Below are 55,990 nucleotides of genomic sequence, written 5' to 3' on the forward strand. Positions count from 1 at the left end.
GGTGTCTGGTTCCAGGACATCGTGAACGGGTGTCCCCAGACATCGTGAACGACTGCCCCCTGTCGGGATCGGATGTCCCACGACATCGTGAACGGTGGCGAAGTACGAGGTCCTCATCAAAGCGGTCACCGTCCAGAAGCTCTCCTACGGGCAGGTCGCTGCCCGCTACGGGGTGTCGAAGTCCCTCGTCCACAAACTCCACCACCGCTGGCTCACCGAGGGCGAGGCCGCCTACCAGCCCCGCTCACGCCGACCACTGACCGTCCCCACCCGCACTCCGGACCAGGTCCGAGAACGCGTCCTCCAGCTCCGCGGCGAGCTCACCGCCCAAGGCCTGGACGCCGGCGCGGACACCATCGACTGGCACCTGACCCGCCAAGGCCACACCATCGGCCGAACCACGATCTGGCGGATCCTGACCAGCAATGGCACGATCACGCCCCAGCCTCAGAAACGCCCCCGATCCTCCTGGCGCCGCTTCGCCGCCGACCGCCCCAACGAGCTGTGGCAGTCCGACTTCACCCACACCACGCTCACCGGCGGCACCGAGGTCGAGATCATCGGCTGGCTCGACGACCACTCCCGACTCCTGGTCCACCTCTCCGCCCACCACCGCGTCACCGGCACCACCGTCACCCAGACCTTCACCGCAGCAGCCAGCCAGTACGGATACCCCACCGCGACCCTGACCGACAACGGCATGGTCTACACCACCCGCTACGCCCGCGGCGGCCGCGGACGACCCGACGGAACAGGCAACGCGTTCGAGACCCTGCTCGCCCTGCACGGCATCCAGCAACGCAACGGCAAACCGTTCAAACCCACCACCCAGGGCAAGATCGAACGCTTCTGGCAGACCCTGAACAAGCGCCTCGCCACCCGGCCAGCCGACACCCTCGCCCACCTCCAGGACGAACTCGACGACTTCCGCGACTACTACAACAACGACCGCCCTCATCGCGGCATCGGCCGACAGACCCCCGCCCACGCCTACCAGCTCATCCCCCCGGCGACCCCCACCCCGCCCGGCGACCCCGACCTGTGGCGAGTGCGCTACGACACCGTCGACCGCGACGGAAAGATCAGCCTGCGCCACAGCGGCCGCATGCTGCACCTCGGCATCGGCCGCGCCCACGCCCGCACCGAGATCACCTGCCTGGTCCACAACGACCACGCCACCGTGCTGGACGCCTCCACTGGCGAGATCCTCAGCGAACACACCCTGAACCCCGCACACACCTACCAACGAAAAAACGGCTGAACCCCCGACACCGGGGGTTCAGCCGTTCTCGATGTCCTGGGACATCACACAGGGTGGAGCTAGGGGGATTCGAACCCCCGACCTCTTCCATGCCATGGAAGCGCGCTACCAACTGCGCCATAGCCCCGGGGCCCCGAAGGGCGAGGACGAGTCTATGTCACCGCCCGGCCGGCGAGCCAATCACGACGTCCCCTCGGTGCGTGATCCCGCGCACGCCGCCGTCACGCGCACGCGCGGTCGGTCAGCCCCGGGTTGGGTCGTTCGTCCCGGTATCCGACCAGGTCAGCGGCATAGGTTGGAGCTACCACTCCACGAAGGGACGGCATCATGACCGGCAGGCTCGAGGGCAGGACCGCACTCGTGACGGGAGCAGGATCAGGCATCGGTGAGGCGATCGCCACGAAGTTCGTCGCCGAGGGCGCGACGGTCGTCCTGGCGGACGTCAGCGGCCGGCAGGACGAGGTCGCGGCGCGCCTGGGCGAGCTCGCTCTCCCCTACCAGCTCGACGTCGACGACGACGACGCGATCGACGCGCTGGAGACCTACCTCCGAGAGGACCACGGCGGGATCGACGTGCTGGCCAACAACGTCGGCGTCAACGGACCCGCGCTGCTCACGCACGAGTACCCGATGGCGGACTTCGACCGCGTCATGCGCATCAACGTCCGCCAGTTCTTCCGCGTGCTGCAGGTCGGGCTGCGCCTCATGGTCGAGCGCGGCGGCGGCTCGATCGTCAACACGGCCTCGATCGGCGGCGTCCTCGCCACCCCGTCCGCTGCCGCCTACATCACCTCCAAGGGCGCCGTCGTCATGATGACGAAGACGGCCGCGCTCGAGTACGCGCAGCAGAACATCCGCGTCAACGCCATCGGCCCCGGCGTCACGCGCACCCCGTGGCTCGACGGTCTCGGCGACGAGCTCAACGCGACGCTCGCGGCGCAGGTCCCGCAGGGGCGCGTCGGCGAGGCGTCGGAGATGGCGAACGTCGCGGCGTTCCTCGCCAGTGAGGAGGCCTCGCACGTGTCCGGGCAGCTCTGGGTGATCGACGGCGCCCGGACCGCCGGCTGACGCTCAGCGCCCGGGCACGCCCGTCTGGTCGGCCTGCGTGGGGCGGCCGGAGCCGCCGGTGACCTGCTGGTCCCCGTGGTCCTTGGTCTCGGAGGCGCGGTCGAGGATCGTGCGGTGCGGCCGCGGCACGAGGTCGACGCCGATGTTGTGCACGCCGAGGCGCCACGCCGGCTCGCGCCCCGGGTTCTGCGCCACGACGGACCAGTGGCAGTTCCCCATGCCGCCGAGCCAGTACGAGTGCGCACCCATGTCGAGGATGTGGGCGATGCCGAGGGTGATCGCGGCGCCGTGCGCGACGACCGCGACGATCTCGCCGTCGTCGGCCGCCTCGGCGACCGCGCGCAGAGCGAGCCCGACCCGCTCCCCCGCGCCCGCCCGGGACTCGACGCCGATCCCCTCGGGATCCCGGCCCGCCCGCCAGTGGTCGTACTGCTCGGGCCAGCCGGCCTGGAGCTCCTCGTGCGTGTGGCCCTCCCACAGCCCGAAGCCGCGCTCGCGGAAGCCCTCGTCGGTGGTGACGTCCAGCCCGGCCGCCCGCCCGAGGATCTGTGCGGTCTCGAGCGCGCGCGACAGATCGGAGCTGACGATCCGGGTGAGGTCCGCGCCGCCGAGCACCTCGGCGGCACGCTCGGCCTGCTGCCGCCCGGTGTCGTTGAGCGGGATGTCGATCTGGCCCTGCATGCGCATGGCGTGGTTGTAGTCGGTCTGCCCGTGCCGCAGCAGGACGAGCGCGCGGGCGGTCACTGGCCGGTCCCGAGCCCGGTCGCCCGGTACGGTCCGTCCTCGGCTCCCGGGGTGGTCTCGTCGACGACGACGTCCTCGACGTCGACGGGCACGACCGGGCAGTCGCCCCACAGGCGCTCGAGCGCGTAGAACTGGCGATCCTCGGTGTGCTGCACGTGGACGATGACGTCGGTGTAGTCCACGAGCACCCAGCGGGACTCCGTCAGACCCTCCGTGCGGACGGGCTTCGCCCCCTCGGCGGCGAGTGCCTCCTCGATCGCCTCGACGATGGCGCGCACCTGGCGCTCGTTCGAGCCGGAGGCCACGAGGAAAACGTCGGTGAGGACGAGGCGCTCGGAGACGTCGAGCGCGATGATCTCCTCGGCCTTCTTCGATGCGGCGGCTCGTGCGGCTACGTTCGCCAGGTGGCGGGATCGCTCGTCGGCGGCCACGGATCTCCTCGGTTCGGGAACAGGTGGCCCCGATCCTACGGTGTCGGCGCTGCGCGGGGCTGCGCCCGCCCGTCCCTCAGCGGCCGAACAGGTAGAGCCCGACGGCGGCACCGACGCCGAAGAAGATCGCCGCCAGCAGGACGATGATGGCGAGCCCGCGCCACCACCGCACGCGACGGACGGGGCGCTTGCCGCGCGGGCCCTTCGTCGTCGTACGGCCGTTCGTCGCCGGCGCTGCACCGGCGGCCCGTCCGCGCTGGGTGGTCGCCACCGGTGTCCCTTCGTCGCTGCCGCTCACCGGCTCGTCACCGGCCTGCTCGTCACCGCCAGGCGCATCGCGGCCAGGCCCGCCGCCGGCCGGCCCGGCGTCGGCGCGCACGTCGTCGGGCCTCGTGCCGGTGGCCGCACCGGCGGCCGCGGCACCCACAGCACCCACAGCACCCGCGGCGCCTCCGGCGACGGCGGGACGGACGGCCGTCGCGAGGACCTCGTCCTCCGGAGCCGGCGGGGGCGGCGGCGCCGCCGCGGCGGCCCCGTCGCCGCGGGCCTCATCGCCGGGGGTCTTGTCGCCGCGGGCCCCATCGCCGCTGGCCCCGTCGGAGGGCGCGGGCTCCGGCGGGACGGCGGCGAACGGACGCACCGCCGTTCCCTCCGGTCCGGCGGTGACGGGCATGTCGGCCGCGCTCTCGCCGTCCGCGGCGCGCACCCGGCTCGCGGCCTGGCCCTGGGCCGGCGCGGTCCCGTGGCCGGCGCCGGCACCCACGGCCGGTCCCGGCGTCCAGGTGTCCTCGGGCTCGTGCGTGGCCCCGAGGTCGTGCCTGCCCTCGGGCTCGTGGGTCGCGCCGGGGTCGGTGCCCGCCGGCTGCACCTCGGCGTCGGTCGGCCCGGTTGAGCCGTGTGCAGCGGTGCCACGCTCCGAGTCCTCCCGGCCGGCCGGGGCCCTCGCGGCCGAGGCGTCGAGCGCGGCCCGCGCGCGGTCCTCCGGGCTGCCGGTGCGCTGCGCCGCGGCGTCCCGCTTGGCGTCCTCGGCCATCTGTGCGGCCTCCCGCGCGGCCTGCTCGCGCAGCCAGCGACGCGTGACCGGTCCCTCGTTCATCACGCCACCGTCGAGGGGTCGATGTACAGGCGGTGCTTGGCGATGTACTGCACCACGCCGTCGGGCACGAGGTACCAGACGGGCTTGTCCTCCTGGACCCGCCTGCGGCAGTCGGTGGAGCTGATGGCCATGGCTGGCACCTCCTGGAGCTTGACGCGATCCTCGGGCAGGCCCTCCGCCACGAGGTCGTGACCGGGCCGGGTGACGCCGACGAACGTCGCGAGCTCCCACAGCTCGTCCGCGTCCTTCCAGGCCAGGATCTGGGACAGGGCGTCGGCGCCGGTGATGAAGTACAGCTCGGCGTCGGGCATCTGCGCGTGCACGTCCCGCAGGGTGTCGATCGTGTAGGTGTCGCCGCCGCGGTCGATGTCCACGCGCGAGACGGTGAATCGCGGGTTCGACGCCGTCGCGATGTTCGTCATGAGGTAGCGGTGCTCGGCCTCGGTGACCTTGCGGTCCCGCTTGAACGGCTGCACGCCGGTCGGCACGAAGAGCACCTCGTCGAGGTCGAGGAGGTGCTGGACCTCCGAGGCGGCGACGAGGTGGCCGTGGTGGATCGGGTCGAACGTTCCGCCCATGAGGCCGACGCGGCGTCGGCGTCCCCGGTGGGAGCGGGCGTTCACGTCAGTGGCGCGTCCTGATCGAGCGGAACGCCCAGGTGACGAGCAGGAGCATGAGCAGGATCGCGAGCATGATCACGCCGCCGACGTAGGCGTTGAGGTCGGTCGCCATCGGCTCCGCAGCGGTGTGGGCGGACGTGCGCACCAGCGAGCTGGCCATCGGAGGTCTCCTTCGTTCGAGTTCGGGAGCCAGTGTCGCACGGCAGCTCGCGCGGGGTTGTCAGGCGGGTCCTCGGCCGATCTCGCCCGGCCCTCCCCCGCGCTGGCCGCCGCGGTCTCTCCCGTGGCCCGGCCCGTGGTCGCTGCCGTGGTCGCCGCTGCGGTCTCCCCCGTGGTCCCAGCCGTGCAGGCGCCGCAGCTCGGCCTCGATCCGGGCCTCGCGGCCGAGCCGGTCGAAGGCGTCGTGGACCTGGTGCGAGCCGGAGTCCGTCCAGGCCAGCTCCTCGTACGCGGCCTGGCGACCCTCGAGCTCGTGGACCTCGCGCTCGGCCGCGCGGACGGCCTCCGCCGTCGAGCCGGGCACGTCGGTGCGCATCGCCTGCGCGATGGTCGCGGAGGCGCGGGCAGCCTCCCGGTCGGCCGCTAGCGCCCGACGCCGGGACTCGACCTCATGGACCTGCGCCTCGAGCCGGCCCACCCCGGCCCGCAGGTCCTCCTCCTTGTTGCGCAGCACCGCCAGCTGGTCGGCCAGCCGGTCGCGCGGCGCCGCGGCCTCGAGCGCGCGGCCGAGCGCAGCCCGCGCCGCCGCGTCGTCACCCTGCTCGACGGCGATGGCCGCCGCCCGCTCGTGCCCCTCGACCTCGAGCTCGGCACGCTCGTGGAGGAGCTCGGTGCGGCGGCGCTGGACGGTCAGCTCGCCGACGGCCCGACGCGCGTCGTCGACGGCGGCGCGCTGGCGGCGGACGGCCTCGGCGATCTCGGTGGCGGGGTCCGGCGGCGGGTTCTTCGCCTCGCGGCGGCGCCGGCGGCGGTCGTTGCCCTCGGCCCGGCCGATGCCGAAGATCCGCCGGCCGACGCCCATCAGTCGTCCTCGGAGCGGCGGCGCGAGCGCCGCACGCGGTCCGACTCGTGCTCGGTGCGGCGCTCCTCGCCGTCGCCCAGCGCGCCGAGCGCCTGGGCCTCGAGCATGAGGTCGTCGGCTGCGCGGCGCAGGGCCGGGGTGGAGGACGACGAGCGCGAGTGCAGCAGCGAGCGGCGCAGGTCCCCGGAGAGTCGTTCGTGCGTCCGGATGTCCGGCAGGAGGTCCGTGAGCAGGCGGTGCCGCATGCCGGCGTCGGGCTCGTTCTCCACGACCCGCAGGTCGTCGTCGATCTCCCGGTAGGCGCGCTCGAGGTCCGCGGCGACCTGCGGGAGGTCCCCGACGGTACGGCCCGCCTCGCGCGCGGCCTCCAGGGCCCGGTCGGTCGCGTCGGTCGAGCGGCGCATCGCGAGGCGGTGCTTGGCGACCTCGCGCACGGTCGGGTCCGAGGACAGTGCCCGGACGTTGAGCTCGCCCTGCTCGATACGGCGCCGCATGCCCTTGCTGCGTGAGAGCCGCCGCACGCCGTACCAGACGCTGCCCACCCCGACCGCGGTCGTGGCCGCGCCGATGCCGGCGATCCACAGCAGGACCTCGACGACCTCGGGCATCTGATCTCCTGCACGTTGCGGGTGGGCGGGACGGCCGACGGCGTGTGACCGGACGGCTGCCCGACCAGGATACGGGGACGGCGTCGCCCGCGGCCGCCGGATTCGCCGACGGCCGACGACGCCGACGCGCCGGGGCCTGCTGGCCGGGCCTGCTACTCGCGGATCTGGCCCTGGCCCTTACTCACGGATCTGGCCCTGGCCCTCGACGATCCACGTCGTCGTCGTCAGCTCGCCCAGGCCCATCGGGCCGCGGGCGTGCAGCTTCTGCGTGGAGATCCCGATCTCCGCGCCGAGGCCGAACTGGCCGCCGTCGGTGAACCGCGAGGAGGCGTTGACGATGAGGGCTGCGGCGTCGAGCTCCGTGGTGAAGCGGTGCACCGAGGTGGTGTCTCGCGTGAGGATGACCTCCGTGTGGCCCGAGGACCACCGCCGGATGTGGTCGAGGGCCTCGTCGAGGGAGTCGACCACGCGCACGGCCAGGTCGGCCGAGAGGTACTCCGTGCCCCAGTCCTCGTCGGTGGCGGGCTCGTACCGCACCGTGCCGCCCTCCGCGAGCCGGTGCGCTGTCTCGTCGCCGTGGACCGTGACGTCCTTCTCCGCCAGCGCCGCGTAGAGCGTGGGAAGGAGCTCCTCGGCGACGTCGCGGTGGACGATGAGCGACTCGGCCGCGTTGCACACGCCCACCCGCTGGGTCTTGGAGTTGAGGATGATCGGCACGGCCTGGTCGAGATCGGCGCTCGCGTCGACGTAGACGTGGACGTTGCCGACGCCGGTCTCGATGACCGGCACGGACGCCTCGGCGACGACGGTCTGGATGAGGCCCGCTCCCCCGCGCGGGACGAGGACGTCGACGAGGCCGCGGGCGCGCATGAGCTCGACGGCGCCCTGCCGCCCGTGGGCGTCGACGGACCGCACGGCCTCGGCGGGCAGGCCGACCGCGAGCAGCGCCTCGCCGAGGATCTCGACGATGACCTCGTTGGAGGACGCCGCGGCCGAGCCGCCGCGCAGCACGACGGCGTTGCCAGACTTCACGGCCAGCCCGGCGGCGTCGACCGTGACGTTCGGGCGTGCCTCGTAGATCATCCCGACCACGCCCATGGGCACGCGCACCTGCCGCAGGCGCAGTCCGTTGGGCAGCGTGGAGCCGCGGACGACCTCGCCGACCGGGTCGGGCAGGGCGGCCAGCTCGCGCAGGGCATCGGCGATCGCGGCGATGCGCGTCTCGTCGAGGGCGAGGCGGTCGAGGAGGCCCGGGCTCATGCCGGAGGTGCGGCCGCGCTCGAGGTCGGTCGCGTTGGCGGCGACGATCCGGGCGGAGCCGGCGACCAGGGCGTCGGCCATGGCGTCGAGCGCGGCGTCCTTGGTGGCGCGCGTCGCGGTGGCGAGCGCACGACCGGCCTCCTTCGCCTCGGCGCAGATCGCGCGGACGGCCTCGCGGACGTCGACGTCGGTGGGAGAAGTCATGTGCGCAAACTACCTCCGAGGGCCCGGGAATGGCCCGGGGGTCTCCTCGGTTGGACGGGGTGGAAGACGTGCTCCGCCCGCGGCGGGCACGCCCACGGACGAAGGGAGCGCCACATGGCGACCACTCAGATCACGCAGGACGACTTCCAGAGCACGATCACCGGCGACGGCATCACGCTCGTGGACTTCTGGGCCGACTGGTGCGGGCCGTGCAAGCAGTTCGGCCCGGTCTACGAGAAGGTCTCCGAGGAGAACCCGGACGTCACCTTCGCAAAGGTCGACACGGACGCGAACCAGGAGCTCGCCGCCCAGCTGCAGATCACGTCGATCCCCACGCTCATGGCGTTCCGCGACGGGGTGCTCGTCTACAACAAGCCGGGCGCCGTCCCCGCGAAGAACCTCGAGCAGATCCTCACCGCCGTCCGTGAGCTGGACATGGACGAGATCAGGAAGCAGATCGCCGAGCACGAGGCCGGCCACTCCGACGAGTGAGCGCGGTTCCGCCTGGCGAGTGAGCGCGGTTCTGCCGCGCGACCGACCTGACGACGAAGCGCCGTCCCTCCGGTTCCACGACCGGAGGGACGGCGCTTCGTCGTTCGTCGGACGGACAGCTGTCCCACCGCGGCTGCACACATGACAGAACCGCGCTCACTCGCCGAGCAAAGTTCGGCACGCCCGTCACCGGACAGAACTCCGCTCACTCGCCACACAGGGCGGGCGGATGCCGATCAGGCGAGGTGGGTGAGGATTGCCGTGAGGTCGGCGGGCACCGAGATCGGGACGAGGACCAGGCCATCGGCGAGGTCGGCGAAGCCGCGCGCCTCCGCCAGCACGTCCTCGGGCGAGCCGATGATGGCGGCGGATCCCGTCCAGGGCAGGTCCCGCTGCTCGACGGCGGCGATGTCGGCCACGAGCTCGGTCCGGGCCAGCGCCCGCTCGCGGCGATCGGCGATCGCCACGTGGAGCTCCACGAGCACGCGCACCTCCGCGCCGGCCTCGGCCGCGCCACGCCGGACGGCGGCGACGAACTCGCGCACCCGCTCGTGGTGGACGGCCCGTACGACGACCGTGCCGCCGGCGCGCCCCGCGGCCAGGCCCTCGTCCACGGCGTTGACGTAGGGCGCGGGACGCACGCGGGTACCGGCCGGCGCCCGGGTGACGCCCGCGGTGCGCGCACGGCTCGCGGAGGCCCGTGTCGCGGCGGCGTGGCGCGCCGAGTCGGCGGTGAGGCCCGCGCCGGCCGGCACGGACCCGGCGCCGTGCGCGTCCGTGCCTCCGGGCAGGAGGACGTCGACGCCGGCATCGGTGAGGCGCTCGCCCGTGCGCCGGGCGTCGGATCCGGCGTCGGTGCGCCACGGCGCGTCCGAGCGCAGGTGGAACGCGGGCGAGAGCGCGACCTCGGTCAGGCCCGTCTGGCGCGCCGCGTGGGCATGCCGGGCGAGCCGGGGCAGGTCGGCGGTGTCGACGGGCAGGTCGGCCTCGGGGTCGGTGACGGCCGCGCCGAGGCCCGACAGGTCGACGACGATCGCGCCGCCGATCCGTCCCGATGCCGGGCGGGCGCCGGACTGTGCCGGAGCGGTCGGCGTCGTGGGCCGCGCCTGCGCAGCCGGGGTCCGGCGGATCGCGGTGCCCGTCGTCGCGGGGGTGGTCGTCGGGCTGGTCGTCACGGGGCCGTTCGTCGTCGTGGACGTGGCGGTTCGGGCAGAGATCAGTGTGGTGCTCATGGCAGGAGGGTCCTCACGGGTTCCCGCCGTCGGCGGCTGCGCCGACGGCTGTGCGATGACCGGGAGTCGTGCGGGCGGGACGTGTCACTCGTCCCGGGAGGCCGCACCTCGACCGGTGTGACGCGGCGCGGGAGCGCGGCGTCGCTGGTGTCTCCGGGCTGTCAGGCCGACATTCGCCGACAGCCCGGGCGCATGCACATCATCGCCGGGAGGAGGGTGGAGCTGGATCGGTGGGTGCTCACCTGCTGCATCATGTCCGGATCCTTCGTGCAAGGGCGCCTGCTGCGCCGGGCGTTGCTCCACGGACGTGGAGCCAGGTCATCACCCGGAGCACCCCCGCCACACGAGGGGGGTTGCCGACCAGCGAGCCGGGGCTTCGCACTGGTTCTCAAGACCTGGATGGACCGTAGGCACCGCAACGGGCGTCCGTCAACGAGGGAGCGGTCACGTCTCACCTGTCGGACGTCGGGCGGTTGTGGTGAAGGGACAGGCGACGCCCACCGCGACGAGTGCGGGGGAAAGACCATGAGTGCGGGGACTAGATCCCCGACCTCGTCCACCTGTCCCCGCACTCGTTGCCAGGACGCGGCCCATGGCGGCGGAGGAGCCGCCTCAGCGGCCCTGCGCGCGCCCGCCCACGTCCCGCATGACGGCGAGGTCGTCGCGGTGCACGGCGGGCCGCAGCTTCGCCCGCTCCTCGGCCGGCGCGGCCACGAGCGCAGCGAGCTCGCGGGCGTCGTACCCGGTGACGCCCCGGGCCACGAGCCCGTCCGGACCGAGGATCTCGACGACGTCCCCGGCCTCGAAGTCGCCGACCACCTCGGTGATGCCGGGGATCAGCAGCGAGCGCTGGCGCTCCCCCACGGCGGCGGCGGCCCCGGCGTCGACGACGACGCTGCCGCGCGGGCGGGCCGCGTGCGCGAGCCAGAGGCGCCGGGCCGACATCCGGCGTCCACGTGCCGAGAACCAGGTGCCGACGGGCCGGCCGGCGAGGGCGTCGGCGGCGTGGTCGGCGTCGGTGAGGACGACCGGGATGCCCGAGCCGGTGGCGATCGCGGCCGCCTCGAGCTTCGTCACCATGCCCCCGGTGCCGACGGCCGAGCCGCGGGCCGTGACCTGGACGCCGGCCAGGTCCTCGGGCCCGGACACCACGGGGATCAGGGAGGAGGTGGGCGAGGCGGGGTGGCCGTCGTAGAGACCGTCGACGTCGGTGAGCAGCACGAGCGCGTCGGCCCGCACGAGGTGGGCCACCAGTGCGGCCAGCCGGTCGTTGTCGCCGAAGCGGATCTCGTCGGTGGCCACGGCGTCGTTCTCGTTGACGATCGGCGTGACGCCGAGGGTGAGGAGCCGGTCGAGGGCACGCGCGGCGTTGACGTTGCTCTGGCGGCGCACGAGATCCTCGGCGGTGAGCAGGACCTGACCGACCCGCCGCCCGTGCCGCGCGAACGCCTCCGTGTAGCGGGCGAGGATCATGCCCTGACCGACGGAGGCGGCGGCCTGCTGCGTGGCGAGGTCCTTCGGCCTGGCGCTGAGCCCGAGCGGCGCGATGCCGGCGGCGATGGCGCCCGAGCTGACGAGCACCACCTGCCGGCCCTGCGCGACGCGCGTGGCCAGCAGGGTGGAGAGCTGGCCGATGCGCTCGAGGTCGAGCGCGCCGTCGCTCCTGGTGAGGGAGGACGATCCGATCTTCACGACGACGCACCCCGCCCGCGCGAGGAGCGCACGGTTCGCGAGGGGTCGGTGGACGGTCGGGAAGCTCACCGGGACATTGTGCCGCGGGGGCCGGGGGCTCCCGGCGCGCGTCCAGCCGCCCGGACCGATATGCGCTCACTCGCGAGGCAGAACCGCGCTCACTCGTGGTCGGAGGGGTCGGCCCAGTGGCCGGCCCTGCGCTCGGTCCACAGTTCCTCGCGCGCGGCGGTCTTGGCGTCCATCGACTCGTGGAACTCGCGGCGCTTCTCGGCGCGGGTGGGGCGGCGTCGCTCGTCCTCGACCCGGAGGTCGGTGCCGCGCGGTCCGAGGTGCTCGGCGCCGGTGGTCATCGTCGGCTCCCAGTCGAACAGGACGCCGCCGTCGGCGGGGCCGATGACGACCGTGTCCCCGGGCACGGCACCGGCCCTCATCAGCTCGGTCTCGACGCCGAGCCGCGCGAGACGGTCAGCGAGATAGCCGACGGCCTCGTCGTTGCCGAAGTCGGTCTGCTTGACCCAGCGCTCGGGGCGCCTGCCCCGCACCTGGAAGAACGGCTCGTCGGCACTGCCCTTGCGCGTGACGGTGAAGCCGGCGTCGTCGACCGCGGTGGGCCGCAGCACCACGCGCGGCGCGACCGCCGGACCCGCCTCGGCGCGCGCCCGGGCCACGATCTCCGACAGGGCGAACGTCAGCGGGCGCAGGCCCTCGTGCGTGGCCGTGGACACGGCGAAGACCTTGAGGCCGCGCGCCTCGAGGTCGGGGCGGACGAACTCGGCGAGCTCGCGCGCCTCGGGCACGTCGATCTTGTTGAGCACCACCACGCGGGGCCGCTCCATGAGCGGCACGCCCGAGCCGGCGATGTCGAGGTCGGCGGAGTAGGCGGCGAGCTCGGACTCGATCGTGTCGAGGTCGGAGATGGGGTCGCGGCCGGGCTCGAGGGTGGCGCAGTCGAGGACGTGGACGAGCACCGCGCACCGCTCGACGTGGCGGAGGAACTCCAGCCCCAGCCCCTTGCCCGAGGACGCGCCCGGGATGAGGCCGGGGACGTCGGCCACGGTGAAGCGCTCCTCCCCGGCCATGACGACCCCCAGGTTGGGGATGAGCGTGGTGAACGGGTAGTCCGCGATCTTGGGCCGCGCGGCGCTGACGGTCGCGATGAGGGAGGACTTGCCGGCGGAGGGGAACCCGACGAGCGCGACGTCGGCGACGGACTTGACCTCGAGGACGACGTCGCGCTCCTCCCCCTCCTCGCCCAGGAGGGCGAAGCCGGGCGCCTTGCGGCGCGGGGAGGCCAGCGCGGCGTTGCCGAGTCCACCGCGGCCGCCGGCGGCGATGACGACCGACGTGCCGGCGCCGACGAGGTCAGCGATGACCTCGCCGTCGGCGGACTTCACGACCGTGCCGTCGGGGACGCCGAGGATCATGTCCGCGCCGTTCGCGCCCTGGCGCATGTCGCCCGCGCCCTGGCCGCCGCTGGGCGCGCGCCGGTGCGGCGAGTGGTGGTAGTCGAGCAGCGTGTGGATCTGGGGGTCGACGACGAGGACCACGTCCCCGCCGTTGCCGCCGTTCGCGCCGTCGGGCCCGGCCAGGGGCTTGAACTTCTCGCGGCGGATCGAGGCGACGCCGTGCCCGCCGTTGCCGCCGGCGGCATGCAGGACGACCCGGTCGACGAAGCTGGCCATGGGGTCCTCCGGATGGGACGGGAGCGGGCGAGGAACGAGGGACGACGTGCGGTCGGCCGGGCGGGCCGGGTACGACGAGGGGCGGACGGCATCATGCCGTCCGCCCCTCGTCGACGTGGATGGGTGGTGCTCAGGCCTCCACGGGCACGATGTTGACGACGCTGCGGTCGCGACGACGGCCGAACTGCACGGTGCCGGCCTCGAGGGCGAACAGCGTGTCGTCCTTGCCACGGCCGACGCCGAGACCCGGGTGGAGGCGGGTGCCGCGCTGGCGGACGAGGATCTCGCCGGCCTTGACGACCTGACCGCCGAAGCGCTTGACGCCCAGTCGCTGCGCGGTGGAGTCGCGGCCGTTCTTCGAGGAACTGGCGCCCTTCTTCGTTGCCATCTCGTCTGCTCTCTCTTCGGTAGAGGTGGTGCGCTCGCGCGCGTGCGTCGTGGTGGGGTGACCGGCCGGGGCCGGTCGCTGGGTCAGCTGATGCCGGTGACCTTGAGCCGCGTGAGCGACTGGCGGTGGCCCTGGCGACGGCTGTAGCCCGTCTTGTTCTTGTACCGCAGGATCGTGACCTTCTTGCCCTTCTCGGCACGGACGATCTCGGCGGTGACCTTGGCGGAGATGCCGTCGGCGGAGGTGGTGACCTTCTCGCCGTCGACGAGCAGGATCGGGGTCAGCTCGACGGTGTCGCCGGGCGCACCGGCCATCTTGTTGACGACGACGATGTCGCCGACGGACACCTTCTCCTGCCGGCCGCCGGCCTTGACGATCGCGTAGACCACGTTGCTGCTCATCTCTGTATCGCTGCTGGGGGAACCTGCCGCCCACCGGTGGCGGGCGCGCCTCGGCCTGTCGGCCTCGGGGGTTCTTCTCGATCGGCGCAGCGCGCGCCGACGCCCCAGGTTACGCACCGCCCCGCCCGGCGGCAAGGCTGAGACGTGCGGCGACGGCCCGTACCGCCTGTGTGATCCCGCACAGGCGCCTGCCCGCCGCACTACCGTGGAGGGATGCCCCAGCCCTACGCACCCGGCGCGGCACCGCTGACCAGGATGACCGACGGGACGATCAAGCAGGTCTCCCCGTTCACGGGCACCGAGGTCTGGACCGTCCCAGGACGTGCGCACCGGCCGGTCGGGCAGCCGGCCACCGAGCCGGTCGCGCTGGACCCGGACCTGCACGGTCGGCACTGCGCGTTCTGCCACCTGCGCTACGACGAGACGCCGCCCGAGAAGGCCCGGCTCGTGCGTCGAGCGGGGCCGGGCGCCGCGGGCGCCAGGAGAAACAAGGGCGGCAACCCTGACGACTGGGAGCTCCTCCGCGGCCTCCCGGCGGCACGGATGTTCGACACCGTCGCGGAGCTGCGCCGCATCCCCAACCTGTTCGAGATCCTCTCCTTCGACTACTGGCACCAGAACTACGGATACGAGGTGCCCGAGGACGTGGCGCGTCGTCGAGAGGCGTACCTCGCGACGCCCGACGGCGAGGAGCACGTCGCCCGGGTGGTCGGCCAGCGCCTCCGGGCCGCCGGGGACACGACGACGACCTGGCAGTCGATGGACGCCGCCGAGCGCCTCAGGCACGCCACGGCGTTCTTCGGGGGCGGGCACGACGTCGTCGTCGCGAGGCGCCACTTCACCGACGACGCGACGACAGACGCCGACCTGGCCTCCTCGGGAACTCTCACCCCCGACGAGCACCACCGGTACACGGCGTTCACGGTCGACGCCCTGCACTCGCTCTACGAGGCCAACCGGTATGCCCGCTACGTCGCGGTGTTCCAGAACTGGCTGAAGCCCGCGGGCGCATCGTTCGACCACCTCCACAAGCAGCTCGTGGCCATCGACGAGCGGGGCACCCAGGCCGAGCTCGAGCTCCAGCGGCTGCGCGCCAACCCCAACCTCTTCAACGAGGCGGCCGTCAACTACGCCCAGTACCAGAACCTGGTGGTGGCGGAGAACGACCACGCGATCGCGTTCGCCGGGTTCGGCCACCGCTACCCCACCGTCGAGATCTACTCCCGTTCGGCACGCACCGCGCCCTGGGAGCACTCCGACGAGGAGCTCCGCGCGGTCTCCGACCTCGTGCACGCCGCCCACGCGGCGACCGGCACGCTCGTGCCCTCCAACGAGGAGTGGCACCACCAGCCCGCCGACGTCGACCAGCCGATGCCGTGGCGGATCATGCTCAAGTGGCGCGTCTCGACCCTCGCGGGGTTCGAGGGCGGCACGAAGATCTACCTCAACACCATCGACCCGTGGACGCTGCGCGACCGGATCGTCGATCGGCTCTACACCCTGCGCGACGACGGGAGGATCGCCGCGGACATGCGCATCGCGACCGAGGCCGAGTGCCGGCCCAATCCCCTGCGCTACCACCCGCTCGTCCGCTGACTCCGCCCGAGCTCGTCGAGCGTGCGGGTCGTGGCCCACGAGCGAGGGCGGCAGTCGCGAGTTCGCGACCACCGCCCCCTCACTCGTCGACGCCGGCGGCTACTCCGACGTCGCGGGATCGCTCACCGGTGCGCTCGTCGCGCGGCGCGAGCCCCGACGACGCCGCGGTGCCGGCGTGGTGGCCGGTGCGTCGCTCGGGTCCTCGGCCGGCTCGGCGACCGCTGCAGCATGCTCCGGCGAGCCGGTACCGTCGTCGGCCGACGAGGACGCGGCGTCCTCCTGGCTGCTCGTCGACGTCGCGCTCTCCGACGCCTCGCCGATCGGCGACTCGCCGTCCGCCTCGGTTCGTCCCTTCGAGGCCGCGTCGTCCGACGCGCCGCCGTCCGCCTCCGGTGCCGACGACGCCGAACCCTCGCGTTCATGCGCGTGGGCCGCCGCGGCGGCGATCTGCGCGAGCGTGAGCCGGACCGCCTCGCGATCGGGCTCGGGCTTCGACTCCTCGGAGCTCTCACCCTGTCCCTTGCCGGAGCCGTTGGAGCCCGATCCCTTGCCGCCGGACCCGCCGTTGCCGCCCCCGTTGCCGGAGCCGCCGCCCGAGCCGCGGCCGGAACCGCCGCGCCCACGACGTCGCCTGCCGCCCTGGTCGGAGGAGTCGGCGATCTGCGCCTCGGCGGCGTCTCCGCGCTCGATCGGATGGTCGTGGACGACGAACCCGCGTCCGTGGCAGTGCTCGCACGGCGTCGAGAAGGCCTCGACGAGGCCCTGGCCGACGCGCTTGCGCGTCATCTGGACGAGTCCGAGGCTCGTCACCTCGGCCACCTGGTGGCGCGTGCGGTCGCGCCCGAGGCACTCGAGCAGGCGGCGCACGACGAGGTCCCGGTTGGCGGGCAGCACCATGTCGATGAAGTCGATGACGATGATGCCGCCGATGTCCCGCAGCCGGAGCTGGCGGACGATCTCCTCCGCGGCCTCGAGGTTGTTCTTGGTGACCGTCTCCTCGAGCGTGCCGCCCGAGCCGGTGAACTTGCCGGTGTTGACGTCGACGACCGTCATCGCCTCGGTGCGGTCGATGACGAGCGAGCCGCCCGACGGCAGCCAGACCTTGCGGTCCATGCCCTTGGCGAGCTGCTCGTCCACGCGGTGCTCGGCGAACAGGTCCTTCTCGTCGGTCCAGTGGTGCAGCCGCTCGGCGAGGTCCGGGGACATGTCGCCCACGTACTCGCTGATGGTCCGCCATGCGGTGTCGCCGGAGACGGCGAGCTTGCTGAAGTCCTCGTTGAAGACGTCCCGGACCACGCGCAGCGCGAGCTCGGGCTCGCCCTTGAGCAGCGCGGGCGCCTTGGCGTTGCCGGAGGACTTCTTCGTGATGTCGTCCCAGATCTTCGTCAGTCGCTCGACGTCGCTGCGCAGCTGCTCCTCGGTCGCGCCCTCCGCGGCGGTGCGCACGATGACGCCGGCGCCGGCGGGAACGATCTCCTTGAGCGCCTTCTTCAGCCGGTTCCGCTCACCCTCGGGGAGCTTGCGGGAGATGCCGGTCATGGCGCCCGACGGGACGAGCACGAGGTGCCTGCCCGCGAGCGTGATCTGCGACGTCAGGCGGGCGCCCTTGTGGCCGATCGGGTCCTTGGTGACCTGCACGAGCACGTGGTCGCCGGACTTCAGTGCCTGCTCGATGCGCCGGGGCTGGCCCTCCATCCCGGCGGCCTCCCAGTTGACCTCACCGGCGTAGAGGACGGCGTTACGGCCCTTCCCGACGTCGATGAAGGCGGCCTCCATCGAGGGCAGGACGTTCTGCACGCGGCCGAGGTAGACGTTGCCGACCATCGAGGTCTGCGTGTGGCGGGCGACGTAGTGCTCGACGAGAACGCCGTCCTCGAGCACCGCGATCTGGTTGAGGCCGTCCTGCTCGCGCACGAGCATGGTGCGCTCGACGGACTCGCGGCGGGCGAGGAACTCCGACTCGGAGATCGTCGTGCGACGCCGTCCGGCGTCGCGTCCCTCGCGGCGGCGCTGGCGCTTGGCCTCGAGCCGCGTCGAGCCCTTGAGCGCGGTGACCTCGTTGCGGGCGCGCGCCGCACCCCCGTCGTCGTCGCCCTGACCGCCGGAGCGGCGCCGACGACGCCTGCGGCGCGAGCTCGAGCCGTCCTGGTGCTCGTCGTCGTGCCCGTCGTCGCCGTTGGAGCCGTTGCCGTTCGCGTCGTCGCCGGAGGTGACGTCACCGTTGGTGTCGTCGCCGTCGGCGTCGTCCCGGCTGCCGCGGCCGCCCCGGCGGGACCCGGACGAGTCACCACCGGCGGAGTCGTCCGAGCCGTCGTCGGCCGAGTCGTTCGAGCCGTCGCCGGAGCCCCGCGAGCCGGACCGGTTGCGTCGGCCGCGGCCGCCCCGCCGGCGTCGGCGTCGGTTGCCGCCACCCTCGCCGTTCTGCCCGTCGTCGGAGGAGTCGTCCGAGTCGTCCGAGTCGTCGGAGTCGTTGCCGTCGCCCGGTTCGGAACCGTTGTCGTCCGCGCGGTCCCGGGAGGAGTCGTCCTGCGCCTGAGCGCCGCCGTGGCGGCTGCCCGAGCGTCGTCCCGAGCCGCGCCGGCCCGAGCCGCCGCGCCCGCCCGAGCCCGTCGACGAGTCGGACTCGTCGTCGTCCGCCTGATCCGCGACATCGTCGTCGGCCTGGTCGTGGTCGGCCTGGGAGTCGTCACCGGTGTCCGGTCCGCCGAAGCGGACCTCGGGCGTGCCGGCGGGAGCGACGGCGCGACGCCGGGGCCGCGCGCGAGCCGGGTCCGGTGCCTGGAAGAGGAGCGCCGCCGCGGGCAGGCGAGGCTCGCCGGGCTCGGCGTCCGTCGCGTCGTCCTCGTCCTCGTCGGCCTCTGCGCTCTCGTCCGTCGCGTCGTCCGCGGTGCCGTCCGCCTGCCGGCGCTCGTCCGTGCGACCGGCAGCGTCGTTCTGGTCGGCGTCGTCGTTCTGGCCGGCGTCCGTGCGCTCGTCGTCCTGCTCGGAGATGCCCGGGCGCTCGGCCTCGGGAGCGCCCTCGCCGGGCCCGCCGGTCGTGGCCGCGGGCTCGTCGCCGGCGACGCCGAGCTCGGCGAGGACGTCGAGGTTCTGGTCGGGCTCGCGGGTCGGGGCGGTCGCGCGGCGGCTCCGACGGGGCTTGCGCGCCGAGGCGGAGCTCTCCTTGGCGGCGTCCGCGAGGTCGGCCGAACCTGTCTGTGCCGGTGCGGCCTCGGCCGCGACGGCGTCGGGCGCGGTGGACGCCGGAGCGGTGGTGGCGGACGCGGGTGCCTCGGTGGGCTCCGGAGTGGTGGGGGCGCTGGTAGCGGCACGTCGGCGCGTCGTCGCACGGCGCGTACCGGAGGTGGAACCACGCCCGGAGCCGCGGGTCGTGCTCGAGCCGCGACCGGACGCTCCGGAGTCGCTCGGTGCGTCGGAACGGGACGCGCTGAGCGCCTCGAGGTCGGCCGTGAGGTCGGTGGTCTCCGCGACGGGCCCGCCGTCCGGGTCGTCGGTGGTCGCGGCGTCGGTGGGCGCGGCGTCGGTGGGCGCGGCGTCCTTCGAGCCCGCGGCGGAGCCCGTGACGGCCGGCTCGTCGGCGGAGGCGGACGGGCCCGTGGCCGCGGGGGTGGCAGCCTCGCCGGGAGCGTCGGCGGCCAGGTCCGCAGCGTCGGCGGTGGCCGGGCCCGCGGCGTCGGTGGCGGGCGCGGCCTTGCGCGTCCGGGAGGTGCGGGCCGTGGTCGACCTGGTGCCGGTCGCTCGCGTGGAGGTGGCGCGGGTGCGGGGCGCACGGGTGCGCGTGGTCTTGGGTGCGGCGGCCACGTCGTCGGTGGACGTGGCGGCATCGGCAGACGCGGTGCCGTCGACGGACGAGGCGGCATCCGTGGTCGTGGGGGCGTCGGCGACCACCGCGCCCTCCGCGGCAGTGCCCTCCGCAGCAGTGCCGGCGTCCTCGGTCGCGGTCGCCTCCGGGGCTGCCGCGGCCGTGGTGGCCCGGCGGGACGAGCGCCTACGCGGGGTCGTGGTCGCAGGGACCTCCGGGGTCTGCTCTGCTGCTTCTGCCGTGGGCTCGGAGCTCTCGGTCATGCAGTTCCTTCCGCCCGACGCGCCGGCCGTCCCTCGGCTCGCGGGCCTTCGGTTCGTCCGCGGCGTGCGCGGACGGAAGTCCTGGGTCGCGCACCTACCGGAGAACGGCCGGCGCACCGACGGCGCGCCCCTCACCCGCGCGGACGGTGGCGCCCGGCGGCCTGTCGGCTGCGCAGTACGGTCGCGGCGGCGCTCTGAGGCGGCGCGAACCGGTCCTGCTCACCGACGTGGAACTCGTCGTCGGACCCCGCGCGGGGGAACGGCCCCGCGGCAGGGTCCCGGCGAGTATCCCACACGGAGGCCGTCCGGACCCTGCAACCTCGCCCACGTCCCGCATCCCAGCGCACCGCCCGCCCCCGCCCACAGATCGCGACGTCGCGTCACCTCGCAGGACCTTGGTCCCGGCACTGACGCGGTGTCGCTTCCTACCGTGGCGGCAGCCGCGCTCACCCGTGCGACAGCCCTGCCCGGAAGGACAGCCAAGTGGAAGCCCTCGAGCTCGCCCGGTGGCAGTTCGGCATCACGACCGTCTACCACTTCATCCTCGTCCCGCTGACGATCGGCCTGGCCCCGCTCGTCGCGCTCATGCAGACGTTCTGGTGGTGCACCGGCAAGGATCACTGGCTCAAGCTGACGAACTTCTTCGGCAAAATCCTGCTCATCAACTTCGCGCTCGGCGTGGCCACCGGCATCGTCCAGGAGTTCCAGTTCGGCATGAACTGGTCGGAGTACTCGCGGTTCGTCGGCGACATCTTCGGCGCCCCGCTCGCCATCGAGGCGCTGGCCGCCTTCTTCCTTGAGTCGACGTTCCTCGGCCTGTGGCTCTTCGGCAAGGAACGCCTGTCCAAGGGCCTGCACCTGGCGTGCATCTGGATGGTGGCGATCGGCGTCAACCTGTCGGCGTACTGGATCATCGCGGCGAACTCGTGGATGCAGCACCCCGTCGGGGCCGTCTACAACGCCGAGACGGGCCGCGCCGAGCTCGACGGCATCGGCGGCTTTCTCGAGGTCATCACGAACAACACGGCGATCGCCGCGTTCGGCCACGCCGTCGCGGCCGCCTTCCTCGTGGCGGGCACGCTCGTGGCCGGCGTGTGCGGCTGGTGGATCGTGCGCACCGTCCGCGGCGCGGGCTCCCCCGCCTCCGGCCTCGCCCACGAGGGCGACCAGGCCGAGGCCGAGGCGCGGCACGTGTGGCGACCGGGCGCGATGGTCGGCCTGATCACGGTGGTGATCTCCGGCGTCGCCGTGATCCTCACGGGCCACCACCAGGGCCAGCTCATGTACGAGCAACAGCCCATGAAGATGGCCTCCGCCGAGGCCGTCTGCGACGGCGGCGAGTCCGTCCCCCTGTCCATCCTCGCGATCGGCGACCTGTCGAACGACTGCGAGAACGCCATCCACCTCTTCGAGCTGCCCGGCGTCACCTCGTTCATGGGAACCAACAGCTTCGCCGGCGAGGAGAGCTACCTGCCGGGCGTCAACGACGTCCAGGCCGAGTACGAGGAGCTCTACGGGGAGGGGGTCGACTACCGCCCCAACCTCGTCGTCACGTACTGGAGCTTCCGCCTGATGATCGGGCTCGGCGTGTTCTCCGCCGCCCTGGCGGTGTGGGGTCTGTGGGCGCTGCGCGGAGGACGGGTGACCGGCTCGCGCTGGTTCTCCCGCCTGTGCCTGGTCTCGCTGCCCATGCCGTTCCTCGCCTCCTCGTTCGGCTGGATCTTCACCGAGATGGGCCGACAGCCGTGGGTCGTCCACCCGAACCCGGACAACCCGGTCGACCAGGTCTGGCTGCGCACGGCGGACGGCGTGTCCACGGTCGTCACCTCGACGACGGTCCTCACCTCGCTGGTGACGTTCACCCTGCTGTACGCGGCGCTCGGCGTCGTCTGGTTCTGGCTCGTGCGCCGGTACGTCCGCGAGGGGATCGACCCCGCCCCCGCGCCCGAGCCGGACCCCGCCGACGACGACCAGCCGCTGTCCTTCGCCTACTGAACCGCCCGACCCGACAAGGAGACCGATCGACATGACCGAGGCGCTTCCCCTCGTCTGGTTCGTCCTCATCGCGGTCCTGTGGACCGGCTACCTCGTGCTTGAGGGATTCGACTTCGGCGTCGGCATGCTGCTGACGATCCTGCCCCGCGGCGACGCGCAGCGCCGCGACAAGGAGCGGCGCACCATGCTGTCCGCGATCGGCCCGCACTGGGACGGCAACGAGGTGTGGCTGATCACCGCGGGCGGAGCCATGTTCGCGGCGTTCCCCGAGTGGTACGCCACGATGTTCTCGGGCATGTACCTGCCGCTGCTGGTCATCCTCGTCGCGCTCATCGTGCGGATCTGCGCCATCGAGTGGCGCGGCAAGGTCACCGACCCCGCCTGGCGCCGGCGCTGGGACCTCCTCCACACGATCTCCGCCTGGGTGCCCGCCGTCCTGTGGGGGGTCGCGTTCGCCAACCTCGTCCAGGGCATGGAGATCGTCCGGGACGACGCCGGCAACGCCCAGCTCACCGGTGGCCTGCTCTCGCTCCTCACCCCGTTCACCCTCCTCGGCGGCCTGCTCACAGCGGTGCTGTTCCTCGCCCACGGCATGGTGTTCCTCGCCTGGAAGACGGCCGGAACCGTGCACGACCAGGCCGTCGCCGCCGCCAAGCCGCTCTCGCTGATCGCCCTCGTGGTCGGCGCCGCCTGGGGGCTGTGGGCCCAGCTCGCCCACTCCGCCCACGTGTGGACGTGGGCACCGCTGGTCGTCGCCGCGGTCGGCCTGGTCGGCGCCGCGTTCTTCGCGCACCGCGAGCAGGAGGGGCGGTCGTTCGTCTGCTCCGCCGTGACGATCGTCGCCGCCGTCGTGCTGATCTTCGGTGCCATGGCGCCCGACGTCATGCGCTCCTCGGTCGACCCCGCGTACTCGCTGACCTTCCGCGAGGCCGCGGCCACCGGGCCGACGCTCGTCGTCATGAGCATCGTCGCGCTCGTCTTCGTCCCCCTGGTCCTCGCCTACCAGGCGTGGTCGTACTGGGTCTTCCGCCGCCGGATCAACGCCGACGTCCTGCCCGACACGCCCGCCGGCCTCGACCGGCGGGTCACCGTCCCGGTCCGGGTCGCCGCCAGGTCGGACAGGGGCGACGCCGGGTCCGACGACGGGTCCGACGCCGGGTCCGACGACGACGCTGCGCCGACAGCGTGAAGCCGCTCGACCCCCGCCTCCTCGCGCACGCCCGTGCGGCGCGGCGCTACGTCGTCGTCGTCGCCCTGGCCGGGGCCACGACGGCGGCGCTGGTGATCGCGCAGGTCCTCCTCCTCGCGCGCATCCTCGCCGCGGCGATCGAGGGCGGCGCCACCCTCACCGACGTCCGCACGCCGTTGATCTGGCTCGGCGTCGTCCTGGTCGCCCGCGCGCTCGTGCACGGCGCCCAGGAGTCAGTCGCGCACCGGGCGGCCACCGACGTCGTCGCGGAGCTGCGCGCGAGCGTGCTCACCCGCGCGCTCGCGCTCGGGCCCCGCTGGCGGGCGGAGCACGGCGCCGAGACCGTCACGCTCGCCGTGCGGGGCCTGGACGACCTCGAGCCCTACCTCGTGCGCTACCTGCCCCAGCTGCTGCTGGCCGCGACGGTCACGCCCGCCACGCTCGCCGTCGTGCTCGGGGCGGACCTCACCTCCGCGATCCTCCTCGCCGTGACGATCCCCCTGATCCCGGTGTTCATGATCCTCATCGGGCGGCTCACGCAGCAGTTCGCCGACGCCCGCCTGGCCGCGATGTCCCGCCTCGGCGCCCAGCTCGTGGACCTCATGGCCGGCCTGGCCACCCTCGCCGCGCTCGGCCGCGAGCACGGGCCGGCGCGTCGCGTGCGGGAGCTCGGACGAGCATGGTCGGCCGCCACCATGCGCACGTTGCGGCTCGCGTTCCTGTCCGGCGCCGTGCTGGAGTTCCTCACCTCGATCTGCGTGGCGCTCGTCGCCGTCAGCGTCGGCATGCGGCTCGTCTACGGGTTCGTCGGCCTCGAGGGCGCGCTCGTGTGCATCATGCTCGCGCCCGAGGTCTTCCGGCCGCTGCGCGAGGTCGGCACCCAGTTCCACGCGTCGTCCGACGGTGTCGCCGCCGCGGAGAAGGCGTTCGCCGTGCTCGACGCCCCGGCCGCCGGGTCCGGCACCGCCCCCGCCCCCGACCTGCGGGGCGCGACCCTGCTCCTGCGGGGCCTCGGCGTGCGTGCCGGCGACCGCGACCGTCTCGCCCCCGCCCACCTCGACGCCGAGATCGCACCCGGGGAGGTCACGGCGCTCGTCGGCCCGTCGGGGTCGGGCAAGACGACGACGGCCCTCACCACCCTCGGCGTCCTCGCCCCCGACGCCGGCCGGGCCCTCGTACGGTCGGCCGACGGCACGGAGACCGACCTCGCCGACGTCGACCGGCACTCGTGGTGGGAGCAGGTCGCCTACGTGCCGCAGCGCCCCACGATCCTGCCCGGCACGGTCGCCGAGAACGTCGCCCCGGGCGCGAAGGCCGACGCGCTCGCGGCCGCCGCCCGCGCCACCGGCCTGGACGAGGTTCTCGCCGGACTCCCGCACGGCTGGGACACGGTCGTGGGCCACGGCGGCGTCGGCCTGTCGGTCGGGCAGCGCCAGCGGCTCGCCCTCACGCGCGCGCTCGTCACCGGCGCCGCGCTCGTGGTGCTCGACGAGCCCACGGCCCACCTCGACGCCGACGCCGAGAGCCACGTCCTCGACGCCGTGCGGGCGCTGCGGGACGCGGGGCGCACCGTGCTGGTCGTCGCCCACCGGCCCGCGCTCGTCTCGGTCGCCGACCAGGTGGTCGAGGTCGCCTCGGCGGAGGTCGGGACGTGGGCATGACCAGGAGCGACCGGACCGTGCTGCGGCGCGCGACCGCGATGCTCGGCGTCCGGCGGTGGCGGGTGGCCTGGGCCGTGCTCCTGGGCGTGCTCGCCGTCGGCGCCGGCGTCGGGCTCACCGCCGTCTCGGCATGGCTCATCGCCCGGGCCTCCCAGCACCCACCCGTGCTCACGCTGTCCGTCGCGGCGGTCGGGGTACGCGCGTTCGGCATCTCCAAGGCCCTGTTCCGCTACCTCGAGCGCCTCGCCTCCCACCGGGTCGCCCTCGACGGCGTCGCCACGCTCCGCGAGCGCACCTACCGCGCGCTCGCCGGCGGCCGCACGGAGGTCGTCGCCCGGCTGCGGCGCGGCGACCTGCTGGCCCGCGCCGGCGAGGACGTCGACGCGATCGGCGACCTCGTCGTCCGCTCCACCGTCCCCCGCGCGGTCGCCCTCGGCGTCGGCCTCGTGTCCGTGGCGATCGTCGGCCTCCTGCTGCCCGCAGCCGGCGCGGCCCTCGCCGCCGGGCTGCTGCTCGCGGGCGTGGTCTCCCCGGCGATCACGGCCACCGCGGCACGGCGCGCGGCCACCGCGCAGGTCGCCGCGCGGGCCGACCTCACGGCGCACGCCGGCGCGCTCGTCGACGGCGCAGTCGAGCTGCAGACCGCGGGCCGGGTCGGGGCGGCCATGGCCGCGCTGGAGGTCACCGAGCACCGCCTCGCCCGCGAGCGCGACGTGATCGGCCGCGCCCGGGCGGTCGCCGCCGGGCTCGACCTCGTGGGGATGGCCGTGGCGGTCGTCGGGGCACTCGTCCTGGGCATCCCGGCCGTCGGCGCCGGGCAGCTGTCCGAGGTGGGGCTGTGCGTCGTCGTGCTCACGCCGCTCGCCAGCTTCGAGGGCACCGCGATCCTCGGCCAGGCGGCCGTCCAGCGGGTGACGAGCGCGGCCGCCGCCCGGCGGGTGCTCTCCCTCGTGGACGCGGCGGGGGCGCCCACCGGTGTGTCGGGCACATCCACGGCGTCCGCACCGGCGGGCGGGTCGCCGACCGTGGAGGCTCGTGGGTCGGCGCTGACCGGCGCTCCCCCGACAGCCGCGCCCTCGGCCACCACCGCGACGAGGAGCGCACCCGCTCCCCGGCTGCTCGCACAGGACCTCGAGGTGGCCTGGCCCGGCGGACCCACGGTCGCGCGCGTCGACCTTGACCTCACCCCGGGCCGGTCGGTCGCCGTCGTCGGCCCCTCCGGGATCGGCAAGTCCACCGTGCTCGCCACGCTCGCCGGCCTGCTCGAGCCGACGGCGGGCGCCGTGACGATCGACGGGCGCGACCCGGCCGGCCTGACCTCGGACCTGCGCGCCGCGACCGTCACGCTCACCGCCGAGGACGCCCACGTCTTCGCCACGAGCGTGCTGGAGAACCTGCGCGTGGGCCGAGGCGACGTCACCGCGACCGAGGCGGCCGCACTGCTGACGCAGGTCGGCCTCGGCGAGTGGCTCGCGGGGCTAACGGACGGGCTCGCCACCCGGCTCGGCAGCGACGCGACGACGATCTCCGGCGGCGAACGCCGCCGCCTCCTGCTCGCCCGCGCGCTCGCGTCGCGCGCACCGCTGGTCCTGCTGGACGAGCCGGCGGAGCATCTCGACCCCGAGCTGGCCGACGAGCTCGTCACCGACCTGCTGACGACCCCGCGGACCGGGGCGACGGACGCGGGAGGTCCGCGCGGGGTCCTGCTCGTCACGCACCGGCTGGCCCCGCTCGCCGCGGCCGACGAGGTCATCGTCCTCGGACGCGAACCCGGCGCGCACGATGCCGGCGCGCCGGCCGCACCCGCGCGGGTGCTCGCCCGCGGCACCCACGCCGAGCTGATCGCCGGCCACCCGCCGTACGCTGACGCGTGGCGGGCCGAGCGTGGGGACCGCCCGGCCCACGCGGGCGCCACGACCTGAGCGGGCGACACGACCTGAGCGGGCGCCACGACCTGAGGAGGGAGCACCCGGTGCACGAGCTCGACGACGAGGTGCTCGGCACCGCCCTGACCCTCACCGGTCACCTCGAGGTCCGCGGCGCCCTCGACGGGCTCGTCGCCTCGGCGGCCGCCCTCACGGGTGCGCGCTACGCGGCGCTCGGCGTGCTCGACTCCAACGGCGAGACCCAGACCTTCATCCAGGTAGGGATGTCGGAGCAGGAGATGCGCGCGCTCGGGCACCCGCCCAGCGGAACGGGCGTGCTCGGCGCGATCCCCGCGCACGGCGCGCTCGTCCTCGACGACCTCACCGAGCATCCCGACTTCGGCGGGTTCCCGCCCGGGCACCCCCCGATGCATTCTTTCCTCGGGGTACCCGTTCGCGCCGGCGGCCGCCTCTACGGGCGCCTCTACCTGGCGGAGAAGGAGGGTGGGCACTTCACGCCCGCCGACGTGACGACGGCGATCACCCTCGCCCGCGCCACCGGCGTGGCCGTCGCGAACGCGACCACCTACGGGGCGGCGCAGACCCGCGCTCGGTGGACCGCCGTCGCGAACGAGATCACCACCGCCCTGCTCGAGGGGTCCGACGAGGACGAGGCGCTCGAGCTCGTCGCCACGCGCCTGCTCGAGGTCGCCGAGGCGGACACGGTGATCCTCGTGCTGCCGTCGGTCGGCGACACCTGGGTGGCCGAGATCGTCCGCGGCGACCGGGCCGGCGAGCTGCTCGGCGTCGTCTTCCCGTCGGAGGGCCGCGCGCAGACCGTCATCCGGGAGCGCTCCGGCCTGATCGTCGACTCCCTGACCCGGTCGCGCACGATGCGCGTCCCCGAGCTCGCGTCGTTCGGACCTGCGCTGTACGCGCCGATGCTGCTCAGCGGCGAGGCCGAGGGCGTGCTGCTGCTCCTGCGCCACCACGGCCGGCCCGAGTTCACCGAGCTCGAGCTAGAGATCGCCCAGCAGGTCGCCTCCCAGGCCGTGCTCGCACTGCAGATCGCCGGGGCCCGGCACGTCGAGGACGTCGCGACGATGGTCGAGGAGCGAGCCCGTATCTCCCGGGACCTGCACGACCTCGCGATCCAGCAGCTCTTCGCCACGGGGATGCAGCTCACCCAGGCGCGGGCACGGGCCGAGGACCTGGAGAACAGGGGCGTCGGCAGATCCGGGACGGCGAGCGGTTCCGGGGCAGCCCACGGATCCGGGCCGGCCGACGCATCGACCGGGGCGCGGGAGCTCACCGAGCTCATCGACTCCGCCGTCGACGCGGTCGACTCCTCGGTGCGACAGATCCGGTCCATCGTCCACAACCTGCGCGAGCCGGACCAGGCGGTCCTGCTGGCCGAGCGGCTGCGCCGGGAGGCCTCGCTCGCGCGCACGACGCTCGGGTTCGCGCCGTCGCTGCTCGTCGAGGTCGACGGCAGGCTGCTCGCCGACGACGACCTCGGCGGACCGATGTCCGACACCCTCCGCGAGCGTGTCGACCCCGACGTCGCCGACGACGTCGTGGCGGTCGTCCGCGAGGGCGTGTCCAACGCCGCCCGGCACGCGGGCGCCTCCTCCGTGTCGGTGCACCTGCGCGTGCGCGGCTCCGGCCCGGCAGGCACCGTGCTGGTCGAGGTGATCGACGACGGACGCGGCATACCCGCCGACCGCACCCGGTCCTCCGGCCTGGGCAACCTCGCCCAGCGGGCTCGCCGGCACGGGGGCACGTTCTCGGTGGGCCGGACCGAGACGGGCAGAGGGACACTCCTGCAGTGGCAGGTCCCGACGGCCCGGCGGGGCTAGCCGGGCTCTGAACGTTCGGCGCCTCGCGGTTTGATGATCGGCCCCCCGGGTGAGAGCCCTGGCGAATCGCCCGATGGATCCCCGGGTACGCCCACCATCGACCCGCCCGCGATCGCGCACCTACCGCCCGTAGAGTTCGAGGACGCTCACCGGCAGGCCGGACAACCCGACGCCGCTCGACGACCAAGGAGCGTCCGATGACCGGACAGACTCATGCCATCCAACGGATCGAGGGAGGGGCCATCGCCCTGTTCGCCCTCATCGCGGTCCTCGTGCTCTACCCCGAATGGTGGTGGGTCGTTCTCGCAGCGTTCCTCGTCTTCGACTTCTCGATGCTGGGCTACGCGCGGTCGCCCGCAGCCGGGGCGGCGTCCTACAACACGGTCCACAACTACGCGCTCCCGGCCCTGGCAGCGGTGACGGCACTGGCTCTGGAGCCGGTGTCGCCGGTCGCCTCGACGGCAATCGGCGTCGTCGCCTGCGCATGGGCCTTCCACGTCGGCGTCGACCGCGCCCTCGGCTACGGGCTGAAGCTGCCGGACTCGTTCCGGAGCACCCATCTCGGCGTCATCGGCAAGGACAAGGCATCCGACGTCCGATCCCGGGACGTCCCCGACTCCTCCGAGGACTGATGACCGGCCGGACGTGAGAGTCTCGTCGTCGTCCGGCGACCCAACGGATGCTCCGGGAGCCGCCGACGACCGACCCCTCCTCCCGCACGGACGTGACCGAGGAGCTCGACGAGCAGCGCCGGGGCGCCTCCGTGCGACCGGCGGCCCGGGCGATGAGCCGCCAACCATCGCTCAGCCGCGCCAGCCCGCCGCGCGCTGGCCGGCCACCCACGCGGCAACCTGCGTGCGCCGCTGGAGGCCCATCTTGCTCAGGAGGCTCGTGATGTGGTTCTTCACGGTCTTCTCCGCCACGCCCAGCCTCTCGCCGATCTCCCGGTTCGACAGGCCGTCGCCGATGAGCTCGAGGACCTTGCGCTCCGAGGGAGTGAGGTCCGCCGTCGGGTCGTCGTGCGCGGCGCGGCGCCGGGTGACGGTGCGGGCGTCGAGCAGGGTGCGTCCCTGGGCGACGGCATGCACGACATCGGCGATCTCTGCTCCGCGGACGGTCTTGAGCAGGTAGGCCCTGGCCCCGACGTCGAGGGCTGCGGCAAGGGCGTCGTCGTCGTCGAAACTCGTCAGCACGATCGGCCGGGCACCGGGCAGCCGCTCCCCCAGCGTCCTGATGAGGTCGATGCCCGACCCGTCGCCGAGCTGGAGGTCCACGAGGAGGACGTCGGGCCGGACGAGCTCGGCGCGCCGCAGCGCGTCGGCGACCGACCCGGCCTCGGCGACCACGGTCAGCCCCTCGGCCCGCTCGACCACCTCGGCGATCCCGCGGCGGACGACCTCGTGGTCGTCGACGATCATCACGCGGACGTCACCGGTCGCCTCGCTGGTCATGGGGCCGAGCCTATCCGTCGCCCGGTGACGGGCCCGGTCAGCAGATCCTCACCGGGACAGACGTCGCACGACTGCGCTGCTTCTACGCGAGCTCCCACGCTCACCAGGCGTAGGACATCGGGGCCACACCCGGGCCGGGCCAGATGCGGTCGATCGCGGCCAGCGCGTCGGCGTCCAACGACACGGCTACGGCGTCGACAGCCGCCTCGAGCTGGGCCTTCGTGCGGGAGCCGGCGATCAGGGTCGACACGACCGGTTGGTGCAGCAGCCATGTCTGGGCGACCGCGGCCGGGCTGTGACCCAGCCTCACGCAGAGCGCCTCGAAGGCGTCGAGCTGGTCGGACACGGCGTCATACACCTCACCCTGCAGGGCGCGCCGCTCGGTCTTCTCCCCCGCCTCAGGACGGCCGGCGAGCACGCCCATCGCCAGCGGGCTCCAGGGGATCAGGCCGATGCCGAAGTGCTCGAGTGCCGGGATCAGCTCCCGCTCGACGGCCCGGTTGGCGAGGTTGTACAGGCTCTGCTCCGACACCAGCCCGAAGAAGTTCCGGTGCTGGGCGGTCAGGTGCGCGGTCGCCACGTCCCAGCCGGCGAAGTTGGAGGAGCCGACGTAGCTGATCTTGCCCGCGGCGACCAGCTGCTCCATGGCCTGCCAGATCTCGTCGAACGGGGTGGCCCGGTCGACGTGGTGCATCTGGTAGACGTCGATGTGGTCGGTCTGCAGCCGCCGCAGACTCGCATCGACGGCCCGGCGGATGTGGTAGGCGGAGAGCCGGCGGTCGTTCGGACCGAGACCCATTGGCTGGTACAGCTTGGTGGCCAGCACGATGTCGTCGCGGTGGCCGGACGCCTTCAGCCAGTTCCCGACAATCTCCTCCGACGTCCCGTACCCCTTTTCCATGTCGGGCTTCTGGGGGCCGCCGTAGACGTCGGCGGTGTCGAAGAAGTTCACACCGAGCTCGATGGCCCGGTCCATGATCTCGAACGCCTCCTGCTTGCCGGTGGCGTCGCCGAAGTTCATGCAGCCGAGTCCGATCCGGCTGACCAGCAGGCCCGAGCGTCCGAGGTGGCGGTATTCCATCGTGGTGTCGGTCATGCGCTCGACGCTACGTCGGCCGGCTCGACCGAGGGAGTCCCGTCTGTGAGGGGTACCCCGAGGGTCTCCCGGGCGGCCGGCCTCGGGCGGCTGACCGCGCAGGCAATCGTCGAACGGGGCCACGAGGTCGTCGTGCACGCACGTGGCCGCGAGCGGCTCGAGGAATCGGTCATACCCGGGGCGCTCGGCTCCGTCCTCGGCGACCTCGCCCGTGACGACGAGACCCGCCTGGTCGCCGTGCAGGCGAACGAGCACGGCCGATTCGACGCCGTCATCCACAACGCCGGCGTCATGGGCCCGTCCGGCGTCTACCGGGCCGGCACCGATGATGGCGATCGTGGGCATGGAGTCCTCTTCCGTCGACAGTGGTCCAGCAGGCAGCGCCCGGCCCACCCCCGCTAGGCACGCGAGCGCGCACGAGGGAGTCCCTGGTAGTACCACCACCGTCCGGGGCCCGCACTCAGCGCTCGGAGCTCTCCGCCTCGCGCGCGGGCTCCCGGGACGCCGTGGGGTCCTCGACGGCGGACCAGGAGGCCAGCAGCTGCATCTTCTCCGCTGATTCCGAGCCCGGCTCGGCGGCGTAGACCGTGACCGACAGCCCGGGCTCGGACTCCATCTCCATGCCCTCGAAGGCCAAGGTCATCTCACCGACCACCGAGTGGCGGAAGGACTTGAAGCCGGTGCCATGGTGGCGGACGTTGTGCGAGCCCCACCGGGTCCGAAATTCGGTGCTGCGGGTGGACAGCTCACCGATCAGGTCGTGCAGCTCCTTGTTGTGCGGGTCGCGGCCCGCCTCGGTGCGCAGGATTGCCACCGTCACATCGGCGAACATGTCCCAGTCCGGGTAAAAGTCGTGGGCCCGCTCGTCGAGGAACGTGAACCGGGCGATGTTCGGCGGCTGCCCCTGAATGCGGCCGGGCATGTCGTAGACGTCCGTGTAGAACGCCCGCGCCAGCGCATTGGTGGCCAGGACATCCATCCGGCCGTTGCGGACGAATGCCGGGCCACCGGTCACGGCATCGAGCATCCACTGCAGGCTCGGGTGCGGCCGCCAGGACCTCACACTGCGTCGCCGCGGCGGCCGAGCGACCGGGCCGGCCGCGTGGGCGAGGTCGAACAGGTGCGCCCGCTCGGCGTCGTCGAGGCGCAGCGCCTTCGAGATCGCGTCGAGGATCTCCGGCGACGCGCCGCTGATCGCACCGCGCTCGAGCTTCGTGTAGTACTCCACGCTCACACCGGCAAGCGTCGCCACCTCCGTGCGGCGCAGGCCCTCCACACGGCGGTTCCCGCCGGGGGGCAGTCCGACGTCGTCCGGGGTGACCCGTGCGCGCCGTGTGGTGAGGAACTCCCTCACTTCTGCTCGGTTGTCCATCGGTCCACGGTAGGCGAGCCCGCTACGCCGAAGGAGACCTGCGCGGTACCCCTCTCGAGCGCGACCTCAGCCGGCGCGAACGTGCTCGTCGTCAGCCCGATCGTTGCGGCGCCCGCCGCTGGCACCTGGGGCACGAGACGGAGCGCCGGTTCATGAACGGCTCGATTCGCAGCAGGGTGCCGCACCGGTCGCACGGCTCCCCCGCTCGGCCGTACGCGTGCAGCGACCGCGCGAAGTAGCCGGGCGTGCCGGCGACGTTGACGTAGAGCGCGTCGAAGCTCGTGCCGCCCTGGGCGAGCGCCTCGGCCATGACGTCGCCGGCCGCCGTGTACAGCTCACGCAGCCGGGCGGGCGGCAGGGCGTCGGTGGCCCGCGTCCCGTGCAGCCGGGCGCGCCACAGGGCCTCGTCCGCGTAGATGTTCCCGACGCCGGAGACCAGCGTCTGGTCCAGCAGCGCCCGCTTGACCTCGGTGCGGCGCCGCCGGGTACGCGCCACGAGGCTTGCCATGTCCAGGTCGGGGTCGAGCAGGTCGCGGGCCACGTGGGCGACCGGCCGGGGCAGCACGCGCGCCGGGGAGCCTCGCCCACCGGGGCCGCCGTCCGGGGTCGCCACGGTCGGGGTGAGGTCGACGTAGCCGAAGGTGCGCTGGTCGACGAACCACACCTCGCCGCCGTCGTCGGCGACGAGCCGGGCCCGCACGTGGGGGCCGGGCTCCAGGGAGGTCCCGGGCCGCTGGACGAGCATCTGGCCCGACATCCCGAGGTGGGCGAGCAGGGCGTCCTTGCCGTCGTCGAGCAACAGCCACAGGTACTTGCCACGGCGGACGACGCCGACGACCTCCCGGCCCCGCAGGGCCGCGAACGCGGCGGACCCGCCGGCGGTGTTCCGCACGGCACGCGGGTGGCGGACCTCGACGTCGGCGATCTCCCGTCCGACGAGCGCGGGGACCAGGCCCGCACGCACGACCTCGACCTCGGGCAGCTCAGGCACTACGCGGTCGGCTCCTCGGGCGCGTCGTCCGACGGGGTTCCGGCATCGTGGGGTCCGGCGTCGCGGGTCGTCTCGGCGTCGTCGAGCGGTCCGCCGTCGTCGTGCGATCCGGCATCCTCTCCGCCGGTCGACCCGGCGCCCCGTGCGGTCACCCAGCCGTAGGCGGCCTCGGCGGCCTCGGCCTCGGCGACCTTCTTCGACGCTCCCCCACCGGTGCCGGCGACCGCGCCGTCGAAGGTGACCACGGCGGTGAAGACCCGAGCGTGGTCGGGACCCACGTGACTCAGCTCGTAGGTCGGGGCCGGCAGGCCGGCGGCGGCCGCGGCCTCCTGCAGGGAGGACTTCCAGTCCAGGGCGGCACCCAGCGAGCTCGCGCGGTCGAGGATCGGGCCGACGAGCCGGGTGACGACCTCGCGCGTGCGCTCGAGACCGTGCCCGAGGTAGACCGCGCCGATGAGCGCCTCGACGGCGTCGGACAGGATCGAGTCCTTCTCCCGCCCGCCGGAGGTCCGCTCGCCCCGGCCGAGCAGGACGTAGTCCCCCAGGCCGAGGTCCCGGGCGACGACGGCGAGCGCCTTCTGGGACACGCTGGCCGCACGCATGCGGGCCAGGTCCCCCTCGGGCACGTCCGGGTGGCCGCGGTACAGGTGCTCGGTGACGACGACGCCGAGGACGGAGTCGCCGAGGAACTCGAGGCGCTCGTTCGTCGGCAGACCGCCTGCCTCGTGCGCGAACGAGCGGTGCGTGAGGGCGAGGACGAGGAGCTCCGGATCGATCTCGACGCCGAGGGCCTCGGTCAGTCGCTCGACGTCGGAGCGGCGGGCCGGGCCCTCGTCGGGGGAGCGCCTGGACCTGCTCCGGGTCACTCGCTGCCTCGCCGGTCGGGGGCGTCGGCGTCGGACCCAGCGCCGTGTGCCCCACCCTCGGCGTCGGACGTCGCCTCTCCGGCGGTCCCGTCGTCGGCGTCGGACCCACCGTCGGCCCCGCCCTCGGTGCCCTCGCTCGAGAACGCGGCGAGCGCCGCCCAGCGCGGGTCCAGATCCTCGTGCGCGTGGCCGGGCTCGGCGTCGTCGAGCCGGATGCCGCACACGGAGCACAGACCCTGGCAGTCGGGCCGGCACAGCGGCGTGAACGGCAGATCGAGCACGACGGCGTCACGCACGGCGGCCTCGAGGTCGAGGTCGTCGCCGGTGACCACCGGGTAGTCCTCCGCGTCCTCGTCGCCGTCCTCGACGAGACGGGCGCGGACGTCCGGGTGGTAGAAGAGCTCGGTGAGCTCGACCTCGATCTCGGGCGAGATCGGGTCCAGGCACCGCGCGCACTGACCCGTCAGGCGCGCACGCACGGGGCCGGTGACGAGGATCCCGTCGGACACCGCCGACAGGGTGAGGTCGAGGTCGAGGTCGGAGCCGGGCGCGACCTGCAGGACGGCGGTGCCCATCTCCTCCGGGGCGGGCGCGGTCAGCTCGAGCTGACGCACGGACCCCGGGCGCCGCGCGAGGTCGCGGACCGAGATCGTCAGCGGCGCGTTCATCGGCTCTCCGGCCGTCCGTGCTCGGGCCGGTGCTCGCGACGCTCACCCTGCTCGGCGGTGCGCTCGGCGTCCCCCGGCCCACGCGACTCCTGGCGCAGGCCGGCGCCGCCGGCGAGGTACTGGCGGCCCGCGCGCACCTGCTGGGTGAGCTGGTCGAGCTCCTTCTCGAACCGGCTCAGGTGCTCGGCGGCGTAGGAGTCGGCGTCCGCGGCCCGGCGGGCGGCCTGCTGCTCGGCCTCGGCGACGATGCGCCGGGCCTGCTCGTTCGCCTGCGCGAGGACGGGCTCGTCCTGGACGAGGCGCGCGGCCTGCTGCTCGCCCTCGGCGACGATCTCCTCGGCCTGTGTGCGGGCGCGCTCGAGGACGGCGTCGGCGTCCGCGACGATCGTGTCCGCCGCGGCGATCGACTCCGGGACCACGGACCTGGCCGACGCGATGAGGTCGAGGACCTCGGCCCGGTTGACGATCGCGGAGGAGGACATCGGCATCGACCGCGCCTGGGTGACCATCCGGCGCAGCTCGTCGAGGATCGCAAGGAGCGACTCTCCGGCGTCGTGCGTGGCGTCGATGGGCTCGGAGGTCATACCTGGACTCCTGGGTGTCGGGGCGGCGCGGCGTCGGGACCGGAGCCGCCGGAGGCGGGGACCGGCCGCGCGCCGGGACCACCGGCGGATCGGCGAAGTGCGTGGGGCAGCGCGGCGGCGACGTCGGCCGGTACGAGGTCGTCGACGGCGCCGCCGTTGCGGGCGACGTCCTTGACCATCGAGGAGGCGACGTGGCCGAGCCGCGGGTCGCCCATGACGAACACGGTCTCCACGCCGGTCAGGTGCCGGTTCATCAGGGCCATCGCCTGCTCGGCGTCGACGTCGGCGGCGCCGCGCAGGCCCTTGACGATGGCGCTCGCGCCGACGTCCGCGCAGTACTGCGCGAGCAGCCCGGGCACGAGCTCGACCCGCACGCCGTCGAGGTCGGCGACCGCGCTGCGCGCGAGGTCGACGCGCTCGGCGTCGGTGAACAGGTAGCGCTTGGTGGCGTTCGTCGCGACGGCGACGACGACGTGGTCGAACATCGCTCGGGCCCGCCGGACGACGTCGACGTGACCGAGGGTGACCGGGTCGAAGGATCCGGGGCAGACGGCAAGACTCATGGTGCGTCCACGGTAGCCGCCGCAGGCTCGTGGACGGCGAGGTGCACGGTGGTGTCGCCGTAGCGGCGGGTGCGCAGGGCGGCGAGCCCGGCCGGCCAGGTCGGCTCCGGCGCCCGCCGGTCCCGTTCGACGACGACGATCGCCCCGTCCGCGAGGTGGCCGTGGGTGGTCAGGTCGGCGAGGACGGCGTCGAGGTCGGCCGCCGCCAGGTCGTAGGGCGGGTCGAGGAACGCGAGGTCGGCGGACGCGCGGGCCGGAGCGGCGGCGAAGGCGGCGACGTCGGCCGTGACGACGGTGACGCCGGCGAACCCGAGGGTGCGGACGTTGTCCCGGATCACGGCGGCGGCCGGTGCCGCACGCTCGACCAGGGTGACGCCATGGGCGCCGCGGGAGGCGGCCTCGAGCCCGAGCGCGCCGGAGCCGGCGTACAGGTCGAGCACGACGGCGTCCTCGAGCGCGCCCATCGAGCCCAGGGAGGAGAAGAGGGCCTCGCGGACCCGTTCCGACGTGGGGCGGGTGCCCGAACGGGGGACCTTGAGCGTGCGTCCGCCGACGCTGCCCGCCACGATCCGAGTCACGTCAGCACCCTACGTCCGACGACGGTGCCGTCCGGCCGACGGTCGCCACACCCGCGGGCCCACGCACCTGCGTGACCGCACACCCGCGGAGATGCCCGCACGCCGTAACCTGCACGGATGCGACTGGAGGCCACGGACCTGGAGGTCGGCTACGCGTTCCCGGTCTGTCCGCCCGTGTCGTTCTCGGTGGGACCGGGCGAGGCGCTCGCGGTGGTCGGCGTCAACGGCACGGGGAAGTCGACCGTCCTGCGTACGGTGCTCGGCATGCTGCCTGCCCTCGGCGGCGAGGCCCGGATCGACGACGGGCTGCCGGACCCCCGCTCGGCCCGCCAGCGGGCGGCCGTCTCCCACGACCTGGGGGACGAGGTGTTCTTCCCCGGCCTGTCCGCCGCCGAGCACCTCGAGCTCACCGCGCTCGGGCACGGGGTCTCGGACCCCGGGACGCTGACGGCCGAGCTGCTGGCGGAGTTCGGGCTCGCCGAGCGCTCCCGGGCCGTGCCGGCCGCGCTGTCCTCCGGGCAGCGCCGCCGCCTGCTGCTCGCGGCGGCGTTCGCCCGGCCGCGCGAGCTCCTCGTCCTCGACGAGCCCGAGTCCCGGCTCGACACCGCGGCCCGGCACCGGGTGGCGGACCGGCTCGCCGACGAGCGCGAGGCCGGGCGGACGGTGCTCTTCGCCTCCCACGACCCGGCCACCGTGCAGCTCGCCGCCACCTCGGTGCTCGTGCTGTCCGACGACGGCGTGCGGCTCACCGACGCGGAGGACGGCGCCGACGTCGTGGCCGGCCTGTGACGACGCCCGCTCCCGGGGCCGGCCACCCGGCGCCCTGCCTCCCCGCGTCGGGCCCCGCGCCTGCGGGCCGTGCCGTGCGGCGCTGGACGGACCGGCGGCGCTCCCTGGGGGCGTCGACGACGCTCGCCGACACCCTGGCGGACGTCTACATGGGCGTCCTGGCAGCGGTGATTGCCCTGGCCTCCGCGCTCTACGCGGCCCGGGACGCCGGGGCGCTCTCGGCGGGCGCGGGAGGCGGCGCCGGGCGGATCGACGCCGGTTGGGTGTGGCTGCTCGCGCTGGCGGCCGCCCTGCTCTCGGTGGTCCGCTTCTCGCGCCGCCTGGGCCCGGTGGGGCTCGACCGCGAGCGGGTGCGGTGGTGGCTGCCGCTCCCGGTGGACCGGCTCTCGCTCATCGGTCCGGCGGCGTGGCGCTGGCCCGCCCTGGGGGCGGTCGTCGGCGGTGGGCTGGGTGCCGTCGCGGCGGCTGCCCTCGGCGGGCAGGACGTCGCCGCCGGGCCGGTCGCCTCCGCCGCCGCGCTCGCCGCCGCGCTCACCGGAGCGGCCTGCCTCGCCCTCGTCCCGGCCCAGGCCCGGGGGCCCGCCGCGCACGCCGACACCGCAGGCGAGGCCGACGGCGGTCCGAGTGGCGGTCACGCGTCCGCACCGGAGTCTCGCTTCCGACGCCGGGCCACGGGCCGGGCGGTCGAGGTCGCCACGGGCGGGGCTCTTCTCGTCGTCGTCGCGGGTGCGCTCGTGGTGCTCGTGGCGGCGCCTGACGTCCCGGCCCTGCCGCCGGTGCCCGTGCTGCTCGCCGTCGCCGGCCTCGGTCTCGCGGCGGCCGTGGTGGCCGGCGTGCTCGCGCGGAGCAGCGTCGCCCGGATCCCCGACGCCGAGCTCGCCCGCGGCGGAGGGGTCGCAGGATCCGCGGGGTTCGCGCTCACCACCCTCGACACCCGCACGCTCGGCGCCCTGGCCGTCGGAGAGGGCGCCACGGTCGTGCGTCGCCGGGCCGGATGGGGGCTGCTCGCCCGCCTGCCTCGCGCGGTCCGAGCGCCGGCGGCGCTCGTCGCGGCCGACGCTGTCGCCACCCTGCGGCGCCCCTCCCTTGCGCTCCGGCCCCTGCTCGCCGTGCTCGCGCTCGCGCTCGTCGCCGACGTCCGCGCGGCGCCGGGCTGGGTCCTGCCGGTCGCCGTCGGGGCGCTCGGCTACGTCTCGGCGTGCGCGAGCGCGACCGGCGCCCGCATCGCCCGCACCCACGAGGGGCTCGACGCGCACCTGCCGATGAGTGCCCGCGCGCACCGGGTGACCCGCCTCGTGTGGTCGTGGGTGGCGCTCGCGCCGTTCGTCGTCGGGGCCGCCGTGGTGGTCGGTACGCACGCGGGCGGCGGCCGCGGGCCGGTCCTCGACGTCCTGATGTGGGTCCCGGTCCTCGCCGCCGCAGCGCTCGGTTGGGCGGGCGCCGCACTGCGCTGGGCCTACCGCAAGGACGACACCGGCACCGGCCCGGTGGCCCCCTCCCCCATGGGGCCCGTCCCGGTCGGGTCGATCATGCTGCTCCTCACCGGACCGGACGTCGCCGTCGTCGCCTCCGTCGCGGTGGGGCTCGCGATCTGGGCGGGCACGCCGCTCGGCCTCCTCACCGCGGTCGCGCTCGCCGTCTCGCTCCTCGTGGCGGCGGTGGTGACCTCCCCGCCACCCCCGTACGAGCACTAGCTGCCCGTCCCAACGGTGACGAGTGAGCGCGGTTCTGCCCCGTGCGGTGCGGTGCGGTGACCCCGCGGAGCGCCGTCGCCGAGTCAGTGAGGTATGCGGCGAGTCAGCCCCCCCGTGGCCGCTGACCGGGCACCTACCCCGCTGCCTCACCGACCGGACCACGCTGCGGGCCGCACCGTTCCCGGCGAGCGCGCGCAGGCGCGACGCCGCTGTGCTCAACGCTAAGGCAATGGCGTTGAGCACGGAGCCCACGACTGCTCACGTCTTGTCGAGGTACTCGTCCTCGCCGTCGGCCAGCTCGATCGCGATCGCGTCCCTGAGACCGGGATGGCGCTCGAGGTCCGGGTCGTCCGCCACGAGCTCGCGCGCCGCGGACCGCGCGGCGGCGATGACGTCGGCGTCGCGTGCGAGGCGAAGGAGCCGCAGCCCGCTCGTGCGCCCGGACTGGGCGGTGCCGAGGACGTCACCCTCGCGGCGCATCGACAGGTCGGCCTCGGCGAGCGCGAAGCCGTCCGACGTCGACGCGAACACCTCGAGGCGCTCCCACGCGGGCGTCCCGGGCTCCGCGGCGCTGACGACGAGGCAGAGGCTGGGCCGCGAGCCGCGGCCCACCCGTCCGCGCAGCTGGTGCAGCTGGGACAGGCCGAACCGGTCGGCGTCGAGGACCACGATGATGCTCGCCTCGCTCACGTCCACACCGACCTCGACGACGGTCGTCGCCACGAGCACCGGCGTCGCCCCGGAGGCGAAGTCGGCCATCGCGGCCTCCTTGTCCTCGGCGGCCATCCGCCCGTGCAGGACACCGACCCGCACGCCGTCCAGCGCCTGCTCCGCGGCCAGTCGCGCCGAGGTCTCCTCGACCGACGCGGACGGGAGCGGGCGGGGTGCGTCGTCGGGCGCTGCGCCGGATGCCCCTTGGGCGGGCTCGTCGTCGTCACCGGCATCGATCCGGGGCACGACGACGTAGGCCCGCCCCCCGGCGTCGATCTCCTCGCGCACGCGCTCCCACACGCGTGCCATCCACCTCTCGTTGGCCGCCGGGACGAGCGTGGTGGCGATCGGCGAGCGCCCCGCGGGCAGCTCCCCCAGGACCGAGGTCTCCAGGTCACCGAAGACGGTCATCGCCACGGTCCGTGGGATCGGCGTCGCCGTCATGATCAGCTGGTGGGGCACGGCCTCGCCGCGCGTGCGCAGGGCGTCGCGCTGCTCGACCCCGAACTTGTGCTGCTCGTCGACGACGACGAGGCGCAGGAACGGGATCTGCACCGTGTCCGTGAGCAGCGCGTGCGTCCCGACGACGACGCCGGTCTCGCCCGAGGCCAGCCGGGCGAGCTCGTCGCGCCGCACGGCCGCGGGCTGGGAGCCGGTGAGCAGGCCGACCCGGGTGGCCGGCCCGTCGGGGGCGTCCAGCCGGCCGGCCCGCGCGAGCGGCCCCAGGAGCTCGGTGAGCGCGCGGTGGTGCTGCTGGGCGAGGACCTCGGTGGGGGCGAGCAGCGCCGCCTGCCCCCCGGCGTCGACGACCTGGAGCATGGCACGGGCGGCGACCACGGTCTTGCCCGATCCGACCTCGCCGTGCAGGAGTCGCTGCATCGGCGAGGTGCCGGCCAGGTCCTCGGCGACCGCGGCGCCGACCTCGTCCTGACCGCTGGTGAGCGTGAACGGCAGGGAGCGGTCGAAGGCGGCGAGCAGGCCGTCGTCGACCGGCGCGTTGGGCTCGGCCCCGTCCCCGGCGGCCACGGCCCGGCGCCGGGCGAGCGCCGTCTGGACGAGGAACGCCTCCTCGTGGCGGAGGGTGCGCGCGCCGGCGGCGACCTCCCGCTCGTCGGTCGGGTGGTGGATCGCGCGTAGCGCCGCGAGCGAGCCGAGCAACCCGTGCTCGGCTCGGTAGGCCTCGGGCAGCGGCTCCGGCAGGTCGCCCGGGCGCAGGGGGTCGAGGACCGAGCGCACGGTGCCGGCGACGACCCACGAGGGCAGACCGCGCGTGGCCGGGTAGATCGGCGTGGGGCGCAGGGCCTCCTCGGCGGCGAGCGCCTCGGCGGCCGCGCCCTCGGCGTCGGGCTCGAAGGTCTGGTAGTCGGGGTGGGTGAGCTGGAGCTCGTCGCGGAACACCGACACCTCGCCGGTGAACTGGCCGCGCACTCCCGCGCGGAGCCGTCGCGTGTGCATCCCGAATGAACGGGGGCTCGAGCCGAAGAACACGAGCGTGAGGAACGCCGAGCCGTCCGTGATCGTCACGACCAGGCGGGAGCCCCCGCGCCCGCCCGCGCGCGAGACCCGGGTCTCCGCGCCGACCACCTCGGCGACGACCGTCACCTGCTCACCGGGGTGCAGGTCGGCCAGCGAGGAGAGCCGGCCGGGCGCGACCCAGCGGAAGGGGTAGTGGCGCAGGAGGTCGCGCTGCGTGCGCACGCCGAGCCGGGCGAACTTGTCCGCGGCGGCCTTGCGCACGAGTCGGCCGACGGGGGCCTCGAGGCCGGCCGGGTCCGGGCCGCCCCGCTCGTCCGCAGCACTGGTCACGGGGCCAGGCTACGTCCGGCCACCGACGCCGCGACCTGCGTGTCCCCACCTCCGCCCGGACCTGCTCCTCCACAGCGCCTGCCTGCCCCGGGACCTGCGTGTCCGGGTCCGGCGACGTGGCGAGGTCTGTGTCTCAACGCACGCGACCGGGCGCCGCCGCCCCTTGGGGCCGCGGTAGCCACTCGGGTACGCTGTCCCGGTTGCCCGTCCGGCCCTCGGCCGTCGTATGGGCGTGCCGACCATCGGCCCGCGGCTCCCGTCGCGGCCGTCCCGTACGAGCTCAGGAGATCCACCGTGGCTGCGACCTGCGACATCTGTGGCAAGCACCCCAGCTTCGGCAAGACCGTGTCGCACTCGCACGTGCGCACGTCGCGCCGCTGGAACCCGAACATCCAGCGCATCCGCGCCAACATCGACGGTGCGCCCAAGCGCATGAACGTGTGCACGTCGTGCCTCAAGGCCGACAAGGTCACGCGCTACGTCAAGAGCTGACCCCCGCGCCGGCGCGCAGCCGGCCCCGCCGCGAAGGACCTCGCCCGTCGGGCGGGGTCCTTCGTCGTTCCCCCGGCGCGCGGGACCCGCGGCTACACGAAGTGGTCCCAGCCGCCGATCCCGCCCACGGGCCCGGAGTCGAGGAGCACGGACGCGCCGAGGCCGTCCACGGTCGGCGTCGGCGCCTCGATCCCGCTCACGTCGTCGAGCGCGCGCACCCGCCCGATGGCCCGAAAGCCCTCGGGCAGGGGCGCGCCGGCCGGGAAGGTGGCGAGCAGCCCGTGGTCCTCGCCGCCGCGCAGCACCCACTCCATGGGGTCGTTGCCCAGCTCGGCCGCCACGGGGCCGAGCGCGTCGAGGTCCGCCTCGCCGGCCGCACGGGAGTCGACGTCGACGACGACGCCGGAGGCCCGGGCGATCCGGCCGGCGTCCCGCAGCAGGCCGTCGGAGACGTCGATCATGGCGGTGGCGCCGGCCTCACGGGCCACGGGACCGAGGGCGATCGGCGGATCGGGGCTGAGGAAGGCCGCCACGAGCGCGTCGGTACCGTCGCCACCGGTCCGACCGGCGGACAGCAGCGCGTAGCCGGCGGCGGCCCGGCCGAGGACGCCGGCGTGCGCGAGGACGTCGCCGGGTCGGGCGCCGCTGCGCAGCACGGGCTCGCCGCCGCGCAGGTCGCCGTGCACCGCCACCGAGATCACGAGCCGCTCGGAGGCGGTGAGGTCCCCGCCGACGACGCCGACGCCGATCGGTCCGCAGGCCAGGGCCAGCCCGCGCGCGAGGTCGCGCACCCGGGCCAGCGGCGTGTCCCCCGGCAGCCCCAGCGAGACCACGAGGGCGAGCGGGTCGGCGCCCATGGCCGCGACGTCGGCGAGGTTCTGCGCGGCGGCCCGCCGCCCGACGTCGATGCCCGTGCCCCAGTCGGTGCGGAAGTGGTGGCCCTCGAGGAGCATGTCGGCGCTGACCACGAGCCGGGGGTCGCTGGAGGCGACGACGGCGCAGTCGTCGCCCGGGCCGACGAGCGTGCGGTCCCCGACCGGGAGCTCGGGGAGCAGGACGGCGAGCACCCCGTCCTCCCCGACGTCGCGCACGGTGGTGGCGTGCCCGCCCGGGTCGTCGGCGCTGGTGGCGTCGGTGTCGACGTGTGGCCCGGGGCTCGCGGGATCGGTGGTCACCCGGCCACGCTACCCAGGGCGGGACGTACCCTTCGGGCATGCCTCGCTGTCGCCCGCTCGCCCTGACGGCCACCGCGACCGCACTTCTCCTCGGCGCGTGCGGCACGCCCGTCTCCCTGGAGCCGGCGCCGTCGGCCGCCGCACCGGACTGCGGCGACGTCCTCCAGGCCACCCCCGACGTGCTGGCCGACGGCGAGCGCCGGTCCACCGACTCCCAGGCCTCCACGGCGTGGGGGGAGCCCGCGATCACGCTGCGCTGCGGGGTAGAACCACCGCCGCCGACCACGGCCGAGTGCCTGTCGATCGAACTGCCGGACGGCCGGGTGCACGACTGGATCCACACCGACGCCGGGGCGGTCCTCGAGGACGGTGCGCCGGAGGGCGTGGAGTCGAGCTGGGTGTCCTACGGTCGCCGGCCCGCGATCGAGGTGGTGGTTCCGGCGGAGCTGTCCGACCAGGCCTCCGCGGTCCTCGTCGACCTCGACGGCGCGGTCGAGGCCACGGAGCACGTGGCGAGCTGCGTGGGCGCGGCCGAGGTCGAGTCCGCCGAGGCGGGCTCCGCGGGTGCCCGGTCCGGCGAGACGGGCACCGGCGACACGGCCACCGACGACGCGGGCATCGACGAGACGGGCACCGACGACGGCCGGTGACCCGCCCGCGCGCGCCGCGCGCACGTGTCAGCGCAGACCGACGGGCCGCTCGAGCGCGAGAGCGATGAGCTCGTCGAGGAGCTCCGCGTAGGGCAGGCCCGTGGCCTCCCACACGACCGGGAACATGGAGAACGGCGTGAAGCCCGGCATCGTGTTGATCTCGTTGACGACGATCGTCTCGCCGTCGACGAAGAAGTCCACGCGGGCGAGCCCCTCGCAGCCGAGCGCCTCGAAGGCCCGGACCGCGAGCTCACGGACGCGGTCGGCCACGGTGCCCGGCAGGTCGGCGGGGACCGACATCTCCAGGCCGTCCGTGTCGACGTACTTCGCGTCGTAGTCGTAGAAGCCCGCGGGCGCCTCGGACAGGACGATCTCGCCGAGCAGGGAGGGCCGGGGCGCGTCGGTGCCGTGCCCGCCGAGGACGCCGCACTCGATCTCGCGCCCCGGGACGCCGGCCTCGACGACGACCTTCGGGTCGTGCCGCCGGGCCTCGGCCATCGCGGCGTCGAGGTCCGCGAGGTTCTCGACCTTGCTGATGCCGATCGAGGAGCCGGCGCGGGCCGGCTTGACGAAGAGCGGGAGCCCGAGGTCCGCGATCTCCGCGCGGACCGCCTCCTGCTCGGTCTCCCACCGACGCGCAGGCACCGACACGTACGGGCCGACCGGGAGTCCGCTCGCAGCCAGCATGGCCTTCATCGCGTCCTTGTCCATCCCTGCCGCCGAGGCGAGGACCCCGGAGCCGACGTAGGGCAGGTCCGCCATCTCGAGCAGCCCCTGGAGGGTCCCGTCCTCGCCGAACGGACCGTGCAGGAGAGGCAGGACGACGTCGACGCCACCGAGCGCGCGCAGGCCGTCCACCGCCACGGGGGCGTCGTCACCACCCGGCACGCCTCCCTGCGCGGCGGCGACCGCGTCCGGCTGGTCGGCGACGACGAGCTCACGACCGCCGTCGAGCCGGAGCAGGACGTCCGCGCCCTCGGTCACAGCCCCGTGCGCGGCGAGCTCGAGCGCCGCCGGGTCCGCCGGTCCCAGCACCCAGCGGCCCTCGCGGGTGATACCGACGGGCACGATCTCGTAACGATCCGGGTCGAGCGCACGCATCACACCGGCGGCCGTCGCGCAGCTGATCTCGTGCTCGCCGCTGCGCCCGCCGAACACCAGCGCGACGCGGATCCTGCGGTCTGTGGCCCGGCTCTCGATAGTCATCGCCCGAAGCCTAACGGCCGCCCGATCGCGTCTGTCCTGTGACCACGCCGTGACGGACGAGCGCCTGACGTGGGGCAGGATCGATGCCGACCCGGCGGGCCCCCGACCGCCCCCCTCCCGAGAACGAAGGAGAACACGTGCGCGCACGTCGCGCGGCAGCCGCTGCCGCCACCGCCGCCCTCCTCGCCACACTCGTCGCCTGCTCGTCCGAGGACGACCAGGGCACGGACGACAGCGCGAACGTCGACACCCCCTCCCAGCAGGCGCCCACGGCCGGCACCGACACCACCGAGGAGGCCCCCGGTGGGGCGGACGAGGAGTCCTCGACCACCGACGACGAGGCGGCCACCGGTGGCGACGAACCACCCGAGACGAGCACCGGGAACGGTGAGGCGGGGTCCGAGGACGGTGCCCAGGCGCCGGACGAGGGCGCGAGCGACGAGCAGGAGCCCGGCGGCACCGACGCGCAGTGGATCTCCCCCGGCAGCTCCGACGAGGGCGCCGGCGACCTGGCCGGCGGCCCGCTGCTGGCGGTGGACGTCCGATCCGCCATCCACCCGTACTACGACCGTGTGGTCGTGGACCTCGAGGGCGAGGGCGGCAACCCCGGCTGGTACGCGGACTACACGGGCGACCCGGTCCAGGACGGCTCCGGCGCGCCGATCGACATCGAGGGCAACGCGTTCCTCCACGTGTCGGTCACCGGCTTCCGGTACCCGGAGGAGGGTGAGGAGTTCGTCGACGGCGTGATCCCGGTCACCGGCACCGGTGTGACCGAGGCGTACGTGTCCTCCCCCTTCGAGGGGCAGATCCAGGTGGTGCTCGGCGTGGACTCGGCCCGCCCGTACCGCGTGTTCGTCCTGCCGGACCCGCTGCGACTGGTCATCGACATCGAGATCGCCGGCTGACCACCCCGAACCCCACCGGCCGGACCCGAGGACGGGTCCGGCCGGTCGGCATGTCGGGGCGTCGCCCCCCGCTCCGCCGGGACGTCGAGGGCGGGAACGAGCGGTCGCCTCAGCGTCCGCGCCGCCGCCGGGGGTGGGGGTCGCCGTCGACGCGGGTGTCCCACAGGCGGAGCGGCGGCGTCTCGCCGCGCACGACCCCGAGCATCGCGGCGAGCCGGTCCATGATCCGTGCCGTCGCCCCGGCGAGCTCGTCCGCGGTCAGGTCCGCACCCGGCGTCGCCCCCGGTGTGGGCCCCGCACCCGGTGCCGCCTCCGGGGCCGCAGGAGCGTCGGGCAGGAGGTCCTCGCGGGTCATCGGCCGCCCGACGACGACCTCGGCCGTCACCCGGGGCCAGGGCCGGAAGCGCGAGGTGAACGGGGGCAGGACACGCTGGCCGCCCCAGGTGACGACCGGCACGAGGGGGACGCCGGCCTCCAGCGCCAGTCGGGCAGCCCCGGTGCGTCCGGTCATCGGCCACAGGTCGGGGTCCCGCGTGAAGGACCCCTCGGGGAACACCAGGACGCACCGGCCGGACCTCAGCGCGGCCCGTGCGTCGTCGAGGGCCCGCGCGGCGTCGGCCGAGTCACGGCGCACCTCCACCTGGCCCGCGGCCCGCAGGATCGCCGCGAGCACCGGTCGGGCGAACAGCTCGGACTTGGCGAGGATCGCGGGCGGCGCACCGTGCGTGAGGAGGAGGTCGCCCACCAGCACCGGGTCGAGGTTGGAGACGTGGTTGGCGGCGACGACGAAACCGCCGGATCGCGGGAGGTTCCGGGTGCCGGACCAGCGGCGGCCGACCAGCGTGCGCAGCGGCGGCAGGAGGAGCGCCGCGATCGCGCCGAGCGCGGGCGGGACGGGTCGGGGCACCGGGCGATGCTACGCGGCGCGGATCAGATCCAGCCGTGCTCGCGGGCGCGGTGCGCCGCCTCGTGCCGGTTGGCCGCACCGAGCTTGCTGGTCGCCGAGGAGAGGTAGTTGCGCACCGTGCCGGCCGAGAGGTGCGCCCGTTCGGCGATCTCCTCGACGGGCGCCCCCTGTTCGGCGAGCTCGAGGACGTCGGCCTCCCGGGGCGTGAGCGGTGAGTCGCCCGCGCCGATGGCCTCGGCGGCCAGCTGGGGGTCGACGTAGCGGCCCCCGCCGTGGACCTGCCGCACGACCTGGCTGAGCACGGTCGAGGACACGGTCTTCGGCAGGAACCCGGCGACGCCGGCGGACAGCGCGCGCTTGAGGTAGCCGGGCCGTCCGTGGCTGGTGACGATGATCGACCGGCAGCCGGGCACGGCCGCCTGGATCTGTTCGGATGCCGCGATGCCGTCGAGGCCGGGCATCTGCAGGTCGAGGACGGCGACGTCGGGCTCGTGCTTGCGGGCGGCGTCGAGTGCCTCCGTGCCCGAGGCGGCGACGGCGACCACCTCGAGGTCGTCCTCGAGGCGCAGCAGCGAGGCCAGGGCGTCCCGGATGAGGGTCTCGTCGTCGGCGAGCAGGAGCCGGATCATCGCGCCACCTCCGCGGCGTTCGGGGACGACGGGGTAGCGGGGGACGACGCCGTCCCCACGGACGAGGACGCTGCAGGCGCGGCCGCCTCGGCGGGGCCGCCCGTCGTCTCCGCAGGCACGGTCGCCTCGGTGGGCGACGGCGCGCTCCCGGCGGTCGAGGAACCACCTCCGGTGGCATCGGCCGGCACGCGCGCGACGAGGACGAACCGGCGCCCCGAGCGCTCGGTGCGCAGGGTGCCGCCGATCCGCCCGAGGCGCTCGGCCAGGCCCGCGAGGCCGTTGCCGCGAACGACGGCGGCATCGTCGTCGTCGGAGGCCTCGCCGTTCTCGAGCCCGGCGTCCTGCGCGCCCGGCGCCGGGGTGGCGCCGTCGTTGACGAGCGTGAGGACCGCGTCGTCCTCCTCACGGACAAGGGTGAGCCCGACCGCGCGGGCCGAGGAGTGCCGGACGACGTTGGTCACGCCCTCGCGGACCACCCAGGCGAGCACGTCCTGCGCGAGGGGACCCACGCCGTCGGCGTCGCCGGTCATCGTCGTCACCGCGCCGGTGGAGCGCAGCAGCGAGCGGGCCCCCTCGAGCTCGTCGGTCAGGCTCACCGTGCGGTAGCCGGCGGCGACGGACCGGACCTCGGCGAGCGCCTCGTGGGCGAGGTCCCGCACGCTCGTCATCTCCTCGGGCGCCTCGCTCCTCCCCCGCCGGGCGAGCTCGGCGGCGAGCTCGGACTTCACGGCGATGGCGGACAGGGACCGGCCCACCGTGTCGTGCAGGTCGCGGGAGAACCGCAGGCGCTCCTCGGCGACCGCGAGGCGCCCCTCGACGTGCCGGGCCTGCTCGAGCCTGCGGACGACCTCGACCATCCAGGCCGACAGCCAGACCGAGGCGCCGAACCCGAGGATCACGAGGCCGTCGGCTACCGCCATGACGAGCAGGTCCCGCACGCCCATCTCTCTCATGAGCAGGTTGGTGAGGGCGCTGACGATCGCGGCCGGGACCACGGCGATCACGAGCTTCCGGAAGGTCCAGCGCGCGCCGTACGCGGCCACCCCCGCGGTGATCGCCACCAGGGCGAGGAACTCCGCGCTGCTGACCCACGAGTCCGAGCTCGGCACGACGAGCGCGGAGACGGCGACCAGGAGGACGGTCGAGGCGAGCAGGAGGACGAGCGTGGACGGCCTCGGCGTGCCGCGTCCGAGACGGACGGACCAGGACTCCCGCGCCGTGCGGGTGGCCGACCAGGTCTGCAGGGCGGCCGCCCCCACGACGACGACGACGGTCCAGGTCCGGGTGAGCGGGAGGCGTGCGTCGGAGTCTGCGACGGCGAGGTCCGCGGTGGACGCGCCCGCGACCCCCAGGGCGAAGAACGGGACGATCCACAGCAGGACCGCGATCGACCACCACGTGTACGCCTCGAACCGGGCGGCGTCGGTCGAGCTCCGCCAGCGATCCAGCACCCTCATCGTCGTCCTTCCTCCCGAGGCGGTCAGTCTTCCAGGCCGGGCCCGCCACCGTCGGCGGCGGGCCCGGCCCGGGGGCCGGCGTGGTGCCGGCTGCTGCGCGATGCCGGCCGCACCGGGTCAGCGGCGCGGTGCCGGCGGCGCCGGGTCAGCGGCGCGGCTCGAACGGCATCCTCCGCGAGACGACCGCCGCGAGCACCACGGCCCACACGGCGAGGACCGCGACGGGCCGCCCGGCCTCGGCGAAGGTCTGCGCGAGGGACAGGTCCTGGCCGGCGAGGGTCGTACCGCCGAACCCGATCGACACGAGCTCGGTGACCGGCAGCACCGGGAGGAGCTCGAGGACGGTCTGGGCCCGGTCGGGCAGCACGGACATCGGGACGAGGGCACCGGAGATCACGAGACCGACCAGCATCATCGGCATCGTCGTCAGCTGCGCCGACTCGGCGGTGCGGGTGACGATCGTCGTGACGTAGGACAGCAGGGCGAAGACGACGGCGCCGAGCAGGATCCCGACCACGGCGATCAGCGGGTTCGTCATCGCCGGCATCTCCATCCGCCAGATCACCACGCCGAGGACGACGACGACCTGTGCGAGGAAGACCGCGACGTTCGGGACGGCGAGCGCGGTCAGGACCTCCCAGGGGCGTGCCGTGCCGGAGACCTGCCGCTTGAGGGCGAGGGACTCGCGCCGGGCGACCGCCGCCGTCGTGAGGTTGTAGTAGATCGCCATGACGATGCCGAACACGACGAGCATCCCCAGCACGCGCACAGACATCGCGGGGCCCGCGGTCCCGGCGATGTCCTCCCAGATCGGGAGCGTCGTCATCAGCAGGACCATCGCCGGCGCCATGAGGACGGCGTAGAACGCGGCCACGGAGTTGCGGCCGAGGACCTTGAGCTCGGCGGCCGCGAGGGAGGCGATCCGGCCGAGCGGCCCGCTGCGCCGCGGGGTGGCGGGCGGCAGCTCGCGCCGCTGGGTCGAGCCGGCCGCCGGGGGCCGGCCTGCCACGTCGGGGGCGGTCGTGGTGGTCTGCTGCGTGGTCATGGGGTGCTCCTCAGCGATGTGGTGACGGTCGGTGGTGGGCCGCCCGCTCACGCGGCGGCCGCCTGGTCGAGCTCGGAGCCGGCGATCGCGAGGAAGACCTGCTCGAGCGACGCGTGCCGGGCGTCGAGGTTGTCGATCCGGACCCCGGCCTGCGCCGCCGCGGTCAGCAGCGCGGTGAGCGTGGCCTGGAGGTCGTGCGTCTCGAGGACGGTGCGTCCGGCCGCGGTGCTCGGCCGGGCCAGCAGGTGCGGCAGGCCCGCCACCGGCAGGTCCTCGGTCCCCGCCGTGGTGAAGGAGATCCGCTCCGGCTCGTCGGCGACGATCTGCGCGAGCGTGCCCTCGCGCACGATCTCGCCGCCGTGCATGATGGCGATCCGGTCGGCGAGCGACTCGGCCTCCTCGAGGTAGTGGGTGGTGAGGACCACGGTCGTCCCGCTCGCCAGCCGGGCGCGCACGATGTCCCACAGGACCGCGCGAGACTGCGGGTCGAGGCCGGCGGTGGGCTCGTCGAGGAACAGCAGCTCCGGGTCACCCATGAGGGCGAGCGCGAGGTCGAGCCGGCGGCGCTCGCCGCCGGACAGGGACGGGACGCGCACGTCGGCGCGGTGGTCGAGCTCGACCATCGACAGGGCGGCCTCCGGCCCGATGGAGCTCGGCAGCGTGCCGTGCCAGGAGCGCGCGGTGTCGGCCACCGTGAGCTCGGAGACGAACCCGCCCTCCTGGAGGAGGACACCCGTGCGGGGACGGATGCGCGCGCGGTCCGCGACGGGGTCGCCGTCGAGCACGCGGACGGTGCCGGCGCTGGCCCGACCGAGGCCCTCGAGGACCTCGAGCGTGGAGGTCTTGCCGGCGCCGTTGGTGCCGAGCAGGGCGAAGAGCTCGCCGCGGTGGACGGTGAGGTCGATGCCGCGCACCGCCTCGAAGCGCTCGGAACGGCTGCCGTAGGAACGGCGCAGGCCGACCGCCTCGATGACGGCGTCGGTCGCGGGCGCGGCGGAGTGACGGTCGGGTGCGGTGGAGGAGGTCGTCGGTGTCATGGCATCAACGATGCCGCCCGATCAGCGCCCCCTCACGTGCGTACGCGCACCGGTTCACCTGCTGCCGTCACGGCCGGGGCATGAGGTTTGTCATCGCCGTCGGACGTGCGGTTCGCGGCCGGGCGTGCGGTTCGCGGCCGGGCGTGCGGTTCGCCGTCGGACGCGACCGACGCCGGTGCGCGAAGGTGCGCACCGGCGTCGGGCAGGATCTGGCCACCACCGAGGTCGTGCCTGGAGCGTCGAGGTGGTGCGTCGGAAGCACGACCTCGCCACGTGAGGCACGACCTCGCCGGAGGTGGGTACCGGGCGCGCGGGCTCCCCGGCCGCGTCGTCAGTCGGTCATGCGGGCGGCGGCACCGAGCGCGGTGAGCTTGTCGAGGAAGTGCTCGTAGCCGCGGTTGATGAGGTCGATGCCGCGGACCCGGGAGGATCCCTCGGCCGCGAGCGCCGCGATGAGGTGGGAGAAGCCGCCGCGCAGGTCCGGCACGATGATCTCCGCCGCCTTCAGGGGCGTGCGGCCCGAGACCACGGCGGAGTGGTAGAAGTTGCGCTGGCCGAACCGGCACTGCGAGCCGCCGAGGCAGTCGCGGTAGACCTGGATCTCGGCGCCCATCCCGCGCAGCGCCTCGGTGAAGCCGAAGCGGTTCTCGTAGACGGTCTCGTGGACGATCGACAGGCCCTCGGCCTGGGTGAGTGCGACGACGAGGGGCTGCTGCCAGTCCGTCATGAAGCCGGGGTGCACGGCCGTCTCGAGGACGATGGGGTTGAGGGCTCCGCCGGGGTGCCAGAAGCGGATGCCGTCCTGGCGCACGTCGAACGCCCCGCCGACCTTCCGGAAGGTGTTGAGGAACGTCATCATCTCGGGCTGGGTCGCGCCCTTGACGACGATGTCGCCACCGGTCGCGAGCGCGGCGGATGCCCAGGAGGCGGCCTCGATGCGGTCGGAGATGCCGTGGTGCCTAAAGCCCTCGAGCCGGTCGACGCCCTCGATGCGGATCGTGCGGTCGGTGTCGACCGAGATGATCGCGCCCATCTTCTGCAGGACGGCGATGAGGTCCATGATCTCGGGCTCGGTCGCGGCGCCGCGCAGCTCGGTGCGCCCCTCGGCGCGCACCGCCGTGAGCAGCGTCTGCTCCGTGGCCCCGACCGACGGGTAGGGCAGGTCGATGACCGAGCCGCGGAGCCCGCGCGGCGCGGTGAGCGCGATGCCGGAGGGCTGCTTGTCCACCACGGCCCCGAACTCCCGCAGGATGTCGAGGTGGTAGTTGATCGGGCGGTCGCCGATGCGGCAGCCGCCCAGGTCGGGGATGAACGCCTCCCCGAGGCGGTGCAGGAGCGGGCCGCAGAAGAGGATCGGGATGCGTGAGGAGCCGGCGTGCGCGTCGATGTCGGCGACGTGGGCGGACTCCACGTTGCTCGGGTCCATGTGCAGGACGCCGGCCTCGTGGTCGTGCTGGATGCCCACCCCGTGGATGCTCAACAGGCCGGAGACGACCTCGACGTCCCGGATGTCGGGGACGTTGTGCAGCTCCGACGGCGACTCGCCCAGCAGGGCCGCCACCATCGCCTTGGAGACGAAGTTCTTCGCGCCCCGGACGGTGATCTCCCCGGTCAGCGGGCGTCCGCCCTCGATCGTCAGGACGTCGTTCTTCGTGAGCACGTCGCTCATCGAGCCTCCGCTCGTTTGCCGCCCGGCGGACCCCGGACTCAGGTCACCCCGTCGGTTCCCCGGGGCCGTGGCCGCGCACCAGGCGGTGCGTGACGGCGTTCAGGATACGTCCGGGCGCCGCCGGGCGCGGTGAGCGTGCTCACCGGTGCGTCAGCGGGAGAGACCTCTCACGCCGGGTTCATCGACGACCGGGGATCGCGCTCGGTCGGCGCGCCGTGCTGTCGGCGCGCCGTGCTGTCGGCGCGCCCCGTGCGTCGCCGCGCCGCACGCGACCTGCCGTTCTGCACGGCCCCCGCACTCAGCCGAGCGCGGCCTCCTCGCCCACCGGGCGGGCCAGCGTGACCTCGCCCGGGCCGAGGGTGCGCGCCGGGAGCGTCTTCGGGCGCCAGTCGGCGCGGGTCTGCTCGTAGGCGGTGATGCTGTCCTCCTTCTGGAGGGTGAGGCCGATGTCGTCCAGGCCCTCCATCAGGCGCCAGCGCGTGTAGTCGTCGATCTGGAACGGCACCGTGACATCGCCGGCGGTGACGATCCGCGCCTCGAGGTCCACGGTCACGGCGGTGCCGGGGTCGCCCTCGAGGACCTTGAACAGCAGCTCGGCGTCCTCCTCGGACAGCTGACCGGCGACGAGCCCCTGCTTGCCGGAGTTGCCGCGGAAGATGTCGGCGAACTTCGTCGACAGGACGACCCGGAACCCGTAGTCCTTCAGTGCCCACACGGCGTGCTCGCGCGAGGAGCCGGTGCCGAAGTCCGGGCCGGCCAGGAGCACCGAGGCGCCCGCGTAGGCCGGCTGGTTGAGGACGAAGTCCGGGTCGCCGCGCCAGGCGGCGAACAGGGCGTCCTCGAAGCCCGTGCGGGTCACGCGCTTGAGGTAGACGGCCGGGATGATCTGGTCGGTGTCGACGTTGCTGCGCCGCAGCGGGACGCCGACGCCGGTGTGGGTGGTGAACTTCTCCATGGCGTGCTCCTCCTCAGACCCCGGCCGCGACGGGCTCGGGGGCGCCGACCGGCTCCAGGTCGGCCGGCGTGGACAGGGTGCCGCGGATCGCCGTGGCGGCGGCCACGAGCGGCGAGACCAGGTGCGTGCGGCCGCCCTTGCCCTGGCGTCCCTCGAAGTTGCGGTTCGACGTCGACGCCGCCCGCTCCCCCGGCGCCAGCTGGTCGGGGTTCATGCCCAGGCACATCGAGCAGCCCGCGTTGCGCCACTCGGCGCCGAACTCGGCGAAGACCTCGTCCAGGCCCTCCGCCTCGGCCTGCAGCCGCACCCGGGCCGAGCCCGGGACCACGAGCACGCGGACGTCCTCGGCCTTCTTCCGGCCCTTGATCACCTCGACGACGGACCGCAGGTCCTCGATCCGCCCGTTGGTGCACGAGCCGATGAACACCGTGTCGACGGCGATGTCCCGCAGCGGCGTGCCGGGGGTCAGCGCCATGTACTCCAGGGCGCGCTCGGCGGCCTTGCGGGAGTTCTCGTCGGCGATGTCCGTGGGGTCCGGGACGGCGCCGGAGATCGGCAGGCCCTGGCCCGGGTTGGTGCCCCACGTGACGAACGGCTCCAGGTCGTCCGCGTCGAGCGTGACCTCGGCGTCGAACACAGCGTCGTCGTCGGTGCGCAGGGTGCGCCAGTGCTCGACCGCCGCGTCCCAGTCCGCGCCCTGGGGCGCGTGCGGGCGGCCCTTGACGTACTCGAAGGTGGTCTCGTCGGGCGCGATCATGCCCGCGCGGGCGCCGGCCTCGATGGACATGTTGCAGATCGTCATCCGCGCCTCCATCGACAGGGAGCGGATGGCCTCGCCGCGGTATTCCAGGACGTACCCCTGCCCGCCACCGGTGCCGATCTTGGCGATGACGGCCAGGATGATGTCCTTCGACGTCGTGCCGGGGCGCAGCTCGCCCTCGACGTTGATCGCCATCGTCTTGAACGGCGCCAGCGGCAGGGTCTGGGTGGCGAGGACGTGCTCGACCTCGGAGGTGCCGATGCCGAACGCGAGGGCGCCGAAGGCACCGTGCGTCGAGGTGTGCGAGTCGCCGCAGACCACGGTCATGCCGGGCATCGTCAGGCCCAGCTGGGGGCCGACGACGTGCACGATCCCCTGCTCGGCATCCCCCAGCGAGTGGATGCGGACCCCGAACTCCTCGGCGTTCGCCCGCAGCGTGTCGATCTGCTTGCGCGAGGTGCGGTCGGCGATCGGCAGGTCGATGTTCACCGTGGGCGTGTTGTGGTCCTCGGTGGCGATCGTCAGGTCCGGCCTGCGCACCTGGCGACCGGCGAGCCGCAGGCCCTCGAACGCCTGCGGGCTGGTCACCTCGTGCACGAGGTGCAGGTCGATGTAGAGAAGGTCGGGGGCGCCGTCGTCACCACGCGCCACCACGTGCTCCTGCCATACCTTCTCGGCGAGCGTCCCGCTCATCGATTGCTCCTTCGTCCGGTCCGTCCCGCGTCTCACGGGGAAGCGCGTGCATCTCAGGGTCTGAGATAGTAGTCTTGATCCATGGACAACTCTAGCGGAGTCGGCGTCCTTGACAAGGCCGCGGCTGTTCTTGCGGCACTCGAGTCGGGGCCGGCCACCCTCGCCCAGCTCGTCTCGGCCACGCACCTCGCCCGGCCGACGGCCCATCGCCTCGCCGTGGCGCTCGAGCACCACCGGCTCGTCTCGCGGGACATGCAGGGCCGGTTCGTCCTCGGCCCGCGCCTCGGGGAGCTCGCGTCCGCCGCCGGCGAGGACCGCCTCCTCGCCGCCGCCGGGCCGGTGCTGCTCGCCCTGCGCGACCACACCAGCGAGTCCGCGCAGCTGTTCCGCCGCCAGGGCGAGCAGCGCATCTGCGTGGCCGCCGCCGACCGCCCGGTGGGCCTGCGGGACTCGATCCCGGTCGGCGCGACGCTGTCGATGCTCGCCGGCTCGGCCGCGCAGACGCTGCTGGCCTGGGAGGAGCCGGACCGGCTCCACCGCGGGCTGCACGGCGCCACCTTCACCGCGACCATGCTCTCCCAGGTCCGACGCCGGGGCTGGGCCCAGTCCGTCGGCGAGCGCGAGCCGGGGGTCGCCTCCGTCTCGGCGCCCGTGCGCGGGCCGTCGGGCCGCGTCGTCGCCGCGGTGTCCGTCTCCGGCCCGATCGAGCGGATGGGACGCCAGCCCGGCCGGCACTTCGCGCCCGCGCTCATCGCCGCGGGGAACCGGCTGAGCGAGGTCGTGCGCAGCACGGACGAGGACTCCGAGG

The 55,990-nt window shown here is 74.2% G+C and carries 51 protein-coding genes, 1 tRNA gene and 1 riboswitch (1 of these 53 cut by a window edge); of the genes, 17 read left to right on the plus strand and 35 right to left on the minus strand.

The features are described from left to right. Nucleotides 1–94 precede the first annotated feature (94 nt). Nucleotides 95–1,261: an IS481 family transposase gene (locus tag ACPYO4_RS06390; RefSeq protein ID WP_425708384.1), complete on the plus strand. Its 1,167-nt coding sequence runs from the start codon at nt 95–97 to the stop codon at nt 1,259–1,261. A gap of 54 nt (nt 1,262–1,315) precedes the next feature. Here ACPYO4_RS06390 and ACPYO4_RS06395 read toward each other — a convergent pair. Further along, nucleotides 1,316–1,388, minus strand: a tRNA-Ala gene (locus ACPYO4_RS06395). A gap of 200 nt (nt 1,389–1,588) precedes the next feature. Here ACPYO4_RS06395 and ACPYO4_RS06400 point away from each other — a divergent pair. Further along, nucleotides 1,589–2,329, plus strand: coding sequence for an SDR family NAD(P)-dependent oxidoreductase (locus ACPYO4_RS06400; RefSeq protein WP_425708385.1), 741 nt, complete (start codon nt 1,589–1,591; stop codon nt 2,327–2,329). 3 nt (nt 2,330–2,332) lie between these two features. Here the strand turns inward: ACPYO4_RS06400 and ACPYO4_RS06405 are convergent, their stop codons facing one another. The 8 genes from ACPYO4_RS06405 to ACPYO4_RS06440 all read right to left on the minus strand — a co-directional run bounded on the left by ACPYO4_RS06405 (nt 2,333) and on the right by ACPYO4_RS06440 (nt 8,313). Continuing rightward, nucleotides 2,333–3,073, minus strand: coding sequence for a histidine phosphatase family protein (locus ACPYO4_RS06405; protein WP_425708386.1), 741 nt, complete (start codon nt 3,071–3,073; stop codon nt 2,333–2,335). Continuing rightward, on the minus strand, nt 3,070–3,504 hold the full coding sequence (rsfS, locus tag ACPYO4_RS06410; RefSeq protein WP_425708387.1) for a ribosome silencing factor: 435 nt from the start codon (nt 3,502–3,504) through the stop codon (nt 3,070–3,072). Before rsfS ends, ACPYO4_RS06405 begins: the two co-directional genes overlap by 4 nt. A gap of 76 nt (nt 3,505–3,580) precedes the next feature. After that, on the minus strand, nt 3,581–4,600 hold the full coding sequence (locus ACPYO4_RS06415; RefSeq protein WP_425708388.1) for a hypothetical protein: 1,020 nt from the start codon (nt 4,598–4,600) through the stop codon (nt 3,581–3,583). Then, on the minus strand, nt 4,600–5,223 hold the full coding sequence (gene nadD, locus ACPYO4_RS06420; RefSeq protein WP_425708389.1) for a nicotinate-nucleotide adenylyltransferase: 624 nt from the start codon (nt 5,221–5,223) through the stop codon (nt 4,600–4,602). Before nadD ends, ACPYO4_RS06415 begins: the two co-directional genes overlap by 1 nt. Nucleotide 5,224: 1 nt before the next feature. Beyond that, a complete protein-coding gene (locus tag ACPYO4_RS06425; RefSeq protein WP_425708390.1) occupies nt 5,225–5,380 on the minus strand; it encodes a hypothetical protein in 156 nt (51 codons plus the stop codon). A gap of 60 nt (nt 5,381–5,440) precedes the next feature. Continuing rightward, complete coding sequence (locus ACPYO4_RS06430; RefSeq protein WP_425708391.1) at nt 5,441–6,241, minus strand: PspA/IM30 family protein; 801 nt, start codon at nt 6,239–6,241, stop codon at nt 5,441–5,443. Further along, a complete protein-coding gene (locus tag ACPYO4_RS06435; protein WP_425708392.1) occupies nt 6,241–6,849 on the minus strand; it encodes a hypothetical protein in 609 nt (202 codons plus the stop codon). Before ACPYO4_RS06435 ends, ACPYO4_RS06430 begins: the two co-directional genes overlap by 1 nt. 177 nt (nt 6,850–7,026) lie before the next feature. Beyond that, nucleotides 7,027–8,313 carry a glutamate-5-semialdehyde dehydrogenase gene (locus ACPYO4_RS06440; protein WP_425708393.1) on the minus strand — a complete coding sequence of 429 codons (1,287 nt, stop codon included), beginning with the start codon at nt 8,311–8,313 and terminating at the stop codon, nt 7,027–7,029. A gap of 114 nt (nt 8,314–8,427) precedes the next feature. On the opposite strand from ACPYO4_RS06440, the gene trxA reads away from it, so the two are divergent. Then, nucleotides 8,428–8,805 carry a thioredoxin gene (trxA, locus tag ACPYO4_RS06445; protein ID WP_425708394.1) on the plus strand — a complete coding sequence of 126 codons (378 nt, stop codon included), beginning with the start codon at nt 8,428–8,430 and terminating at the stop codon, nt 8,803–8,805. 236 nt (nt 8,806–9,041) lie between these two features. Here the strand turns inward: trxA and ACPYO4_RS06450 are convergent, their stop codons facing one another. From ACPYO4_RS06450 to rplU, 5 genes are all read right to left on the minus strand, one after another. After that, entirely contained in the window at nt 9,042–10,037 is a 996-nt protein-coding gene (locus ACPYO4_RS06450) for a hypothetical protein (RefSeq protein WP_425708395.1), read from the minus strand. Nucleotides 10,038–10,321: 284 nt separating this feature from the next. Continuing rightward, nucleotides 10,322–10,433: riboswitch (SAM riboswitch) on the minus strand. A 216-nt stretch (nt 10,434–10,649) separates the two neighbouring features. Beyond that, a complete protein-coding gene (gene proB / locus ACPYO4_RS06455; RefSeq protein ID WP_425708396.1) occupies nt 10,650–11,798 on the minus strand; it encodes a glutamate 5-kinase in 1,149 nt (382 codons plus the stop codon). Nucleotides 11,799–11,887: 89 nt separating this feature from the next. Further along, the gene (gene obgE, locus ACPYO4_RS06460; RefSeq protein WP_425708397.1) at nt 11,888–13,411 is read right to left on the minus strand and encodes a GTPase ObgE; all 1,524 of its coding nucleotides are present in this window, start codon (nt 13,409–13,411) and stop codon (nt 11,888–11,890) included. Nucleotides 13,412–13,541: 130 nt separating this feature from the next. Further along, nucleotides 13,542–13,799 carry a 50S ribosomal protein L27 gene (rpmA, locus tag ACPYO4_RS06465; protein ID WP_425708398.1) on the minus strand — a complete coding sequence of 86 codons (258 nt, stop codon included), beginning with the start codon at nt 13,797–13,799 and terminating at the stop codon, nt 13,542–13,544. An 83-nt stretch (nt 13,800–13,882) separates the two neighbouring features. Continuing rightward, nucleotides 13,883–14,200: a 50S ribosomal protein L21 gene (rplU, locus tag ACPYO4_RS06470; protein WP_425708399.1), complete on the minus strand. Its 318-nt coding sequence runs from the start codon at nt 14,198–14,200 to the stop codon at nt 13,883–13,885. Between the two features lie 213 nt (nt 14,201–14,413). On the opposite strand from rplU, the gene ACPYO4_RS06475 reads away from it, so the two are divergent. Then, nucleotides 14,414–15,796, plus strand: coding sequence for a DUF4921 family protein (locus ACPYO4_RS06475; protein ID WP_425708400.1), 1,383 nt, complete (start codon nt 14,414–14,416; stop codon nt 15,794–15,796). Between the two features lie 99 nt (nt 15,797–15,895). On the opposite strand, the gene ACPYO4_RS06480 is transcribed toward ACPYO4_RS06475, so the two are convergent. Beyond that, nucleotides 15,896–18,601, minus strand: a complete 2,706-nt coding sequence (locus tag ACPYO4_RS06480; RefSeq protein WP_425708607.1) for an Rne/Rng family ribonuclease — start codon at nt 18,599–18,601, stop codon at nt 15,896–15,898. A 1,743-nt stretch (nt 18,602–20,344) separates the two neighbouring features. Here ACPYO4_RS06480 and ACPYO4_RS06485 point away from each other — a divergent pair. From ACPYO4_RS06485 to ACPYO4_RS06510, 6 genes are all read left to right on the plus strand, one after another. After that, entirely contained in the window at nt 20,345–21,856 is a 1,512-nt protein-coding gene (locus ACPYO4_RS06485; protein WP_425708401.1) for a cytochrome ubiquinol oxidase subunit I, read from the plus strand. 31 nt (nt 21,857–21,887) lie between these two features. Next, nucleotides 21,888–23,045: a cytochrome d ubiquinol oxidase subunit II gene (gene cydB, locus ACPYO4_RS06490; protein WP_425708402.1), complete on the plus strand. Its 1,158-nt coding sequence runs from the start codon at nt 21,888–21,890 to the stop codon at nt 23,043–23,045. Beyond that, nucleotides 23,042–24,706: a thiol reductant ABC exporter subunit CydD gene (gene cydD / locus ACPYO4_RS06495; RefSeq protein WP_425708403.1), complete on the plus strand. Its 1,665-nt coding sequence runs from the start codon at nt 23,042–23,044 to the stop codon at nt 24,704–24,706. Before cydB ends, cydD begins: the two co-directional genes overlap by 4 nt. After that, on the plus strand, nt 24,703–26,628 hold the full coding sequence (cydC, locus tag ACPYO4_RS06500; protein WP_425708404.1) for a thiol reductant ABC exporter subunit CydC: 1,926 nt from the start codon (nt 24,703–24,705) through the stop codon (nt 26,626–26,628). Before cydD ends, cydC begins: the two co-directional genes overlap by 4 nt. Nucleotides 26,629–26,678: 50 nt before the next feature. Then, nucleotides 26,679–28,430: a GAF domain-containing protein gene (locus tag ACPYO4_RS06505; RefSeq protein WP_425708405.1), complete on the plus strand. Its 1,752-nt coding sequence runs from the start codon at nt 26,679–26,681 to the stop codon at nt 28,428–28,430. Nucleotides 28,431–28,627: 197 nt separating this feature from the next. After that, a complete protein-coding gene (locus tag ACPYO4_RS06510; RefSeq protein WP_425708406.1) occupies nt 28,628–29,062 on the plus strand; it encodes a DUF4260 family protein in 435 nt (144 codons plus the stop codon). 171 nt (nt 29,063–29,233) lie between these two features. On the opposite strand, the gene ACPYO4_RS06515 is transcribed toward ACPYO4_RS06510, so the two are convergent. Both ACPYO4_RS06515 and ACPYO4_RS06520 read right to left on the minus strand, forming a co-directional pair. Continuing rightward, nucleotides 29,234–29,881 carry a response regulator gene (locus ACPYO4_RS06515; protein ID WP_425708407.1) on the minus strand — a complete coding sequence of 216 codons (648 nt, stop codon included), beginning with the start codon at nt 29,879–29,881 and terminating at the stop codon, nt 29,234–29,236. Between the two features lie 100 nt (nt 29,882–29,981). Continuing rightward, complete coding sequence (locus ACPYO4_RS06520) at nt 29,982–30,962, minus strand: aldo/keto reductase (RefSeq protein WP_425708608.1); 981 nt, start codon at nt 30,960–30,962, stop codon at nt 29,982–29,984. Nucleotides 30,963–31,022: 60 nt separating this feature from the next. On the opposite strand from ACPYO4_RS06520, the gene ACPYO4_RS06525 reads away from it, so the two are divergent. Next, nucleotides 31,023–31,379 carry an SDR family NAD(P)-dependent oxidoreductase gene (locus tag ACPYO4_RS06525; protein WP_425708408.1) on the plus strand — a complete coding sequence of 119 codons (357 nt, stop codon included), beginning with the start codon at nt 31,023–31,025 and terminating at the stop codon, nt 31,377–31,379. Between the two features lie 58 nt (nt 31,380–31,437). On the opposite strand, the gene ACPYO4_RS06530 is transcribed toward ACPYO4_RS06525, so the two are convergent. From ACPYO4_RS06530 to rsmD, 7 genes are all read right to left on the minus strand, one after another. Further along, nucleotides 31,438–32,349 carry a helix-turn-helix transcriptional regulator gene (locus tag ACPYO4_RS06530; protein ID WP_425708409.1) on the minus strand — a complete coding sequence of 304 codons (912 nt, stop codon included), beginning with the start codon at nt 32,347–32,349 and terminating at the stop codon, nt 31,438–31,440. Nucleotides 32,350–32,440: 91 nt separating this feature from the next. Continuing rightward, a complete protein-coding gene (gene mutM / locus ACPYO4_RS06535; RefSeq protein ID WP_425708410.1) occupies nt 32,441–33,340 on the minus strand; it encodes a bifunctional DNA-formamidopyrimidine glycosylase/DNA-(apurinic or apyrimidinic site) lyase in 900 nt (299 codons plus the stop codon). Further along, on the minus strand, nt 33,340–34,206 hold the full coding sequence (rnc, locus tag ACPYO4_RS06540; RefSeq protein ID WP_425708411.1) for a ribonuclease III: 867 nt from the start codon (nt 34,204–34,206) through the stop codon (nt 33,340–33,342). Before rnc ends, mutM begins: the two co-directional genes overlap by 1 nt. Continuing rightward, on the minus strand, nt 34,203–34,874 hold the full coding sequence (locus tag ACPYO4_RS06545) for a YceD family protein (protein WP_425708412.1): 672 nt from the start codon (nt 34,872–34,874) through the stop codon (nt 34,203–34,205). The genes rnc and ACPYO4_RS06545 overlap by 4 nt, the downstream gene beginning before the upstream one ends. After that, nucleotides 34,871–35,458, minus strand: coding sequence for a hypothetical protein (locus tag ACPYO4_RS06550; RefSeq protein WP_425708413.1), 588 nt, complete (start codon nt 35,456–35,458; stop codon nt 34,871–34,873). Before ACPYO4_RS06550 ends, ACPYO4_RS06545 begins: the two co-directional genes overlap by 4 nt. Further along, nucleotides 35,455–36,021, minus strand: coding sequence for a pantetheine-phosphate adenylyltransferase (coaD, locus tag ACPYO4_RS06555; protein ID WP_425708414.1), 567 nt, complete (start codon nt 36,019–36,021; stop codon nt 35,455–35,457). Before coaD ends, ACPYO4_RS06550 begins: the two co-directional genes overlap by 4 nt. Continuing rightward, nucleotides 36,018–36,599 (minus strand): 16S rRNA (guanine(966)-N(2))-methyltransferase RsmD, encoded by a 582-nt coding sequence (gene rsmD / locus ACPYO4_RS06560; RefSeq protein WP_425708415.1) that lies wholly within the window; start codon nt 36,597–36,599, stop codon nt 36,018–36,020. Before rsmD ends, coaD begins: the two co-directional genes overlap by 4 nt. Nucleotides 36,600–36,716: 117 nt before the next feature. Between rsmD and ACPYO4_RS06565 the strand changes: the two genes are divergently transcribed. After that, on the plus strand, nt 36,717–37,388 hold the full coding sequence (locus ACPYO4_RS06565; RefSeq protein WP_425708416.1) for an ABC transporter ATP-binding protein: 672 nt from the start codon (nt 36,717–36,719) through the stop codon (nt 37,386–37,388). Between the two features lie 74 nt (nt 37,389–37,462). Further along, nucleotides 37,463–39,082 carry a DUF6297 family protein gene (locus ACPYO4_RS06570; RefSeq protein WP_425708417.1) on the plus strand — a complete coding sequence of 540 codons (1,620 nt, stop codon included), beginning with the start codon at nt 37,463–37,465 and terminating at the stop codon, nt 39,080–39,082. Nucleotides 39,083–39,340: 258 nt separating this feature from the next. On the opposite strand, the gene ACPYO4_RS06575 is transcribed toward ACPYO4_RS06570, so the two are convergent. Next, the gene (locus ACPYO4_RS06575; RefSeq protein ID WP_425708418.1) at nt 39,341–41,599 is read right to left on the minus strand and encodes an ATP-dependent DNA helicase RecG; all 2,259 of its coding nucleotides are present in this window, start codon (nt 41,597–41,599) and stop codon (nt 39,341–39,343) included. A 294-nt stretch (nt 41,600–41,893) separates the two neighbouring features. Between ACPYO4_RS06575 and rpmB the strand changes: the two genes are divergently transcribed. Further along, nucleotides 41,894–42,091, plus strand: coding sequence for a 50S ribosomal protein L28 (gene rpmB / locus ACPYO4_RS06580; RefSeq protein ID WP_425708419.1), 198 nt, complete (start codon nt 41,894–41,896; stop codon nt 42,089–42,091). 92 nt (nt 42,092–42,183) lie between these two features. Here rpmB and ACPYO4_RS06585 read toward each other — a convergent pair whose 3' ends face one another. Next, nucleotides 42,184–43,266: a thiamine-phosphate kinase gene (locus tag ACPYO4_RS06585; protein WP_425708420.1), complete on the minus strand. Its 1,083-nt coding sequence runs from the start codon at nt 43,264–43,266 to the stop codon at nt 42,184–42,186. Between the two features lie 38 nt (nt 43,267–43,304). On the opposite strand from ACPYO4_RS06585, the gene ACPYO4_RS06590 reads away from it, so the two are divergent. Further along, the gene (locus ACPYO4_RS06590; RefSeq protein WP_425708421.1) at nt 43,305–43,916 is read left to right on the plus strand and encodes a DUF3515 family protein; all 612 of its coding nucleotides are present in this window, start codon (nt 43,305–43,307) and stop codon (nt 43,914–43,916) included. Nucleotides 43,917–43,943: 27 nt separating this feature from the next. Here ACPYO4_RS06590 and ACPYO4_RS06595 read toward each other — a convergent pair whose 3' ends face one another. Further along, on the minus strand, nt 43,944–45,122 hold the full coding sequence (locus ACPYO4_RS06595; protein WP_425708422.1) for a D-alanine--D-alanine ligase family protein: 1,179 nt from the start codon (nt 45,120–45,122) through the stop codon (nt 43,944–43,946). 137 nt (nt 45,123–45,259) lie between these two features. On the opposite strand from ACPYO4_RS06595, the gene ACPYO4_RS06600 reads away from it, so the two are divergent. Next, nucleotides 45,260–46,030 carry an AMIN-like domain-containing (lipo)protein gene (locus ACPYO4_RS06600; RefSeq protein WP_425708423.1) on the plus strand — a complete coding sequence of 257 codons (771 nt, stop codon included), beginning with the start codon at nt 45,260–45,262 and terminating at the stop codon, nt 46,028–46,030. Between the two features lie 109 nt (nt 46,031–46,139). Here the strand turns inward: ACPYO4_RS06600 and ACPYO4_RS06605 are convergent, their stop codons facing one another. From ACPYO4_RS06605 to leuC, 8 genes are all read right to left on the minus strand, one after another. Continuing rightward, nucleotides 46,140–46,937 (minus strand): lysophospholipid acyltransferase family protein, encoded by a 798-nt coding sequence (locus tag ACPYO4_RS06605; protein ID WP_425708424.1) that lies wholly within the window; start codon nt 46,935–46,937, stop codon nt 46,140–46,142. A 23-nt stretch (nt 46,938–46,960) separates the two neighbouring features. Continuing rightward, complete coding sequence (locus tag ACPYO4_RS06610; protein WP_425708425.1) at nt 46,961–47,566, minus strand: response regulator transcription factor; 606 nt, start codon at nt 47,564–47,566, stop codon at nt 46,961–46,963. Next, a complete protein-coding gene (locus tag ACPYO4_RS06615) occupies nt 47,563–49,023 on the minus strand; it encodes a sensor histidine kinase (RefSeq protein WP_425708426.1) in 1,461 nt (486 codons plus the stop codon). The genes ACPYO4_RS06610 and ACPYO4_RS06615 overlap by 4 nt, the downstream gene beginning before the upstream one ends. A gap of 145 nt (nt 49,024–49,168) precedes the next feature. Beyond that, on the minus strand, nt 49,169–50,068 hold the full coding sequence (locus tag ACPYO4_RS06620; RefSeq protein ID WP_425708427.1) for an ABC transporter permease: 900 nt from the start codon (nt 50,066–50,068) through the stop codon (nt 49,169–49,171). Nucleotides 50,069–50,115: 47 nt separating this feature from the next. Then, complete coding sequence (locus ACPYO4_RS06625) at nt 50,116–51,105, minus strand: ABC transporter ATP-binding protein (protein ID WP_425708428.1); 990 nt, start codon at nt 51,103–51,105, stop codon at nt 50,116–50,118. Between the two features lie 331 nt (nt 51,106–51,436). After that, a complete protein-coding gene (gene murA / locus ACPYO4_RS06630) occupies nt 51,437–52,774 on the minus strand; it encodes a UDP-N-acetylglucosamine 1-carboxyvinyltransferase (RefSeq protein WP_425708429.1) in 1,338 nt (445 codons plus the stop codon). 298 nt (nt 52,775–53,072) lie between these two features. After that, complete coding sequence (gene leuD, locus ACPYO4_RS06635) at nt 53,073–53,729, minus strand: 3-isopropylmalate dehydratase small subunit (RefSeq protein ID WP_425708430.1); 657 nt, start codon at nt 53,727–53,729, stop codon at nt 53,073–53,075. A 13-nt stretch (nt 53,730–53,742) separates the two neighbouring features. Then, nucleotides 53,743–55,182: a 3-isopropylmalate dehydratase large subunit gene (leuC, locus tag ACPYO4_RS06640; RefSeq protein ID WP_425708431.1), complete on the minus strand. Its 1,440-nt coding sequence runs from the start codon at nt 55,180–55,182 to the stop codon at nt 53,743–53,745. Nucleotides 55,183–55,263: 81 nt separating this feature from the next. On the opposite strand from leuC, the gene ACPYO4_RS06645 reads away from it, so the two are divergent. Beyond that, nucleotides 55,264–55,990: the 5' portion of an IclR family transcriptional regulator gene (locus ACPYO4_RS06645; RefSeq protein WP_425708432.1), read on the plus strand. 5 nt of this gene lie beyond the right edge of the window; the window shows 727 of its 732 coding nt (coding positions 1–727); the start codon lies at nt 55,264–55,266; its stop codon lies off the right edge, out of view.

This window comes from Georgenia sp. Z1491 (assembly GCF_049856175.1).
GTDB lineage: Bacteria > Actinomycetota > Actinomycetes > Actinomycetales > Actinomycetaceae > JB111.

Excerpts from the sequence above, each read along its gene's own strand:
- ACPYO4_RS06425 (WP_425708390.1), bottom strand. The coding sequence starts at position 5,380 with ATGGCCAGCTCGCTGGTGCGCACGTCCGCCCACACCGCTGCGGAGCCG.
- rpmA (WP_425708398.1), bottom strand. The coding sequence starts at position 13,799 with ATGGCAACGAAGAAGGGCGCCAGTTCCTCGAAGAACGGCCGCGACTCC.
- cydB (WP_425708402.1), top strand. The coding sequence starts at position 21,888 with ATGACCGAGGCGCTTCCCCTCGTCTGGTTCGTCCTCATCGCGGTCCTG.
- murA (WP_425708429.1), bottom strand. The coding sequence starts at position 52,774 with ATGAGCGACGTGCTCACGAAGAACGACGTCCTGACGATCGAGGGCGGA.
- ACPYO4_RS06430 (WP_425708391.1), bottom strand. The coding sequence starts at position 6,241 with ATGGGCGTCGGCCGGCGGATCTTCGGCATCGGCCGGGCCGAGGGCAAC.
- ACPYO4_RS06625 (WP_425708428.1), bottom strand. The coding sequence starts at position 51,105 with ATGACACCGACGACCTCCTCCACCGCACCCGACCGTCACTCCGCCGCG.
- ACPYO4_RS06565 (WP_425708416.1), top strand. The coding sequence starts at position 36,717 with ATGCGACTGGAGGCCACGGACCTGGAGGTCGGCTACGCGTTCCCGGTC.
- ACPYO4_RS06400 (WP_425708385.1), top strand. The coding sequence starts at position 1,589 with ATGACCGGCAGGCTCGAGGGCAGGACCGCACTCGTGACGGGAGCAGGA.
- ACPYO4_RS06415 (WP_425708388.1), bottom strand. The coding sequence starts at position 4,600 with ATGAACGAGGGACCGGTCACGCGTCGCTGGCTGCGCGAGCAGGCCGCG.
- ACPYO4_RS06590 (WP_425708421.1), top strand. The coding sequence starts at position 43,305 with ATGCCTCGCTGTCGCCCGCTCGCCCTGACGGCCACCGCGACCGCACTT.
- ACPYO4_RS06515 (WP_425708407.1), bottom strand. The coding sequence starts at position 29,881 with ATGACCAGCGAGGCGACCGGTGACGTCCGCGTGATGATCGTCGACGAC.
- ACPYO4_RS06545 (WP_425708412.1), bottom strand. The coding sequence starts at position 34,874 with ATGAACGCGCCGCTGACGATCTCGGTCCGCGACCTCGCGCGGCGCCCG.
- cydC (WP_425708404.1), top strand. The coding sequence starts at position 24,703 with ATGACCAGGAGCGACCGGACCGTGCTGCGGCGCGCGACCGCGATGCTC.
- coaD (WP_425708414.1), bottom strand. The coding sequence starts at position 36,021 with ATGAGTCTTGCCGTCTGCCCCGGATCCTTCGACCCGGTCACCCTCGGT.
- ACPYO4_RS06510 (WP_425708406.1), top strand. The coding sequence starts at position 28,628 with ATGACCGGACAGACTCATGCCATCCAACGGATCGAGGGAGGGGCCATC.
- ACPYO4_RS06440 (WP_425708393.1), bottom strand. The coding sequence starts at position 8,313 with ATGACTTCTCCCACCGACGTCGACGTCCGCGAGGCCGTCCGCGCGATC.
- ACPYO4_RS06530 (WP_425708409.1), bottom strand. The coding sequence starts at position 32,349 with ATGGACAACCGAGCAGAAGTGAGGGAGTTCCTCACCACACGGCGCGCA.
- obgE (WP_425708397.1), bottom strand. The coding sequence starts at position 13,411 with ATGGCCAGCTTCGTCGACCGGGTCGTCCTGCATGCCGCCGGCGGCAAC.
- rplU (WP_425708399.1), bottom strand. The coding sequence starts at position 14,200 with ATGAGCAGCAACGTGGTCTACGCGATCGTCAAGGCCGGCGGCCGGCAG.
- leuC (WP_425708431.1), bottom strand. The coding sequence starts at position 55,182 with ATGAGCGGGACGCTCGCCGAGAAGGTATGGCAGGAGCACGTGGTGGCG.
- ACPYO4_RS06550 (WP_425708413.1), bottom strand. The coding sequence starts at position 35,458 with ATGACCTCCGAGCCCATCGACGCCACGCACGACGCCGGAGAGTCGCTC.
- ACPYO4_RS06475 (WP_425708400.1), top strand. The coding sequence starts at position 14,414 with ATGCCCCAGCCCTACGCACCCGGCGCGGCACCGCTGACCAGGATGACC.
- ACPYO4_RS06450 (WP_425708395.1), bottom strand. The coding sequence starts at position 10,037 with ATGAGCACCACACTGATCTCTGCCCGAACCGCCACGTCCACGACGACG.
- trxA (WP_425708394.1), top strand. The coding sequence starts at position 8,428 with ATGGCGACCACTCAGATCACGCAGGACGACTTCCAGAGCACGATCACC.
- leuD (WP_425708430.1), bottom strand. The coding sequence starts at position 53,729 with ATGGAGAAGTTCACCACCCACACCGGCGTCGGCGTCCCGCTGCGGCGC.
- ACPYO4_RS06435 (WP_425708392.1), bottom strand. The coding sequence starts at position 6,849 with ATGCCCGAGGTCGTCGAGGTCCTGCTGTGGATCGCCGGCATCGGCGCG.
- ACPYO4_RS06610 (WP_425708425.1), bottom strand. The coding sequence starts at position 47,566 with ATGATCCGGCTCCTGCTCGCCGACGACGAGACCCTCATCCGGGACGCC.
- ACPYO4_RS06520 (WP_425708608.1), bottom strand. The coding sequence starts at position 30,962 with ATGGAATACCGCCACCTCGGACGCTCGGGCCTGCTGGTCAGCCGGATC.
- ACPYO4_RS06615 (WP_425708426.1), bottom strand. The coding sequence starts at position 49,023 with ATGAGGGTGCTGGATCGCTGGCGGAGCTCGACCGACGCCGCCCGGTTC.
- ACPYO4_RS06595 (WP_425708422.1), bottom strand. The coding sequence starts at position 45,122 with ATGACTATCGAGAGCCGGGCCACAGACCGCAGGATCCGCGTCGCGCTG.
- ACPYO4_RS06620 (WP_425708427.1), bottom strand. The coding sequence starts at position 50,068 with ATGACCACGCAGCAGACCACCACGACCGCCCCCGACGTGGCAGGCCGG.